Origin of the sequence: Streptomyces liangshanensis (assembly GCF_011694815.1) — a bacterium.
GTDB classification, from domain to species: Bacteria; Actinomycetota; Actinomycetes; order Streptomycetales; family Streptomycetaceae; genus Streptomyces; species Streptomyces liangshanensis.
Map to the genome: position 1 here is coordinate 4,423,834 of NZ_CP050177.1, position 55,742 is coordinate 4,479,575.

The window sequence follows — 55,742 nt, forward strand, 5'->3', positions numbered from 1 at the left end:
CCACTTGGGTACGTGGCGCCGCCCGTGACGGTCGTCAGGTCCGGGCGGCGGACGGCGCCGGGGTGCGCAGGCCGAGGTGGGCGCCGCGCCATCCGCCGAGGCCGTGCAGGGCCCGTTCCAGGCGGGCGTCGGCGTCGTGACCGCCGCGCAGGCGCAGCAGGGTGCTCTTGCCGGATCCGTTCTCGCCGATGATCCCGGTGCGCTCACCGGCGGGGAGTGAGCAGGTCACCGCGTCGAGGACGAGGCGGCCGCCAGGGGCCGGGGGACCGGGGGGCCGGGCGAGGGCTTCGGAAGAGCATGAGGGTGCCTTTACTAGTGCGACTTCTGTTGCATTAAGATGGTGTCATGATCGTCCTCGTGCGAGCAAACGGATTCCGGGCATGACCGAGAACGCGCCCCGCCCGGCGGCACCGGCCCGCCGCCCGGGAGGCCGTACCGCGCGCACCCGCGCCCAGGTGCACGACGCGGTCGTCGCGCAGCTCATGGAGCACGGTTACGACGAGCTCACCGTGGACGCCGTCGCCGCCCGCGCGGGTGTCCACCGCACGACGGTCTACCGGCGCTGGCGGGACGTCGGCGGACTGCTGGCGGACGTCCTCGACGCCGCGGGCGACGACACCTGGGGCCCACGGGACACGGGCTCGCTGGAAGGTGATCTGGCCGCCCTGAACGACGAGGTCCAGGCGGCCCTGACCGCCGAACCGCCGATCACCCTGGCCCTGATCGCCGCGTCCTTCCGCTCCGACGAGGCGGCCCAGGCCCTGAAGCGCTTCTGGGGCAAGCGCTACACGCTCTGCGAGGAGGTCGTGGACCGTGCCGTCCGGCGGGGGGAGCTTCCCGCCGGGACCGACGCGCGGGCGCTGCTCGTCGCCGCCACCGCGCCGATGTACCACCAACTGGTGTTCCTCCGTGCCGTTCCCGATCCGGGGCTGCCCGGGCAGGCGGCCAGGACCGCCGCCCTCGCGGCCGCCGCGGGCGCGTTCACGGCGGCGCGGTAGGGCCGTTCCGCGCCGGTGTGTGCGTTCCTTCGGGTGGTCATCGGGGGGTCCGGCCAGGTGACCGGGCGGGAGCGCGGGGCGCGGGTGCCACCATGGGCGACCGCGCCGGACGAAGCGGCCGGACCGAACGGCCCGGACGAAGCCGCCCGGACAGAACGGCCCGGACGAAGCGGCCGGACCGAACCGGAGGACTGATCCATCCATGCGTGTCTTCGTCGCGGGCGCCACCGGTGCGGTGGGCCGACTCCTCGTACCCCTCCTGTTGGAGGCCGGACACCAGGTCACCGGCGTCTCCCGCACCCTCGCCGGCACCGAGCGGCTGCGCCGGCAGGGCGCCACGGCGGTCCAGGCCGACGCCCTCGACCCGGACGGCCTGCGGCGGGCGGTCACCACCGCAGCTCCCGACGCCGTGATCGACCAACTCACCGACCTGTCCGGCGCCGACGGGGAGGCGACCGACCGGCTGCGCCGCGAGGGGACGCGGAACCTGGTGGACGCGGCCAGGGACGCCGACGTGCACCGGATCGTCGTCCAGTCGATCTCCTGGGTGTACGAGCCCGGGGACAAGCCGGCCGACGAGTCCGTACCGCTCGACCTCGGGGCGGCGCGGCCGCGGGGCGCGATGGTGGACGCGGTACGGGTGTTGGAGGAGACGGCGGCGGAGATCGGGACCGCGGTGGTGTTGCGGTACGGCGTCCTGTACGGCCCCGGCACCTGGTACGAGCCCGGCGGCGCGGTGTCCGCGGTCCTCGGCGGGGACGCGGAGGCGCGGTTCCTCGGGAGTGTCGAGGCGGATCTCTCGGTGACCTCGTTCCTGCACGTCGCCGATGCCGCGCGGGCCTCCGTCGATGCCCTGGCCTGGCCGTCGGGGCCCGTGAACATCGTGGACGACGAGCCGGCGCGGGGCCGCGCGTGGCTCCCGGCGCTGGCCGCCGCGCTCGGCCGGCCCGCGCCGGGACCCGTGTCGGGACAGCGGAGTTGGGCACGGGGGGCGTCCAACGCGCTGGCCCGGTCGCGGGGTTGGGAGCCGCGGTACGCGACGTGGCGGTCCGGGTTCGCGGCGCAGGACGCGTCGGGGTGAGGGGCGCCCCGTACGAGGTGCGGGGCCAACGCCGAAAGGTGCGGCGGAAGTTCCGCCGCACCTCTCGTCGGGCCGATCGTCGGGCCGACCGTCAGGCCGATGTGTCGTACGCGAGCGCTACCCGCCGCGCCCCCGTCAGTGGGAGCGGGCCGCCCCGCGACGCCGCATGAAGAACAGGACCCCGCCACCGGCGACGAGCAGTGCCGCCGCGCCCGTGGCGGTCCCCATGACGTTGCCGCCGCCCGTCTCGGCCAGGCCGCCCTGCACGCTGCTGGACGTCGAGGCCGACGGCGTCGCGGACCCGGAGGCCGCGGCGGACGTCGAGGTGGTCGCGTTCGGGGTCGCCGACCCGGTGCTCGTGGGCGCGACCGTCTCGGACGCGCCGGCAGACGGCGTCGCGCTCCCGGACGCCGACTCGGACGGCGACGTCGTCGCGGCCGGAGTCTGCTCGGGAGTCCCGGACGGGGTCTTGGACGGCGTGCCGGACGGGGTGTTGGAGGGCGTGTTGCCCGGCGTCGGGACGGTCTGCGTGGTGCAGTCCTTCGTGCCGCCGTTCCAGGACGCGATCAGCTTGTCCTTGATGACCGGGCGCTCGGGGCCGATCGGCAGGTCGCCGTGCTCGAAGCCGTCGTTCGCGTCCGTCCTGCCGTCGAACTTGACGCTGCCCCGGTAGAGGTCGACCTGCGCGAAGCAGCCGGCGTCCGGGACGGCGATGTCGAGGGTGTCGGTCGCGCCCGCCTTCACGTTGACGGTGTCGAAGTCGTGGAAGACCTGCTTGCCGGAGGTCGGCCAGGTCGGGCCGAACGTACGGTACGAGGCGAGCGAGGCGGTGCAGGAGGCCGCGTCCCCGGCGGAACGCACCTTCACGTGCACCTTGCCGTCCCCGGACGGCTTGAGGTTGAGGTCGTCGACCTGGACGGAGGCCTTCCAGGCCACACCGTCGAGGGAGAACTCACAACGGTCCGTCGCGGTCTTCACACCGGCGCCCGTCCCCGGCTTGTAGTCCGAGGCGTGACCCTTGTCCCAGCCACGCCCGCCCGGGCAGTCGCCCGCGTAGGCGGAAGTGGCGGCCACGGCGGAGAGGGCGACTGCCGTGGCGCTGACCCCCAGCAGACGCCACACGGTGACACGACTCGCTATGGGCATGAAGAATCCAATCCTGGCTTCGCAAAGCCCCGGCGCGGGCACGCGGAGAGGCAGCGCCTCTCTGAAGGGCACACTGCTGTACGGAAGGGCACAACGCTGCCGCGCGGGGCTCGAATGGTCGAGGGCGCCCGGGGATCACGGTCCCCTGGGCGACACCAGGCATCGTGGTTCCTGCGGTGTGGGCCTGTCAACTCCCCTCACCTCCGCGGCGATCCCCCTGGTGGCCCCTCCGTGACCGTGGCCGGTGACGGTCCGTCAGTGGTGGTCGCCGTGCCGGCCGAGGGTGTCCACCGGGGTGGCACCGGGTCGGGTCCACTGCGGTACGGGGCGGCTCGTCGCGCCCCAGGTGGCGACGCCGTCGGCGTCCGAGCGCCAGTACCAGCAGGCCTGACGGGCCGCCGCCGGGTGCCCTTCGCGTACCGCGCCCGGCAGGATCCGGCCCTCGGGGTGGTCCTCCCACGCCTCGCCGCGGCCGTAGGGCGTCATGTCGAGCAGGGCGAGGGACCCGTTGACCGGCTCGTTGCCGCGGCCCGTCGTGGAGTAGGTGAGGAACACGCGGTCGCCGTCGCGCAGGAAGCACGTGAGGTACCCCATCTCGCCGCCGACGGGTTCGGCCACGTCACGCACCGAGTACCAGGGCTCGGTGTAGTCCATGAACGCGACGAACGCGGCGACCTCGTCCCAACGGCCCGTCGTCAGCACGGCGTACGAGACACCGCGGGCGTTGAGGTACACGGCGTCCTTCATGTGCCAGGCGGTGGTGGTGCAGCCCTCGCACTGCCCCTGGTGCGGTGTGTCGTCGTACCACATGTGCTTGTAGACGATCAGCTCGTCGCGCCCCTGGAAGAGGTCCAGGAACGGCACCGGGCCGTCCGCCCCGACGACCTCGGCCGACCCGTCGAACTCCACCATCGGCAGCCGCCGCCGGGCCGCGGCGATCGCGTCGCCCTCGTGGGTGTGCGCCTTCTCGCGGACCAGCAGTTCGTCCCGCGCCGCCTGCCAGGTGGCGAGGTCGACGACTGGGGGCTTGCCGGGGAGGTCGCCGTCGGTGTGCCGGGGGGTGGTGGTCATGGGGTCCTCCGTGGTGGTGTGGGCGGGGGTGCGGTACGGCGTCTCGGGGCGCGTCGCACGACGCGCCGCACCCGTACAGACTCGGCATCCGGCCGGAACTCATCGCGACCGCCACGCCCGCGAACGTGTGCCGGGTCGGTAGCCTGCGTCTTCATGACGCGCGCGTGGACTCTCCCGACACTGCTGGTGCTCTGCGGATCGGCCGTCGCGGCCGGGTCGTTCGTCCAGGGACGCCCCTGGTGGGCCGCCGCGATCCTGCTGGTCTTCGTGCTGCTCGCCGGCGTGCACTCGCCCCTGGTGTTCCCCCGGTCGATCGGCGCGCGGGAGGCGGAACGCCGCAGCGCGGTCGATGGCCGGCCGGTCGTCTTCTGGCGGTCGGGCTGCACGTACTGCCTGCGCCTGCGGGTCCGCCTGGGCCGCGACGCCCGCCGGGCGCACTGGGTCGACATCTGGCGCGACCCGGAGGGGGCGGCGATGGTACGGGCGGCCAACGACGGCAACGAGACCGTGCCGACGGTGCTGGTGGCGGGCCGGTCCCGTACCAACCCGGACGTCGGGTGGGTACGGGAACAGCTGCCCGTCCGCGCGTGACCGGCGGGAGTCCTTCGTGGTCAGGGCCTCGCGCACGACGGGGGATCACAGGTCCAGCACGATCCCGTCCCTAGGGCGGGAGCAGCAGATCAGCACGTCGCCCTCGGCGGGCGGCTCGACCGGATCCGGGTCGTACGTGACGTCCCCGGACAGCAGGGCGCTCTCGCAGTTGTGGCAGACGCCCGTACGGCAGGACCAGCGGGTGGGTACGTCGCAGGCCTCGGCCAGTTCGAGCAGGCTCGCGTACCGGGGGTCCCACGGCACGGTGAGGCCGCTGCGGCTGAACGACACGTCGGGACCGGGGGACGCGGGGGCCTCGGCGGGCGCGTGCGGGGCGTGCGCGGCGGACGGGAGCACCCCGGGGTTCAGGGCGGCCCCCGCGCCGAACGTCTCGACGTGGATCCGGTCGGGGGCCATCCCGTACCCGGCGAGGGCGGCGGTGAGGTCGTCCATGAACCCGGTCGGGCCGCACAGGTAGGCGTCGGCGTCGGCCGGCAGCCCGGAGCTGTGGATCGCGTCGGCGGAGAGGTGGCCGGTAGCGGTGTAGTCGACGCCCTGACGGTCGCCGGCGGCCGGGTGGCTGTAGCAGATGTACCGGTGGCTCGCGGGGAGCATGTCGAGCAGCGCCCGGCTCTCGGCGGCGAAGGGGTGCTCGGCGCGCTCGCGGGCGCCGTGGAGCCACCAGACCTCGCGGGGGGTGCCCGTAACCGGACCGGAACCGGCCCCCGTACCCGGACCGCCCCCCGTACCCGTGGACCGGTCCACGTCCCCGCCCGTGTCCGCCAGCGCGTGCAGCATCGCCAGCACGGGTGTGGCGCCGACCCCGGCGGACGCCAACACCACAGGGCGGTCGCTGTCGTTGAGGAAGAACGTGCCGCGCGGCGCGGCCACGTCCAGGGTGTCGCCCACCCGTACCTTCGTGTGGATGAGCGTGCTGGCGGCGCCGTGCGGTTCCTGTTTCACACTGATCCGGTACCGGCCGTCGCCCGGGTCGTTGGAGAGCGAGTAGCTGCGGATCAGCGGCGTATCGGTGCCCTCGGGGCGCAGCCGCAGTGTCACGGACTGGCCGGGCAGCCAGGCCGGCAGTCGGGAGCCGTCGGTGGCCGACAGGGTCAGGGAGAACACACTGTGGCTCTCCTCCCTGACGGCGTCGACCCGCAGCGGCCGGAAGCCCGTCCAGGCGGGCGGCGGGCTGCTCGCGGCCGTGGTCAGCCCGGTGTTGCCGGACGCACCGGCCGGGACCTCGCCGGCCGCCTCCTTCGCCGCCTGCTCCTTCAGGCTCCGCAGCGACGCCTGCCAACCGGGGCTGAGCGCGCGGATGCGCAGGGCGCGGTCCAGGTCGTCGCGGGGGTGGCCCGGCAGGTAGAGCAGGGCGTCGATGTCGGCGACGGTCATGCCCTCGGGACCGTCGGCGACCTTCACGATCTCCTGCCCGGCCGCCACGTCCCCCTCGACGATCACGCGCATGTAGAAGCCGGGCCGCCGGTGCGACACGAGCAGCGCCGCCATCCGCGGCTCCTCCATGCGCAGGCCCACCCGGTAACAGGTCACGCGCGGCTGGCTGACCTCGAAGACCGCGCCGCCGATCCGGTACCGGTCGCCGATGCACACCTCGTCGTCCGGCAGCCCGTCTACGGTGAGGTTCTCGCCGAACTGCCCGGGTTCGATCCGGTCGCGGGACAGGTGCTCCTCCCAGTGGCGGTACGAGTCCGTCTGGTAGACGAGCACCGCGCGGTGCTCGCCGCCGTGCCCCTCCAGGTCGCCCTGGCCGTCCCCGTCGATGTTCAGGCGGCGCGCGGTGCGGGGGCCGTCGACGGGGTACTTCCAGACGCCGGTGTGCACTGTACGGCCGTGCCACGGGACGTCCTGCGGCATGCCCACGTTCAGGGAAGTCAGCGTGGCCACTTTCGCTCCTCGGTGATCTCGCTCCTCGGTCATCTCGCTGTTGGCCGATCTCGTGCCCGGCCGATCTCGTGCCCGGCCGGACTCGCGCCTGGGTGATCTCAGTGGTTCGCCTCCGTGCGGCTGAGTGCGATCAGCACCTCCTGCGCGTGCGGTGTGTCCGCGATGTCCCCCAGCGTGAGCACCCCCACCAGCCGCCGTTCCTCCACGACGGGGATCCGGCGGACCGAGTGCGCGCTCATGAGGTCCGCCGCGTCGCAGACCGACATGTCGGGGGTCACCGTCACCAGGTCGCCCGAGCAGGCCTGGAGCGCCGTGGCCAGGCCCGCGAGCGTGCCCTCCGCGGTGATCCGTACCGCGATGTCACGGTCCGTGACGAGCCCGTGCAGCTCGTCGTCGTCGGAGGTGACGAAGACGCAGCCCACGTCGGAGTCCCGCATACAGGAGGCCACCGCGGTGAGCGACGTGTACGGCGGGACGGTGACGGGTTCGCGGCTCATCCGGTCGCGTACGCGGTGGGTCGTCACTGCTCGATCGTGGTGCATCGAGGGCTCCGCTCCGACTCGGTGGACCTCGGCGCTGTCCGGGCCGGGAGGGGACAGCCGTCCTCTCCAGCATGGAACAACGCGCTTCCGTCCGCATCCTGCCCGGGGAATGGGCGCGCGGAATGCGCACGGGGAACGCACGCGGGCGCGGGTCAATGTGCGCGGGCGTGGGTCCTGAGGCCGCCGGGTCCGGGAGACTGGTCCTTTCTGGGCGTTTGCGGGCGGGGTCCGGGGACGGGCGGCCCCGTGGGGAGGGGTGTGACCGTATGAGTCGTCGTTCCAGCGGGCTGATCGGGGTCTGGGCCGAGGCGCAGCGGCAGCAACAGAGGCAGCGGGAGGCGCAGGAGCGGGCGGCGTTCCGGCAGCAGCGGGACACGGAGCGGCAGCAGCGGGCGTACGCGCGCGAGGTGGCGCGGTACGGCCGGGAGCAGCAGGCGGAGTACCGGCGGCAGCGGGAGGCGGAGGCGCGGCGCCGTACGGAGGAACTCGACGCGCGGGTCGCGGTGTTGGAGGGCCTGCTCGCGGCCGGGTGCCGGGCGCCGGCGTTCCGTACGTCAGCGCTGGCCCGGGTGGAGGAGATCGAGCCGTTCGCGCCGGGGCAGTTGGCGTATCCGGTGCCGCTGCCTGACCCGGCGCGCTACCAGCCGCAGGCCGGCGGCTGGACGGCCGGGCGGCGGGCGGCGGCGCAGCAGGAGGCGCAGGCCAGGTACGCCCAGGACCTGCACGCGGCGCAGCTGGCGGAGGGGCGGCGGCAGGAGCAACTGGCCTCCTACCGGCGGCAGTACGACGCGTGGGCGCAGGGCAGGCTGGCGGAGGTGCGGGCGCACAACGCGGGGGTCGCGGCGACGGTGGAGGCGTTGCGGACGGGGGATCCGGAGACGGTGGTCGAGTACTTCTCGGCGGCGCTCTACGCCTCCACGGGCTGGCCGGAGGACTTCCCGCGCCAGGTGTCGGCGGCCTTCGACCGCGGGGCGGGGCAGTTGGTGCTCGACTGGGAGCTGCCGGGGTACGCGGTGGTGCCCGAGGTGAAGGCGGTGCGGTTCGCGCCGAGCCTGGACCAGGACAAGGAGTCGGCCAGGCCGGTGACGCAGCGACGGGCGCTGTACCGGGCGGTGTTGGCGCAGTGTGTGCTGCTGGTGCTGCGCGATCTGTTCGCGGCGGACGAGTTCCGTACGGTGCGTTTGGTCGCGCTGAACGGGTTCGTGGACGACTTCGATCCGGCGACCGGGCAGCGGGCGCGGGTGTGCCTGGCGTCGGTGCTGGCCGAGCGGGACGCGTTCGACGGGTTGAACCTGGAGCTGGTCAGCGCGGTGGACTGCCTGACGGAGGGGCTGCGGGGGCAGTTGTCGGCGCGGCCCGACCAGCGGGCGGCGGTACGGCCGGTGCGGCGGCCCGACGAGGTGGGCTCGGGGGTGGTGTCCCACGGGGGCGGTGAGGAGCCGGATCTGCTCGCGATGGATCCGGTGGAGTTCGAGGGTCTGGTCGCGGAGTTGTTCCGGGCGCGCGGGATGCGGGCGGTGATGACGCAGCGCTCGAACGACGGCGGGGTGGACGTGGACGCCCTGGACCCGGACCCGATCAGCGGCGGGAAGATCATCGTGCAGGTGAAGCGGTATCGGGGGACGGTGTCACCGAGCGCGGTACGCGACCTGTACGGCACGGTGCAGGGCGCGGGGGCCAACAAGGGCGTGCTGGTGACGACTTCGGGCTTCGGGCCGGGGTCGTACACCTTCGCCAACGGGAAGCCGCTGACGCTGATCTCGGGCACGGAGCTGGTGGACCTGCTCCACCAGCACGGGCTGCGGGGGCGGTTGGGGGACGGGGGGACCGGTGCGGGCGTCGGGAGCGGTTCGGGTGGGGGGTCCGGTGCGGGAGGCGCCCCGGCCGCGTCCGCCACCACCGCGCCGCCGCCGGACAACACCGGGACCCCCGGCGCCGACGACTTCAACACGCTGGGCATGACCTGGGCGGGGACGGTGGCGCTGGACGTGTGCGCGCTGGTGTGCCGGGGGAGCCGTGTCCTGAGCGACGACCACTTCGTCTTCTTCAACAACGAGCGGACACCGGACGGTTCGGTGCGGATGGTCCCCGCGGCGGCCGGCGACCGGGCCGCGATACGGGTGGCGTTCGACGCCCTCCCGGCGGCCGCGGACCGGCTGGTGATGGTCGCGGCGGTCGACCCGGTGGTGAACCCGGAGGCGGACCTGTCGGGCTTCACCGAGGCCGGTATCCGGCTGCGGGACCGGGCGGGCGCGGAGCTGGACCGCCTGGACGTCTCGGACGGCCGCCCCGGGGAGACGGCGCTGGTCCTGGGCTCGTTCCGCCGACGCGCGGGCGGCGACTGGGACTTCGTACCGGGCGGGAAGGGGTACCGGGACGGACTGGGCGGCCTGGTGGGGGACTTCGGGATCGAGACGGAGTAGCGGGGGCGCGTCTCCGGTGGGGGCGGGTGCCCCACCGGAGACGGCCGCCTCACCGCCCCGACAACCGGTCCGCGACCCGGGCGATCCGGTCGGTGGCCGCGCTGCGCGCCGTCGACTCCCGGCGGTCCGCCGTGCGGTACGCCGCGTACATGCCGTGGACCCCCAGCCACCGGAACGGCTCCGGTTCCCACGCGCGGACCTTGTGGTTCACCCAGGGCAGGGTGGTCAGTTCGGTCGCGCCCGCCTGGCCCGAGTCCTGCTGGACCAGGTCCCGCAGGGTGCGCGCCGCGAGGTTGGCGGTGGCGACGCCCGAGCCGACGTACCCGCCCGCCCAGCCGAGACCGGTCGTACGGTCCAGCGTGACGGTCGCGCACCAGTCGCGCGGTACGCCGAGGACGCCCGACCAGGCGTGGTCGACGTGGACACCGGCGGTCGTCGGGAAGAAGCGGACCAGGATCTCGCGCAGTGCCTCGACCGTCGCGGGCTGCGTACGGCCGTCGTTGTCGGTCCTGGAGCCGTAGCGGTACGGGTGCCCCCGGCCGCCGAGCGCGATGCGGCCGTCCGCCGTGCGCTGCGCGTACATGTACGCGTGCGCCATGTCGCCCAGCGTCTCGCGGCCCTCCCAGCCGATGGTGGCCCAGACCTCGTCGGACAGCGGCTCGGTCACGATCATGGAGGAGTTCATGGGGAGCCAGGTGCGGCGGGAGCCCTTCAGCGCCGCCGTGAAGCCCTCGGTGCAGCGCAGGACGTACGGGGCGCGGACCGTGCCGTACGGCGTGACCGCGTGCTTCGGCCTGATCTCCGTGACGGGTGTCGACTCGTGGATCGTCACGCCGAGCGCCTCGACGGCCGCCGCGAGCCCCGTCACCAGCTTGGCGGGGTGCAGACGGGCGCCGTGCGGGGTCCAGGTGGAGCCGACGGCGCCGGTGACGCGGATCCGTTCCGCCGTCTCGCGGGCGCCGCGCAGGACGCGGTCCGTCTCGCCGAACGCGATCTCCACCGAGTGGAAGGCCTGGAGGCGGGCCAACTGGGCCGGGGTGTGGGCGACTTCGAGGACCCCGCCCTGGTGGATGTCCGCGTCGATCCGCTCCTCGTCGGCGGCGCGCACGACCTCGTCCACGGTGTCGTTCATCGCCCGCTGGAGCCGTACCGCCTGGTCGTGGCCGTGCAGGCGCGCGTAGCGGTCGCGGCCCGCGACGCCGTTGTAGAGCCAGCCGCCGTTGCGCCCGGAGGCGCCGTACCCGCAGAACTTCGCCTCCAGCACGGTGATGTTGAGGAAGGGGGCGGCCTTCTTGAGGTAGTACGCGGTCCAGAGGCCGGTGTAGCCACCGCCCACGACGCACACGTCGGCGGTCGCGTCGCCGGGCAGCGGCTCGCGGGGCGCGGGGACGCCGTCCTTCGCGTACCAGAAGGAGATGCCGCCGTTGACGGTGGAACCGTCGACCGGGGAGCCGCTGACCTCGGGACCACGCTTCGTCCTGCTCATGGAGGTGTTCATACGCCTGAGCCGGCGCCCCTGTCCATGGTCGTCCGCGCCGATTCGTCGTCCGCGCTGATCGGTCGTCCGCGCCGATCCGCTCGCGTAATGCGCTCGCGCCGCCCGTCCGCGCCGCCCTAAAGTCCCGTAGGTGATCGACATCCCGGAGGAACTGGCACGTTCGCAGGCGAAGGCCAACGGGGAGGCGGGCCGGGCGTTCGTCGCCCGGCTGCCGGATCTGGCGGCGGAGTTCCTGGAGCGGTGGGAGCTGCGGCTCGGCGGGCCCGCGATGTACGGCATGTGCGCGCTGGTGCTGCCGGTGACGCAGGCGGACGGTACGGCCGCGATGCTCAAGCTCCAGTTGCTGGACGACGAGTCCGTGGGCGAGGCGGTGGCGCTGCGGCTGTGGGAGGACGCGGGGGCGGTACGGCTGCTGCGCCACGATCCGGTGACCGGCGCGCTGCTCCTGGAGGCGCTGGACGCGACGCGGGACCTGGCGGGGGTGGAGTCGCGGGAGGCGGTACGGGTCGTCGCGGAGCTGCTGGCGCGGCTGACGGCGGTCCAGGCGCCGCCGGAGGTGCGGAGCCTCGGTGACGTCGCGGCGGGGATGCTGGAGACCGTACCGGTCCTGTCGGCGCGGCTGCCGGACGCGGCGGAGCGGGCCCTGCTGCGGGACTGCGCGGCGGCGGTGCGCGAGGTGGCGGGGGAGCCGGGGGACCGGCTGCTGCACTGGGACCTGCACTACGAGAACGTACTGGCGACCCCGCCGGGCGACCCGCGCGGGCCGTGGCTGGCGATCGACCCCAAGCCGCTGTCCGGCGACCCGGGCTTCGACCTGATGCCCGCGCTGGACAACCGCTTCGACGCGGCGGAGACGCTTTGGCGCTTCGACCTGATGACGGAGGTCCTGGGCCTGGACCGGCAGCGGGCGGCGGCCTGGACGCTGGGCCGGGTGCTCCAGAACAGCCTGTGGGACGTGGCGGACGGCGAACGGGCGCTGCACCCGGACCAGGTGTCGGTGGCCCACACCCTGCTGCGCCGCTGACCCCTGCCCCCAGAGGCAGACGGCCCCCCTGCCCCTCCCCCCGTCCCCCACCCGTCACACTGACCCCATGATTCGTACCGCCACCGCGGCCGACGTCCCGGTGATCCACACGATGGTCCAGGAACTCGCCCTCTACGAGAAGGCCCCCGACGAGGCCCGCGCCACCGAGGCCCAGTTCCACGAGGCCCTCTTCGGCGAGCACCCCACCGCGTTCGCCCACATCGCGGAAACCCCCGACGGCGAACCGGCGGGCTTCGCGCTGTGGTACGTCAGCTTCTCCACGTGGCGCGGGGTGTCCGGCATCCACCTGGAGGACCTGTACGTACGCCCCACCCACCGCGGCGCCGGCCACGGCAAGGCCCTCCTGACCGAACTGGCCCGCATCTGCACGACCCGCGGCTACGAACGCCTCGAATGGTCGGTCCTGGACTGGAACGAACCGTCCATCGCCTTCTACCGCTCCCTGGGCGCCCTCCCCCAGGACGGCTGGACCACCTTCCGCCTGACGGACGACGCCCTGTCGGCGCTGGGCACGGCGGGTTAACAGGTGAATCCGGCGTGATGGGGAAACCGGCTCGGTCGGCCTGGTGGGAGCGGCTGCCAGCCGGGATTCGCGACGAGATCGACGGATACGTGCTCCGGGACGCCATGCTCGCCGCGATCCGTGTTGTCGTGGACGTCGGTCGTGTCGGTGACGGCGTGGGGGTCGGCGAGGCGCAGCTCATTGTCGGTGACCGCTACGCGTACCACGGTGCCCGGATCGCGCGTGCTCCGGAAAGCCCGCTCGACCTGGAGTCCTTGGCCCGCCGCGCCGGCGGTGCGGCCGGCCGCGTAGTGGCGATCGAAGCGGTGTGGGACGGCGACACCGTCCACGACTGGTTCGTGAGACTCCTGGCCGTCACGGCCGACCCGGCCGACCCGGCCGGAGAGCACACACTGGCCATCATTTACGCGCACACGGCCGGACGGCATCTCGATCGCGGCGAAGGCGAGGACAGCGGCCCGCGCCGCCCGCGCCGGGAAGCGACGGCTGCCGAAACGGCCGGCGGCGCTCTGGCTGCCCACCTCTCCGTCCCCTTCCATTTCGCGAGTCCGGACACACCCGACGACGAAGCCCCGCGCTGGGAACGGCCGTCGGCCGGTTGATCGACGCTTACGCGTGACTTTCAGGTGCGGCGGGGGGCTGGGGTGAGTTTGGAGAGGTCCAGGGTGACTTCGAAGGGCAGTGTCAGGTGGAGTGAGTCCCTGAAGATCGCTACGGGTACGTAGGTAGCGGTCGGCTCGTCGAGTTCGTAGACGTGGACCACCGGAGATCCGTCCTCGTCCTCGACGCACCAGTAATGGGGGATGCCGGCCTTCGCGTACTTGAGGAGCTTCACCGTGCGGTCCCGGTGGGCGGACTCGGGGGAGACGACCTCGATGACAAGGCGTACCTCGTCGGGTGAGAACCAGGTTCGGTCGCGGTCGTAGGCGGCACTGGTCACCAACAAGTCCGGCTCGGGCCGGTTTCGCTGATCGAGCTTGATGGTCATCTCGCGGCCGACTTCGGTGTCGGCGGGCACCTGCTCCATCAGGGCGACGGTGAGCATGGTGATGAGGTGACCGTGCCACCACCTCTGCGGCCACAGCACGAACACGAGTGCTCCGTCGATCAGCTCGGTGTGGCGGGGGGCCTCGGGGAGGTGGTCCAGATCTTCCGCGTACCAGCCCTCCGGGCGTGGCGGGCGCATCCAGTCGGGTAGTGCGGTCATGGGACAAAGCTAGGGATTTCGCCGGTCGGGGGGAGGCCGTCGCTCGGGGAGTCCTCCTTCGGGGTGACCGGCTCACGACTAGACCGCCGCGCCCGGGGCGTCCGACGCGTTGGACGCGCCTTGGGAGCGGGGGGACTTGGCGTTGATCAGGATCGCGCCGATGATCGCCGCCGCCAGCAGGATGATCGCCGCCCAGGCGATGGCCACCGTGAAGCCGTGGACCGTGCCCGTGTTCACGATGTTCGCCCGCTCCGCCGGGGTCAGGCCGCCCTCGCGGGCCGCCGCGGCGAGGTGTGCGGTCAGGTACGTGGTCGTGCTGGTCGCCGCGATCGTGTTCAGCAGCGACGTACCGATCGAACCACCCACCTGCTGCGCCGTGTTGACCGTCGCCGACGTGACGCCGGAGTCGCTCTGCGCGACCCCCGAGGTGGCCGTCGAGATGACCGGCAGGAACGTCAGGCCCAGTCCGAAGCCCAGCAGGATGGTGCCCGGCAGGATGTGCGCGGGATAGCTGGAGTGGGTGTCGATGAAGGTCAGGGAGTACATCCCGCCCGCGCTCAGCAGCAGCCCCGGGACCACGAGCAGGCGCGGCGCCACGAGGGGGAGCAGCCGGGCGGAGATCTGCGTCGAGCCGATGATGATGCCCGCGGACAGCGGCAGGAAGGCCAGGCCGGCCTTGATCGGCGAGTACCCGAGGATGTTCTGGAGGAAGAACGTCAGGAACAGGAACGCGCCGAACAGCCCGATCGTCGTCAGCGCCATCACCAGCACCGAGCCGCCCCGGTTGCGCTCCTTGATGATGTGCAGCGGCAGCAGCGGCGCCGGGGACCTGGTCTGCCACCACGTGAACGCGGCGAGGAGCGCCACGCCCACGCTCAGCACCGACAGCACCTCCGTGGACGTCCACCCGTCCGACTCGGCCTGGCTGAACCCGTACACGATCGCCACGAGCCCGCCGCAGCCGAGGATGACCCCGGGAATGTCCAGGTGCGCGTTCCTGGTGCCCTCACGGTCCTTGAGCAGGATGAACGCGCCGATGACGGCGAGGAGGGCGATGGGGACGTTCACGTACAGGCACCAGCGCCAGCTGAGCCATTCGGTGAGGATGCCGCCGAGCAGCAGCCCGATCGCGGAGCCGCCGCCCGCGATGGCGCTGAAGATGCCGAAGGCCTGGGCGCGTTCCTTGCCCGTGGGGAAGGTCGTGGTGAGCAGGGACAGCGCGGACGGCGCCAGGAGGGCGGCGAAGATGCCTTGGAGCGCGCGGGAGAGGAAGAGCATCTCCTGCCCGGTGGAGGCGCCACCGATCGCGGAGGAGCCGGCGAAGCCGATGAGGCCGATGATGAACGTGCGCTTGCGGCCGACGAGGTCGGCGACCCGGCCGCCCAGGAGCAGCAGACCACCGAAGGCCAGGGTGTACGCGGTGATCACCCACTGGCGGTTCCCGTTGCTGATGTGCAGCGCGCGCTGGGCGGAGGGGAGCGCGATGTTCACGATCGTCGCGTCGAGCACCACCATGAGCTGCGCGGTCGCGATGACGGCCAGGGCCCACCAGCGGCGCGGATCGGGCTCGTCCGCGGGGACGGGTGTGGCGCCGGGGTCCGTGGGGCCGGGGTCGGAGGGGGCGGGGTCTGAGGGAGCGGGGTCCTTGGCGCCGGGGTCGGCGTTGGTGGGGTTCGAGGAGCCGGTCCCCGCGTCGCCCGGTCGGCCGCTCGGCGAGTCGCTCGGTGAGTTGCTCGACGAGTCGCTCGGGGGACCTGGGGTCGACTGATCGCTCATCGAGATCTTCCTTCGCAGTGGACCTCTGCTGCCATGGGTCAGCTCAGAACACCACGAAACGGGTGGTTTCGCCCCTTGGTGGGAGAGGGGGGCGCGTACCGGCAGGGGCTCGCGTACCGGCGCCGGACCCCTGTACCGGCGCCGGTACGCGCTTCGCGGGCCCGGGCGCCGTGGAGGGTGGCGCCCGGACACCGGGCTCTACGGCTCCAGTACGACCTTCCCCATGGTCGCCCTGGTCTCCAGCGCGCGGTGCGCCGCGGCCGCTTCGGCGAGCGGGAAGCGCTGTACGGCGGGGCGCAGCCGGGCGGCGGCGGCCTCCGCCATCGCACGCTCCTCCAGGACCCGTACGTCCCCGCCAGCCTTGTTCAGCATCGCCGGGCCGAGGACGGACTCGGAGGTGATGGACCTGGCGGCCAGTTCCTCGTCGGTGAACGTCAGCGGCGCACCGTCGTGCGGGCCCTCCCCCGACCAGCCGAAGACCACGTGCCGGCCGCCCTCGGCGAGGAGGTCGACCGCGGCGAGGGCGGTGGGGCCGCCCACGGAGTCGAAGACGACGGTGGCGCCGCGTTCGCCCAGACGGCCGCGTACCTGGTCGGGCCAGTCGGGGCGGGTGTAGTCCACGGCGAGGTCGGCGCCGTTGCCGGTGACAGCCGCGACCTTCGCCGGGCCGCCCGCGAGGCCGATCACGGTGGCGCCGAGGTTCTTCGCGTACTGGACGAGCAGCGTGCCGATGCCACCGGCCGCCGCCGTCACGACCACGACGTCGGCGGGGCCCAGGTCGGTGAACTGGACGATGCCCATCGTCGTACGGCCCGTCCCGATCATCGCGACCGCCTGCGCCGCGTCCAGGTTCTCCGGGATCTCGTGCAGCCGGGCGGCGTCCGTGACGGCCAGCTCGGCGTAGCCGCCGGGGACCATGCCGAGGTGGACGACCACGCGCCTGCCGAGCCACCCCGGGTCGACGTCCGCGCCGAGCGACTCGACCGTGCCCGCGACCTCGCGGCCCGGGATCGTGGGCAGGTCGGCGGGGGCGGGGAAGGGGCCCGGCCGGCCCTGGCGCAGGGCCGTGTCCAGCAGGTGCACCCCGGCGGCGGCGACGGCGATCCGCACCTGGCCGGGGCCGGGGAGGGGGTCGTCGACGGTCTCGTACGTGAGGTTCTCGGCCGGGCCGAAGGCATGGAGGCGGACGGCGTGCATGGCGGACTCCCTGAGGCTGAGGCCGGCCGGGGGACGGCCGGTCCGGTACGGCCACCCTCGGACGTCAAGCGCGCTTGAGGTCAAGGCCGGGGCCGGCGGGCGGCGCCGACAGCCGGTCGGTTCGGCCGAGGGCCAGGGACGCTGCCGTGATTCCGCTGTTGAACGACACCTCCGACAGCACGCCCGGCGCCGCCACCTGGTCGCCCGACAGGTAGACCCCGTTGCCGCGGTCGATGCGCGGGCGGTCGCGCCACGTCGTGCCCGGGAGGTCCACGGCGCCCGTGCGGCCGGTCGCCAGGGAGTCGCGGCGCCAGGTGACCCGCCCGCGCCAGCCGGGGAACCCCAGGTCGAGCAGCCGCTCCGCGCGCGCCGTCCCCTCGGCCCTGGACGCGCCGGGCCCGACCGGGAACTGCCCCTGGAGCAACTGCTCACCGGCCGGCGCCAGGGACGGGTCCTGCGCGGTGAAGCGTTCGAGCCAGGCGGGGGCGTCCAGGCCGGACACGATGTACGGGTCGCCCCGGCGCGTACGCAGCGCGAGGTCCAGCAGGACCGTACGGCCGCCGGTCCACCGCAGGCTCTCGTCCCCGAGCAGCCGGCGGGCGGCGTCCAAGGAGGTGGCCACGATGACCGGCCCGTCCTCGGGCAGGGCGTCGACCCGGGCGGCGGTCTCGATCCGTACCCCCAGGTTCCAGGCGCGCGCCGCCATCCGGTCGATGACCTGGCCCCAGCCGCCGACGGGGAAACGGGCCTCCGGCGGTACGGCGGCGGCCCGGCGCAGCCGCTCCTGGACGAACGCGGCGGACAGCGAGCCGGGATCGTGGTGGAAGAGCGCGACGGCCGAGTAGTGCGCGGCGGCGCGCGCCGCCTCCGGGCCCGCGACGGAGGTCGCCCAGGTCAGGAAGTCGACGTCCACCGGAACGTGCCGCGTCCTACGGAGGGCGAGCTTGAGCAGGCCGGGGGGCGGGGTCCTGCGCAGGGCGCCGCCGCGGTGGAAGAAGAACCGGGAGCCCTCGCGCAGCGGCGGCAGGCCGACGGCCGGGCCGAGCAGGCCGCGCTGCTCCAGCCACGTCCGGTGCGGTCCGCGCCGGTACAGCGCGTGCGGCCCGTCGTTGGTGAGGTAGCGGCCCTCGGCGGTACGGGCGCGCCCGCCCAGGGTGTGGTGGGCCTCGTGGAGGGTCACGCGGGCGCCCGATTCGGCGGCGGTGATGGCGGCGGTCAGTCCGGCGAAACCGCCTCCGACGACGGTGATGCGGTCAGTGCTGCGATCCATGGCTGCTGCTCCCCGTACTCCGGCGGACGCGTCTTCGTGCGCTTCTACGGATGTGACGGTCGCGGGCACCCGGGATGTGACATCGGGGCGTTGTCAGTGGGGTGCGCCACCATGGGGGCATGGTGCGGAACACGGCGAGGACGGCGAAGCCGGCGCGGGCGAAGAAGAGCGGACCGGTGGTGAGGCGCCCGGAGGTACGGCTGCCGCCGCTGGAGCCGTACGACCCGGAGGGCGGCGGCCTGGAGCCGGACGGGGACTACGACGGGCTGGAGTTCAAGGAGGTCGACCTGGCGGGGCAGGAGGGGGCGGGCTCGCGGTTCATGGACTGCGCGCTGCGGGAGTGCGGCCTGGACGGGACGGAGCTGGCCCGCGCGCGGTTCATCGACTCGGTGCTGAGCGGGGTACGGGGGGTGGGGACGGACCTGTCGGGGGCGTCGCTGCGGGACGTGGAGGTGCTGGACGCGCGCCTGGGCGGGACGCAGCTGCACGGCGCGGTGCTGGAGCGGGTGCTGTTCCGGGGAGGGAAGATCGACTACCTGAACCTGCGCAACGCCCGGCTCAAGGACGTCGTGTTCGAGGGCTGCTTCCTGTCGGAGGCGGACTTCGGGGGAGCGGTGCTGGAGCGGGTCGAGTTCCGGGACTGCGTGCTGCGGCGGGCGGACCTGAGCGGGGTCCGGATGACGGACGTCGACCTGCGGACGGTCGCGGAGCTGGACATCGCGCGGGGGCTGGACCGGCTGGCGGGGGCGGTGATCAGCTCGGCGCAACTGCTCCACCTGGCCCCGGCGTTCGCGGCGCAGATCGGGGTGCGCGTGGAGGACATGCCGTAGCGGCGAGGCGCGGCCCCGGGAAGCCCGGGACACTACGAAGGCCCCGACCCGGGGGGAGGAGTCGGAGCCTTCGGTGTGCGCCCGGGGCAGGGCCTTGAGGTGGGGGGAGGAAGCGGTTGCCTGCTTCCCGGCCGATGCCCCGGCACTCATCGTGTGCCCGACGCGGCGGGATGTACGCCTGCGGATCGGCGAAACGATGGGTGGGCTGTGTGATCGCTGTGTTGGGAAGCTGTGACGCCCCAGGTCAGCGCCGGTCAGCGCCGGTCACGCCCCGCGGAGCCGGTCAGGCGCCGCCCGCATCAGATGCGGGGGAACCGCGCCTGGAGGTCCCAGACGATCGGGTTGTCGGCCAGGCCCTCGTGCAGGTCGGCGAGGTCCGCGATCAGATCGTGCAGGAAGTCCCGGGCCTCCCGGCGCAACAGCCGGTGCCCGAACGTCAGCGGGGGCTCGTCGCCCGGCATCCAGTCGGCCTCGACGTCGACCCACCCGAACCGCCGGGCGAACAGCATGCGGTCCGCCGACTCGGTGAAGTCCAGCTCGGCGTACTGCGGCTTCGCCGCCCGCGCCCCGCGCGGATCGAGGTCGAGCTGCTCGACGATGTCGCACAGCGCCCACGCGAAGTCCAGCACCGGCACCCACCCCCAGGCCGTGGACACCTCCCGGTCCGCCTTGGTGTCGGCGAGGTAGACGTCCCCGCAGAACAGGTCGTGCCGCAGCGACCGCACGTCCGCCCTGCGGTAGTCGGTCTGCGGAGGGTCGGGAAAGCGCCGGGAGAGGGAGTAACCGATGTCGAGCACGCGCCCGATGGTGTCACGCCCGTTCCCCCACCCGGCCCCGGGAGCCGGGGGTGCGGCCGCGGGCCGATCCGCGACGATCCGCCGGACACTCCTAGCATCGGCGGATGCGGCGGTATGGGGTGGTCTCGGTGGCTCTGGTCGGGACGGTCGGGGTGGTCGGGGTGGTGGGGGCCGTTGCCGGGTGCGGTGGGGGGAGCGGGGGTGCGGGGCGGGACACCGCCGGGAGTGCCGGGGTCGGGGATCCGTACTTTCCCGGGCTCGGGAACGGGGGGTACGACGTCTCGCACTACGGCCTGACCCTCGACTACACGCCCGCCGGCCGCCACCTCGACGGCACCGCCGTGATCACCGCGCGCGCCACCCAGGACCTCACCTCGTTCCACCTCGACCTCGCGGGCATGGACGTCGCGTCCGTGACCGTCGACGGGCGCCGGGCCCGGGTCGGGCGGGCCGGTACGGAGCTGGTTGTGCGGCCGCGCGAGGAGTTGGGGCGGGGGGACACCTTCCGTACCGTCGTCAGGTACTCCGGCGTCCCGCGCCGCGTCACCGACCCCGACGGGTCCGCCGAGGGCTGGCTCGGGTCCGGGCCGCGGGTGGTCGCGCTGGGCGAGCCGACCGGGTCCATGGCGTGGTTCCCCGGCAACCACCACCCCTCCGACAAGGCGTCGTACGACATCGACATCACCGTGCCCGCCGGCACCGAGGCCGTCTCCAACGGTGAACTCGCCAGCAGGCGGACGAGCGGCGGCAGGACCACGTTCCGCTGGCGCACCGCCGAGCCGATGGCCGGTTACCTCGCCACCCTCGCCATCGGGCCGTACCGCGTGCACGAGGTGAAGGGGCCTCTCCCGCTCTACACCGCCGTCGATCCGGCCGCCGGGCGGGACGGGGCGGACCTGGTCGCCGCGCTGCCCGGGATCCTGACGTGGGAGGAGAAGGTCTTCGGCCCGTACCCCTTCTCCTCCGCCGGTGTGATCATCGGGCGCAAGGCCGACGCCGGGTACGCCCTGGAGACCCAGAACCGCCCCTTCCTCCCCGGCCCGACCGACGTCGGCACGCTGGTGCACGAACTGGCCCACCAGTGGTTCGGCGACTCCGTCACCCCCGAGTCCTGGCGGGACATGTGGCTCAACGAGGGCTTCGCGACCTACACGGAGTGGCTGTGGGCGGCGGACCACGGGGGCGTGCCGGTGGCGGAGAGCTTCGCCGAGGCGTACGACGACGAGGAGAACTGGGCGTTCCCGCCCGCCGATCCGCCCACCGCCGCCGACATCTCCGAGCCGCCGGTGTACGGGCGTGGCGCGATGGTCCTCCAGCGGGTACGGGACGCCGTGGGCGACGCCACGTTCTTCCGGATCGTGCGGGGCTGGGCGCGGACGCACCGTCACGGCAACGCCTCCACGGCCGACTTCACGGCGTATGTGGAGAAGGAGTCGGGGGGCCGGGATCTGTCGGAGATCTGGGACGGCTGGTTGTACGGGGACGGTAAGCCCCGCTTGTAGCCGGTGGACGGCGCGCGGGGCGTCCCTTACAGGGGCTTGCGGAGGAGTCGGCACGGATGGCCGCGTCGCCGGTCCGGGCGGCGGCCCGTCTCCTCGTACCCGAGTGCCGTCCAGAAGGCGACGGCCCCGGTGTTGGCCTCCGCGACGGAGAGCCCGACGCCCGCGTGCCCGGCCGCGCGGAACCGGTCCTCGACGCGACCGGCCAGCTCCCGTCCGTACCCGGAGCGGCGCTCGCGCCCGTGCACCATCAGCAGGGCGATCCAGGGGGCGGGGGTGGGGGAGGTGGCGGAGGTGGACGGCCGGTCCGGGTCGTGGGCCAGGGTCACCGCGACCGCCACGAGCCGACCCGCCGACCGGGCCAGCAGCACCTCCGCGTCCGGGTGCGCCAGATCGTCGGCCAGGGAGACGGCGACGTCCTCGGGCCGGATACGCGCCGGGTCCGGGAAGTCCCCGCCGAGCTGCTGGAAGGCGCGGTCGGAGGCGTAGAACCCGGCCAGCTCCGTGAGCAGTTCACCGGGCAGGCCGCGCGCCTCACCGGCCGTCACCACGTCGACGATCATGCGATGCACGCTACCGGCGGGCGCCGGCCCGGGGCCGTACGGACGCACCACCGCCACGGAGCCGTACGGACGCACGGGCGGGACGAGCACGCGCCTCAACGCCGGTGGGCCCCCGGCCGAAGCCGGGGGCCCACCGGGGCGTGACAGGGAGGACGGGTCAGAGGTTGACGCCGAAGTCCGTCGCGATGCCGACGAGGCCCGAGGCGTACCCCTGGCCCACCGCGCGGAACTTCCACTCCGCGCCGTTGCGGTACAGCTCGCCGAAGACCATCGCGGTCTCGGTGGCGGCGTCCTCGCTCAGGTCGTAGCGCGCGAGCTCCGCGCCGCCGGCCTGGTTGACGATGCGGATGTACGCGTTCCGCACCTGGCCGAAGTTCTGGCTACGGGTCTCCGCGTCGTAGATGGAGACCGGGAAGACGATCTTGTCGACCTCGGCGGGCAGGCCCGCGAGGTTCACGTTGATCGCCTCGTCGTCGCCGTCGCCCTCGCCCGTGCGGTTGTCACCCGTGTGGACGATCGTCTGGTCCGGCGTCGACTTGTTGTTGAAGAAGACGAAGTGGCCGTCGGAGACGACCTTCCCGGCCGCGGTGACGGCGATCGCCGAGGCGTCGAGGTCGAAGTCGGTGCCGGTGGTGGTACGGACGTCCCAGCCGAGGCCGACGGTGACAGCGGTCAGGCCCGGTGCCTCCTTGGTGAGCGAGACGTTGCCGCCCTTGGACAGGCTTACAGCCATGGGATGTCCCTTTCGTTGTCGTGTGCGGGCTTCGAGCTGTCCCGAAGCTACCGTCACCCCGCATAACGCAGGCAGAGGACCGGGAGGTTCCACACCTCTTTACTTTCTTTACCCGAAAGGGCGTCCGGGGGGTGTCCGCCCGGGCTCCGGGGGGTCCGCCGCCCGTACCCGCGGCGAAAAGAGGGTGACGGAAGGGCCGCGTTCACGGGACCATGGGGGCATGTCCGGGCCCTCGCACGTCATCCGCGGTTCGGTCTCCCTGCCGGAGGCCGAGCTCATGTGGCGTTTCTCGCGCTCCTCGGGCCCCGGCGGCCAGCACGTGAACACCAGCGACTCCCAGGTGGAGCTGCGCTTCGACCTCGCGAAGACGGAGGCGCTGCCGCCGGTGTGGAAGGAACGGGCGCTGGAGCGGCTGGAGAACCGGCTGGTCAACGGTGTGATCACCGTCCGCTCCTCGGAGCACCGCTCGCAGTGGCGCAACCGCGAGACGGCGGCCGTCCGGCTCACGGCGCTGCTGGCCGAGGCGACGGCGCCGCCGCCCCGGGCGCGCCGCAAGGGCAAGATCCCGCGCGGGCTCAACGAGCGCCGGCTCCGGGAGAAGAAGCAGCGGGCGGAGACCAAGCGCGGCCGTACGGGCCGCGACTGGACCTGACCCCGGGCCTGACGTCCGGCCCCGGCCTGACGTCCAGCCCCGTCCTCACCCCTTCCCCAGCGTCCGGTACCTCCCCTGGAAGTACGTCAGCGGCCCGCCCTCCACGCTCGGCAGCTCCGCCGTCAGCACCCGCCCGATCACCAGCGTGTGGTCCCCCGCCACCACCCGTTGCTCCGTACGGCACTCCAGCACCGCCAGCGCCCCGCCCACCAGCGGCGCCCCGCTCACCTCGCCCCGCCGGTACGGGATGTCCTCGAACAGCAGCCGGTCGCTGATCCGCCCCTTCATCGCGAAGCGGCCGGCGATGTGGCGCTGGCTCTCCGTGAGAAGAGACACGCCCCACAGCGGCTGCTCGTCCAGCAAGTCGTCCATGCGCGAGCCGTTGCGCACGCTCACCAGCACCAGCGGCGGGTCCAGGGACACGGACAGGAACGCGGTCGCCGTCATCCCCGCGTCCTGGCCGCCGGGGCCGTCCGCGCTCAGTGCCTCCTCGTGGGCCGTCACCAGCACCACCCCCGCCGCCAGCCGGGACAGGGCGGCGCGGAACTCGTCGTTGCTCACCCCCTCAGGATGGGGGACGGGAACGGTCCTGGGCGCACGGGAATCGGGGCTCGTCGTGGGAGGGGTCGTCTGAGGCACGCGGAAGACGCTAATCTCTCCTCTCCCCCCGCCGCATCGGGCCAGGGGACCAGCCAGGTCCTAGGACCTGGCGCCGGAAACGCGCCGCGACCGCCGGGACACCCCCGCGATTTGCTATCAGAAAAGAACGGAGCGCCCCTACCAGGCACTCCGCCCAGTTCGTCACATGATGTGACTTGAGTCACAGTGGTCAGTATTTGTTGACCCTGTGTACCGGGTGCACAGCTCGCTGTGATTCAGTGGCTGGGGACCGTGCAACACGAGAGCCGATGAGAATCCTGGAGTTGCTGTCGAGGTCTCGGGGAGAGCGAACGATGGAGACCGAGTCGGAGCCGTATGTCCGTCTTGCGACCCTGCGTCAGCTGCATCAGGCTGTCGCCGAACTCAACACGGCCCGCAGCCTGGCGGACACCCTCCAGACCGTCGCCGACGGCATCGTCAAGGGCCTCGGCTACGAACTCGCCTGCGTCAACGTGGTCCAGGCCGACGGTGACCTCGTCGTCGCCGCCTTCGCCGGGAGCGCCGCCGCCGAGGCCCTGATCACCGGCCGCGTCGGCTCCCGCGCCTCCTGGGAGCGCCGCCTCGTGATGGGGGAGCCCTGGGGCTCCCTGCGCTACATCCCGCACACCGAGGGCTGGGTCCTGCTGGAGGACGACGTCCCCCAGTGGCACACCGAGGGCCCCGACCCCCGCTTCGAGGACGAGTGGCACCCCGCGGACCGGCTCTACGCGCCGATGTACGCGTCGGGCAGCGGCAACGACCTTCTCGGCGTCATATCCGTCGACCGGCCCCGCGGCGGACGCCGTCCGGGCGCCTGGGGCCGCGAGGCGCTCCAGATGTACGCGTCCCAGGCCGCCATTGCGATCAGCAACGCTCGCCTCCGAGCAAACATGCAACGTGCACTGGTCCGGCTGGAGCGTGAGCAGGCCGCCCTGCGGGCCAGCGAGGAGTCCTTCCGCCAGGCCTTCGAGTACGCGCCCAGCGGGATGGCCATCGCCGAGATGGGCGGCGACCAGCACGGCCGGCTGCTGCGGACCAACGACGCGCTGTGCCGGCTCCTCGGCCGCCCCGCCTCCGCGATGCGCCGCTACTCCTTCTCCGACATGGTCCACCCCGAGGACATCGGCACCCTCCTCCGTACCTCCGCCGAGGGCGGCCGCGCCGAACTGCGCCTGGCCCGCCGCGACGGCTCGTACGTCTGGGTCTCCCTGCGCAACTCCGTCGTCGCCGACACCACCGACGGCCCCCGCTTCCTCCTCACCCACGTCGAGGACATAGAGGAGCGCAAGAGCCGCGAGCTCCAGCTCGCCCACCGCGCCTCGCACGACTCCCTGACCGGCCTGCCCAACAGCGCCGAGCTGCGCGCCCGCCTCAGCGCCCGCCTCTGTTCGCGGCCCCACGCGATGCGCGAGACCGCGGTGGAGGCGCTGGACAAGGCGTACGGCGGGTACGACGGCATGGTCCGGTACGAGCCCAGCTACGAGGCGCGCGACGGGTACGACGGCCGGGACACCCGGGACACGTACGAGCCCTACGAGACGTACGAGAGCTACGAGGGGTACGACGGCTACAGCGAGACGGCCGGCGAGCGCGGCGGCCTGCGGGCCGGTGGCTTCGCCGCGCCGGGCTCGCCCCTCGACCACCACGTGCACATGGTCGCGCCGGGCGACGTGGCCGGGGACGGCACCGACGACGGCACGAAGGGCCTCGCGGTCCTCTTCTGCGACCTCGACGGCTTCAAGTCGATCAACGACCGGTTCGGCCACAACACCGGTGACGCCGTCCTGATCGAGGTCGCGCGCCGGCTGACCACCGGCGTACGGGACGGGGACACCGTCGCGCGGCTCGGCGGTGACGAGTTCGTCGTCCTCGCCGACGGCCTGGGCGCGGCCGACGCCGCCGACCTCGCGGTCCGGCTGCGCAACGCGATCATCCCGCCGATCCGGGTGGACGGCAGGGCGGTCCGCGTGGGCGCCAGCTTCGGTATCGGCTGGGCCAGTTGCGGGATGTCGGTCGAGGAGGTCCTCAAGTCGGCCGACCAGCGCATGTACATCGAGAAGCGGTCGCGCAACAAGGTCCACCGCAGGGCGGGCTGACGGACGCACGGGGCGCGCGGCGACCCCTCTACGGGATGTTCAGCGATCCGGTACCCGCCGTTCGGGACAAGGTCGAGACATCTTCGCGATGCGTTGTTCACCCGGGCGGGAAAGGCTGGCCGCCGGGCCGAGCGCCGTCAGGGGCCCGATTCATTCGAGGTAGGCTCGCTCGGTCGGCGACGCTGGCGAGATGGTGAGGAGTGACCCAGGGATGACGGCCGGGAACAACGGCGCGAGCACACCCGAGGACGACGATCCGTTCGGCTATCTGTACGAGGACGGACAGGCGGCGGCCGCCCAACAGCGACGCCAGGGGGGGTACGGATACCCCGGTCCCGCGGCGCAGCCAGGTGTACCACGGACGTCGTACAACCAGGTCAGAGCGGTGGGCGAGCGCCAGTACGGCCAGCAGCCGCAGGTCCCTCAGCAGCAGGGGTACGGCCAGCAGCAGCAGTACGGCCAGGCCTCCTACGCCGGTTACGGCCAGCAGCCGAACGGCCCCGCGCCGACCGGCCAGTACGGCGCCGCACCGGCACCGCACGCCTCCGAGGCCACCAGCCGCGTACCGCTCCAGCGCGGCGGCGGACGGGGTCGCGGACCCAACACCAGGGGCCTGCTCATAGGCGCGGTCGCGGTGGTCGCGGTGGTCGTGATCGGAATCACAGCGGCGCTCGTGTCGGGCGGCGGCGACGAGGACAAGAACAACGACGCGGCCCCGACGGCCGCCCCGAGCGTCGGCGAGTCGGACCAGCCCAGCGAGAAGCCGAGCCAGGACGCCGGGGACAAGCCGCCGGCGGAGCTGCCGAAGCAGGACGCGGCGACCCTCCAGCTCACCCCGCCCGCGGCGGTGTCGTCCGACATCCCCGGCGCGAAGGGCACCAACGGCGCGTACGTGTCGCTGAACGGCGCGGGCGCGGCGGCGACCTGGAAGGTGGACGTGCCGAAGGCGGGGGCGTACACCCTCTTCGTGACCTACGGCGTGCCCGGCAAGGACGCGAAGACCTCGCTGTTCGTCAACAGCGACGAGCGCCGTGACATCAACATGAAGAACTTCGCGAACGCGCCCGAGGGGGCCTGGGACAAGGGGTGGACGGTCACCTACGCGTACGTCAACCTCGACAAGGGCTCGAACACGTTCAAGATCTCCTGCGAAGCGGGCGACCAGTGCGAGACCGTCCTCGACCAGCTCGAACTGAAGGCGGGTCAGGTCAAGCGCTGACCCGGCGTCACGCGCCGACCACCCGCAGGAACCCCGCCACCGTCCCGGTCATCGCCTCGCGAGCCGGGGCGAGGTATTTACGGGGGTCCACGACCGCCGGACGGGACGTCAGATGGTCGCGTACGGCGGCGGTGTACGCCGAGTTGAGCGCCGTACCGACATTGATCTTGACCATGCCCGCGGCGATCGCCCGGCGGATCTCGTCGTCGGGGACACCCGACGAGCCGTGCAGGACCAGCGGTACGGGTACGGCCGCGCGCAGGTCCGCGATCAGCGCGTGGTCGAGGGTGGCGGTGCGGGCCGTCATCGCGTGGGACGAACCGATCGCGACGGCCAGGGCGTCCACCCCGGTCTCGGCGACGAAGACGACCGCCTCCGCCGGGTCCGTACGGACACCCGGGGCGTGCGCGTCGGGCGGCGCCCCGCCGTCCTTGCCGCCCACCGCGCCCAGCTCGGCCTCCACCCAGACACCGTGGTCGTGACCCCAGCGCACGGCCTCGGCGGTGGCCTTGAGGTTCTCCGCGTACGGCAGCTTCGAGGCGTCGAACATCACCGAGCTGAACCCGGCCACGGGCGCGGCCCGCAGCAGGTCCGCCGACTCGACGTGGTCCAGGTGCAGCGACAGCGGTACGGACGCGGCGCGGGCGACGGCCGTCGCGGCGGCGGCGACGGGGCCGAGGCGCCCGCCGTGGAACGCCACCGCGTTCTCCGAGATCTGGAGGATCGCCGGGACCCCGGCCCGCTCGGCGCCGGCGGCGATCGCCTCCGCGTGCTCCAGGGTGATGACGTTGAAGGCGGCGACGCCGTGTCCGGCGGCCGCGGCGGCGGTGACCAGCTCACCGGTGCTGACGAGTGGCACAGGGGCCTCTGTTTCCCGGGCCCGGGGGCCCGTCCGTGCGGGGGTGCCGCCGTGTGCCCGGGCGGGGGGCGGGCGTCGGACTCACTGCGGGGGCTGTTCCGTCACCCGTACCCGTGACAGCAGTTCGCCGTACGCCCCCGCGTCGAACTCGCCCGCCGCCGGGGACAGGACGGTCGCCGTGGCCAGCGCGACCGCGCGCGTGAGGCGGTCCGGCCACGGGAGGCGCTCCACCAGCGCGGAGAGCAGGCCCGCCACCACCGAGTCGCCCGCGCCGGTCGGGTTGCCCTTCGCCGGGGCCGGCGGGCAGGCGCGCCAGACGCCGTCCGGGGTCGCCGCCAGCACGCCGTCGGGGCCGAGCGAGGCCACCACGGCGTGGGCGCCGCGGCGCCGGGCGTCGCGGGTGGCGCGCAGGGGCTCGCGGGAGCCGGTGAGGCGGGCGAGTTCGTCGGCGTTCGGCTTGACCAGGTCGGGGCGGGCGGCGATGCCCCGCCGCAGCGGTTCGCCACCGGTGTCGAGCAGGACGGGCACACCCGCGCCGCGCGCTCCCCGTACCAGGTCGGCGTAGGCGCCGACGTGGATGCCGGGCGGCAGGCTGCCGCACAGGGCGACCGCGTCCGCGCCCGCGAGCAGCTCCTCGTAGCGGGCCAGGAAGGCGGCCCACTCGGCGGGGGAGACGACCGGCCCCGGTTCGTTGAGCTGGGTGGTGTCGCCGGTGGACCCGTCGACGACCGCGACGGTACGGCGGGTGGCGCCGGCGATCGGTACGAGCGCGTCCACGGGCGGGGCGTAGGCCGGGATGCCCGGCGCGAGCGGGAGCAGTTCGCGCAGGACGTCACCCGTCCTGCCGCCCGCGAACCCCGTCACCACCGTCTCGTGCCCGAGCGCCGCCAGCACCCGCGCGACGTTCAGCCCCTTGCCGCCCGGCCGCTCGATCACCTCGCTCACGCGGTGCGTGGTGTGCGGGACCAGCCGGGGCGTGCGGTACGTGATGTCGAGCGCGGTGTTGAGCGTGACGGTCAGAATCACCCCTCATACCCCCCAAGAACGCGCCCGTCCGGTCGATTACCGGGGTGATCATGTCAAAAAGAAGGCGGTAGGCCCAGACCCCGGGCCGACCGCCTCCCTGATGGCGCGTCACGTCGTGGCGGCCGGCCGGGCCCGTCGGGCCTGGTCACCCCGGTCGCCGGCCGGTCACCCCAGCTGAGGTTGGATCACCCATGCGCCGCGCCGCAGCACACCCTTGACCGCGAAGTCCGCGTCCAGGACGACCAGGTCCGCGTCCTTGCCCGGCTCCAGCGAGCCGACCCGGTCGTACAGGCCCAGCAGCTTCGCCGGGTTGGCCGAGATCGCCTGGACGATGTCGCCGACGGGCAGCCGGTCCACCGTCGCGGCCCGCTTGAAGGCCGTGTCCAGGGTCAGCGTGGATCCGGCGATCGAGCCGCCCTCCACCAGCCGCGCCACACCCTCCTTGACCTCCACGGCCAGCGGGCCGAGCTGGTAGAGCCCGTCGCCGAAGCCCGCCGCGTCCATCGCGTCCGTGATGAAGGCGACGCGGCCCGCGCCCGCGCGGTGGAACGCCAGCTCCAACGCCGCCGGGTGCAGATGCGTCCCGTCGTTGATCAGCTCGACGGTGACCCGCTCGTCCTCCAGCAGCGCGGCGATCGGCCCCGGGGCCCGGTGGCCCAGCGGCGGCATCGCGTTGAAGAGGTGCGTGGCGACGGTCGCGCCCGCGTCGATGGCCTCGGCGGTCTGCTCGTACGTCGCGTCCGTGTGCCCGATCGCGGCGATGACGCCCAGCTCCGCCAGCAGCCGTACGGACTCGATCCCGCCCGGCAGTTCCGTCGCGAGGGTCACCATCCTGACCGCCCCGCGCCCCGCGTCGACCAGCTTCCGCACCGCGGCCGGGTCGGGGTCGCGCAGCAGCTCCTCGCTGTGGGCGCCCTTGCGGCACGGCGAGATGAACGGGCCCTCGAAGTGGATCCCGGCCAGGTCGCCCTGCTCGACCAGCTCGGAGAGGACGGAGGCGCGCTGCGCGAGGAAGTCCGCCTCGCCCGTCACCAGGGAGGCGACGAGTGTCGTGGTGCCGTGCTCCAGGTGCGTACGGACACCCTTGAGCACCTCGTCCACGGAACCGGAGGTGAACGAGGCGCCGCCGCCGCCGTGGTTGTGCATGTCCACGAAGCCCGGCACGACCCAGTGCCCCGACAGGTCCAGCGGTACGGCGTCGGCGGGGGCGGCGCCCGTGATCCGGGTACCTTCGACGATCACCCGGCCGCCGTCCACGGTCCCGGTGGGCAGCACGACTCTTCCCCCGGTCAGAACGGTGCTCTTGGCGCGTGCGGCCATCAGGCGGATACCTCCGTGGAGAGACGGTCGGATCGGCCGGAGCCGTCGGAATGGTCAGTGCCGGGACCCGCCAGCAGGTCCCACGCGAGCAGCCCCGCGCCCAGGCAGCCCGCCGTGTCGCCGAGGGCCGCCGGCACGATCTCGGGGACCTTCTGGAACGTCACGCGCCGTTCCACCGCGGCCCGCAGCGGCGTGAACAGCGTCTCCCCGGCCTCGGCCAGCCCGCCGCCGACGATGACGGTGCGCGGGTCGAGCAGGGTCAGCGCGGTGACCAGGCCCGCGGCGAGCGCGTCGACCGCGTCCAGCCACACCCGTACCGCCTCGGGATCGCCCGCGTCCACGGCCCGCGCGCAGTCCGCGGCGTCGGCCGCCGGGTCGCCGCTCGCGGCGGCCCAGGCGCGCGTCACGGCCGCGGCGGAGGCGATGGCCTCCATGCAGCCGCGCTGGCCGCAGCCGCACTCGGGCCCGTCGGGGCGGACCACGACGTGGCCGATCTCGCCCGCGTACCCGTGCGCCCCGGCCTCGATGGTGCCCTCGATGCCGATCGCGCCGGCGATGCCGGTGCCCAGCCCGACGAAGAAGAACCGGTCGGCGCCCCGGCCCGCGCCGAGCCGCCCCTCGGCGAGGCCGCCGGTGCGTACGTCGTGGCCCAGCGCGACGGGTACGTCGCCCAGGCGCTTGCCGAGCAGGTCGCGCAGCGGTACGTCCCGCCAGCCCAGGTTCGACGCGTACACGGCCGTCCCGCTCTCCGCGTCCACGATGCCGGGGACGGCGACTCCGGCCGCGACGGCGCTCGCGCCGAGGTGCTCGACGCCGTGCGCGCGCAGGTCGGCCGCGAAGTCGAGGATGGTCTCCACGACGGCGTCGGGGCCGCGCTCCCTGCCGGTGGCCCGCCGCGCCTCGTACAGCAGCGCGCCGTCCGCGCCGACGAGGGCGGCCTTCATACCGGTGCCGCCCACATCGAGGGCGATGACGTGTCTCACCTGAACAGTCTCGCGCGTGGACCCTTGAAAGGTCTAGTCCACTGGCCTGGATTGTTGCGTGTCCATACAAACGCCGGACGAGGTCCTGGCCTTGGCCGCCGGGTGGGGCAGACGTTGCCGAAGCGAAACCCCACGTGTGTGGACCTTAAACCTCCGGATAGGGGAAAATCACTGCCTTGTAACAGGGCGCCACAGGGGACCGACTGGGACCTTACGAACACCGAAAGAACAAGGGTGGGGACAGAGCTGTGCAGCAGCGCTACCTGGGAGTGACCGCGGCGATAGCCGCGATGGGCATGACAATGGCGCTGGCGGGTTGCGGCGCCACCGGTTCGTCGGGCGACGTGACCCTCAAGCTTGTCGCCGCCGACTACGGGACCGGCCCGGCCAACAGCTCCGAGAAGTACTGGTCAGCGCTGGCCAAGGACTTCGAGACCAGGAACCCCGGCATCAAGGTCGACGTCGACGTCCGCTCGTGGAAGACCGTCGACGCCGACGTCGCCTCGATGGTCAAGCGCGGCGAGGCCCCCGACATCGCGCAGATCGGCGCCTACGCCGACTACGTCAAGCAGGACGCCCTCTACAGCGCGGACGAACTGCTCAACATCCCGACCCAGGCGAACTTCCTGACGCAGTTGTCCGACGCGGGGAAGGTCAACCGCATCCAGTACGGGCTGCCGTTCGTCGCCTCCACCCGGCTGCTGTTCTACAACGAGAAGCTCTTCGACGAGGCCGGCCTGAGCGCCCCGAAGACCTGGGCCGACATCGAGTCGGACGCCAAGGCGCTGAAGGCGGAGGGCGTCACCACGCCGTTCGCGCTGCCGCTGGGGTCGGAGGAGGCCCAGGCCGAGACGATGATGTGGCTGCTGAGCGGCGGGGGCGGCTACACGGAGACCGCCGACGACTCGTACAGCATCGACTCGGCGCAGAACGTGGAGACCTTCAAGTGGCTCCAGAAGAACCTGGTCGGGGACGGGCTGACCGGTCCCGTCGCGCCGGGGAAGCTGGACCGCGCGGCCGCGTTCACGGCGTTCAACGCCGGCAAGGTCGGCATGCTGAACGGCCACCCGACGCTGATGCAGGAGGCCGAGAAGGCCGGCGTCAAGGTCGGGATGGTGCCGCTGCCCGGCATCAACGGCAAGTCCAAGTCCTCGATGGGCGTGGCCGACTGGATGATGGCGTTCAAGCAGCCGGGGCACCGTGAGGCGGCCGGGAAGTTCCTGGACTTCGTGTTCAGCGACAAGAACGTGCTGGACTTCGTGGGCCAGTACGACCTGCTGCCCGTCACCTACAGCGCGAACGACGCGATGGCCAAGGACCCGCGGTACGCGGACCTGAGCAAGTTCCAGGACGCGCTGCCGACGTCGCAGTTGCCGCCGGTCGGCAAGACGTCGTGGGCGAAGGTGAGCGAGAGCATCAAGAAGAACATCGGCAAGGCCGTGGAGCCGGGCGTGAATCCGTCGACGGTGCTCGGCGCGATCGCGCGGGACGCGGTCACGGCGGAGGCCGCGGAGTAGTGCCGCCCCCCGCCCCGGAAGACGCCGCGCCCTCCCCTTCCTCGCCCTCTTCGGAGCTCTCGGAGCGGGACAGGGCGGTGCTCGCGATGGAGCGGCGCGGCTGGCCGGGGCCGGGGGCGAAGGAGCGGGCGATCCGGGAGGGCCTGGGGATCTCGCCGACGCGCTACTACCAACTGCTGGGCGCGCTCCTCGACGACCCCAGGGCCGCGGCCCACGACCCGGTCACGGTCAACCGCCTACGCCGCCTGAGAACCACCCACCGAGCCCGCCGCTGACCAGTCCTCAATCGCCGGACGGGCTTGGTTTGTGCGTCGGCCGGTCGCGCGGGCGCGGCTCACCGATGTCCTCAAACGCCGGACGGGCTTGATTTGTCTGGACGTGCGCCTGGAAGGGGGGCGGGCAGGGGTCGTGTCCGGAACGTAGAGCGTGTTTTGTGTCGCGTGACGGGGGTTGCAGTCAACAAGTGGTTGCGCGCGACGTAAAACATGCAGTGCAGGACATGGCCCCTGCCCGACCCCCGGCGACAACCCGCAGATGAAAGACGGCCCGCAGCGGGCAAAATCAAGCCCGTCCGGCGATTGAGGACAAGCAGTGACCCGCGCCGATAGGGTCAAGGGCATGGGCAGCCCCGAGAACCCCCTGCCAACCCCCACCACAACCACCGGCACCGCCGGCCTCACCGCGCTCCTCGCACACCCCGCCAAAGCCGTGGTCGCTCTCGACTTCGACGGCACCCTCGCCGACATCGTCCCCGACCCCGAACAGGCCCGCGCCCACCCCCGCGCCCTCCCCGCCCTCGCGGCCCTCGCCCCGCACGTCGCGTCGATCGTCGTGATCACCGGCCGGCCCGCCGAGGTCGCCGTGCGGTTCGGCGGCTTCGCGGGCGTGCCGGGCCTGGAGCGCCTCGTGGTCCTCGGCCACTACGGCGCCGAGCGCTGGGACGCGGCCACCGGCACGGTCACCGCCCCCGACCCGCACCCCGGCGTGGCCGCGGCCCGCGCCGAACTCCCCGCCCTCCTCGACGGCCTCGCCCTCGGCCAGGGCACGTGGATCGAGGAGAAGGGCCAGGCGTTCGCGGTCCACACCCGCAGGGCCACCGACCCCCAGGCGGCCTTCGACGCCCTGCGCACCCCGCTCGCCGGCCTCGCGACCCGCCACGGCCTGGTCCTGGAGCCGGGCCGCATGGTCCTGGAACTACGCCCGCCCGGCGTGGACAAGGGCGTGGCACTGACCCGGTACGTGGACGAGTCCGGCGCCGAGACGATCCTGTACGCGGGCGACGACCTCGGCGACCTCCCCGCCTACACGGCCGTGGACGCCCTGCGCGCGAACGGCCACCCGGGCCTCCTGGTGTGCAGCGGCACGGAGGTCCCGGAACTGTCCACCAGATCCGACCTCACCCTCCCGGGCCCCGCCGCGGTCGCCGACTTCCTGGCGGCCCTGGCGGAGGCGGTCTCCGCCACCTGACCCACGGGCCGCGCCTACGCGTGCCCGCGTAACGCCACGCGCCCCAGCGCACCCCACCCCAGCGCGCCCCCCGGCGCCTCACCCCCGCAGCGCCTCCAGCTGGTCCAGGAACCACTGGGACGGGGGGAGCGCCGTGGCCGCCGCCGCCAGGCGCTTCGTGCGTTCCGCGCGTTCGTCGTGGGGCATCGTCAGGGCCTCGTGGAGGGCCGTCGCCGTCGCCGAGATGTCGTACGGGTTCACCACCAGCGCGTCGTCGCCCAGTTCCTCGTACGCGCCCGCCTCGCGGGACAGGACCAGGACGCAGCCGTTCTCCGAGACCACGGGGATCTCCTTCGCGACCAGGTTCATGCCGTCGCGGATCGGGTTGACCAGCGCCACGTCCGCCAGGCGGTACGCCGCCAGGGAGCGGGCGAAGTCGTCCTTGACGTGGAGGACGACCGGGAGCCAGCCGTCCGTGCCGAAGTCCAGGTTGATCGCGTCCGCCACGCGCTGGACCTCGGCCGTGTAGTCGCGGTAGACCGACAGGTCCTGGCGGGAGGGGTACGCGAAGGCCACGTGGACCACGCGTTCGCGCCACTCGGGGTGGTCGGTGAGCAGCTGCCGGTACGCCAGGAGGCCGCGGACGATGTTCTTGGACAGTTCCGTACGGTCCACCCGGACGATCGTCCGCCGGTCCGTCCCGCCGATCTCCTCGCGCAGCGACACGATGCGCTCGCCCACGTCGGGGCGGTGCGCCCGTTCGCGCAGGAAGTCCGCGTCCGCGCCCAGGCCGTGCACGCCGATCCGGGTGCTGCCCGTGCCGCCCAGCAGTTCCGTGCAGCAGGCCGTGAAGGCGTCCGCCCAGCGGTGGGTCAGGAACGCCGCGCGGTCCGCGCCCAGGATGCCCCGCAGCAGTTGGCGGGCGATGTCGTCGGGGAGCAGCCGGAAGTAGTCCACCGGCGCCCAGGGGGTGTGCGAGAAGTGGCCGATCCGCAGGTCGGGGCGCAGGGCGCGGAGCATGCCGGGGACCAGGGCCAGGTGGTAGTCCTGGACGAGGACCGACGCGCCGTCGGCGGCCTCGTCCGCGAGGGCTTCGGCGAACGCGCGGTTGTACGCCTCGTACGCCCCCCACTGCGCCCGGAACTCCGCGCCGAAGGACGGCTCCAGCGGGGTCTGGTAGAGCAGGTGGTGGACGAACCAGAGCGTGGAGTTGGCCACCCCGTTGTACGCGCCGGCGTAGACGTCGGGGGCGATGCCCAGCATCCGTACGCGCTGCCCGCCGGTGTCCTCCGGGTCCAGCCGGCCGCCGGTACGCCGTACCGCCTCGTGGTCGCCGTCGCCGAGGGCCGCGCACACCCATACCGCGTCCGTGTCGGGGCCGATGGCCGAGAGGCCGGACACCAGCCCGCCGCCGCCGCGCCGGGCCTCCAGCGCTCCGTCGTCGCGGAGCGTGTACGAGACGGGGCCGCGGTTGGACGCGACGAGGACCTGGGCGGCCTGCTCGGAAACCATGTGCCGAAATCTAGCCCGTACGGGAAACGCTCAAACGTACGGAGAGGAGCCGTGAAGGGAGCCGTACGGGATCAGTCGCCGCGGCGCCCTCGCGCCGCCGCCAGCGCGACCACCCCCGCCCCCGTCAGCGCGACCGCCATCCCGCCCAGCAGCCACAGCCGCTCGGCGGTGGCGCCGCTGTGGGCCGCGGCGAGGAACCACATGCTCAGAGAGGTCTCCATAAGGACGCAATATAGGTAAATAGGACTGGAAGGGGTGGTTACGCCGCGCGGCCGGCCGTGTACTCCGCGATCTCCCGCATCGGCGGCCGCTCCTCCGTGTCCACGTCGTACGTCCGCGGTACGAAGCCGTTCTCACCGCGCTCGAACTGCGTCAGCTCGGGCCGCACCAGGTGCGCCCCCAGGTGCGACCGGGACAGGCGCAGCTGCGCCGTACGGTAGATCGCCGCCGCCATCCGCCCCAGCGCCCGGTCGTCCTGGTGCCGGTGCAGCCGCGTGCCGACGTCGACCTGGCCCAGCGCGTCCAGCCCCACGGTGTGCAGCGCGTCCACCAGCAGCCCCAGCTCCACGCCGTACCCGACGGGGAACGGCAGCCGCTCCAGCAGGGTGCGCCGGGCCGCGTACTCCCCGCCCAGGGGCTGCACGAAGCCCGCGAGCAGCGGCCAGTGGAGGTTCAGCAACGGCCGCGCCACCAGCTCCGTCACCCGCCCGCCCTGGCCGGCGGAAGGACCGGCGGAAGCGCCGGGGGCGCCGCGAGAGCCCAGCGGCCTGTCGTACATCGCCTTCACCAGCTGCACGTCCGGCTCCGTCAGCAGCGGCCCCACGATCCCCGTCACGAAGTCCGCCGAGAACTCCCGCAGGTCCGCGTCCACGAAGCACACCACGTCCCCGCCCGTCACCAGCAGCGACCGCCACAGCACCTCGCCCTTCCCGGGCAGCGCGGGCAGCCGCGGCAGGATGTCGTCCCGGTGCACCACCCGGGCGCCCGCCTCCGCCGCGACCTTCGCCGTGGCGTCCGACGAACCGGAATCGATCACCACCAGCTCGTCCACCAGCGGCGCCCGCTCCATCAGCTCCCGCCGCACCACCGACACGATCGCGCCGACCGTGCTCTCCTCGTCCAGCGCGGGCAGCACCACGCTGACGGTCGTGCCGCGCGCGGTCTTCGCCGCCAGGAGCCGGTCGAGCGATCGGTCGGCCACGGACCAGGAACGCCTGGTCAGCCAGCGCTCCACCTCTTCCAGCACGGTCGGTTCTCCCTGAAAGTGATCCATCTCGCGGTGCGGACCACTATCTCCACGGTCCGCTCCTTCGGTTACAGTCTTGAACAACACGAATGACCACCGCATGTCGGGGGTCATCCGGTGGACAAACGCTCGGATCGCGGGACCGACCCCGGATCCGATGCCATACCGCTCATCCAGAGGGGCAGAGGGAACGGCCCGTTGAAGCCCCGGCAACCCTCCCGCCGACCGCGAGGTCATGGTGGGGAAGGTGCCAATTCCGTCTTGCGGCGAAGTACGTCGCGAGGAAGATGAGGAAAGGGCCTCGCCTCCATGTCTGTGCAGACCGTCCCCACGCCCGGTGTCACTCCCGGTGCCGTCGACCTCGGACCCGCCGCCGCCCTCTCGTGCCGCGAATGCGGCGAGCGCTTCGACCTCGGCCCGATCTTCGCCTGCGCGTCCTGTTTCGGGCCGCTCGAAGTGGCGTACGACCTGCCGAGCGGCTCCCCCGAAGAGCTGAAGAAGCGCATCGCCGAGGGCCCCGACAACATCTGGCGCTACGCGCCGCTGCTGCCCGTCCCCGCCGACGTGGCCACCAAGCCCAACATCAACCCCGGCTTCACGAAGCTCGTCAAGGCCGACAACCTCGCCCGTGAACTCGGCGTCACCGGCGGCCTGTACGTGAAGGACGACTCCGGCAACCCGACGCACTCCTTCAAGGACCGCGTCGTCGCCATCGCCGTCGAGGCCGCCCGCGCCTTCGGCTTCACCACGCTCTCCTGCTCCTCCACCGGCAACCTGGCCGGCGCCGTCGGCGCCGCCGCCGCCCGCGCCGGCTTCCGCTCCTGCGTGTTCATCCCGCACGACCTGGAGCAGGGCAAGGTCGTCATGGCCGCGGTGTACGGCGGTGAACTCGTCGGCATCGAGGGCAACTACGACGACGTCAACCGCTTCTGCTCCGAGCTCATCGGCGACCCGCTCGGCGAGGGCTGGGGCTTCGTGAACGTCAACCTCCGCCCGTACTACGGCGAAGGCTCCAAGACGCTCGCGTACGAGATCTGCGAACAGCTCGGCTGGGAGCTGCCCGACCAGCTCGTCATCCCGATCGCCTCCGGATCCCAGCTCACGAAGATCGACAAGGGCCTCCAGGAACTCATCAAGCTGGGGCTCGTCGAGGACAAGCCGTACAAGATCTTCGGAGCCCAGGCCGAGGGCTGCTCCCCGGTCTCCGCCGCCTTCAAGGCCGGCCACGACGTCGTACGGCCCCAGAAGCCGAACACCATCGCCAAGTCCCTGGCGATCGGCAACCCCGCCGACGGCCCGTACGTCCTCGACATCGCCCGCCGCACCGGCGGCGCCGTGGACGACGTGAACGACGAGCAGATCGTCGACGCCATCAAGCTGCTGGCGCGCACCGAGGGGATCTTCGCCGAGACCGCGGGCGGCGTGACCGTCGGCGTGACGAAGAAGCTCATCGACGCCGGCCTGCTCGACCCGGCGCTCACGACGGTCGTGCTGAACACCGGCGACGGCCTCAAGACGCTCGACGCGGTGGCCCCGACCACGGGACCGACGGCGACGATCCGCCCCAGCCTGGACGCGTTCCGCGACGCCGGCCTGGCCCACTGACACCCACCGACCCCAGGAAGGCATCCACCATGAGCGTCAAGGTCCGCATCCCCACCATCCTCCGTACGTACACCGGTGGCCAGGCCGAGGTCCCGGCGGAGGGCGAGACCCTCTCCGAGGTCATCCAGTCCCTGGAGGCCAACCACCCGGGCATCTCCGCGCGCGTCCTGGACGACGACGGCAAGCTGCGCCGCTTCGTCAACGTGTACGTGAACGACGACGACGTCCGGTTCGAGCAGGGCCTCCAGACGGCCACCCCGGCGGGCGCCGGCATCTCGATCATCCCCGCGGTCGCCGGCGGCTGCTGACGCTCCCTCACGGGGACGCGCGGCCCGCGTCCCCGGCCCCCTCCGCGGTCCGGAACGGCCCTCTCCGCACAGGAAGCGGAGGGGGCCATTCTTTATGGTTGAGCGCGGTAGAGTTGGGAACACCCCCTCGCGGCCGGTGCCGAGCGCATACGAGATCGCGACAACCTGGGGTCAAACTCTCGGTGACTTTTGCGGGCACATGCGTGTTTTGCCCGGCCCGACTTGCCCCGGAACGCAGTCAATCCGTCGCTATGTGTGTTCGTTCGCGCCCAGATTTCTCGTCCGATTGACCTGTTGCAGAGGGCAGTTGGGCAGATACATTCAGCCGCGGTCGAAGCGTTCCGGCAGTAATAGGGGAGTAAGGCATGGCTCAGGGCACCGTCAAATGGTTCAACGCGGAGAAGGGCTACGGCTTCATCGCGGTCGACGGTGGTGCGGATGTTTTCGTCCACTACAGCGCGATCCAGATGGACGGCTACCGCACCCTTGAAGAAGGTCAGCGAGTTGAGTTCGAGATCTCGCAGGGCCAGAAGGGTCCGCAGGCGGACATGGTCAAGCTCGCCGTCTGATCCCGGCGCGATCGGCCACCGACGCACTCACGCCGAGGGGCCCGTATCCCACACAGGGATACGGGCCCCTCGTGCGTGTACGGCACGTCCCCGCGGGGGTGCCGGGCCGAGGGAGGAGCTTGCACTCTCGGGGGTCGAGTGCTAATCATTGGCGTTAGCACTCTGCAAGTGAGAGTGACAACTTATGGACCGGGTCAGTGAGGCCCGGAGAGCCAGGTGGAGCAAGGAACCGCCCGGCTCTCAGGCCGTCCGTCGCGGGCGCGGGCGCGGTCCGGAGCAATCCACCCCAGTCCGGGAGGACCACTTCACATGGCCAAGATCATCGCGTTCGACGAGGAGGCACGGCGCGGTCTCGAGCGCGGGATGAACCAGCTCGCCGACGCCGTCAAGGTCACCCTTGGTCCCAAGGGTCGCAACGTCGTCCTCGAGAAGAAGTGGGGCGCCCCCACGATCACCAACGATGGTGTTTCCATCGCCAAGGAGATCGAGCTCGAGGACCCGTACGAGAAGATCGGCGCCGAGCTGGTCAAGGAAGTCGCCAAGAAGACGGACGACGTCGCCGGTGACGGTACGACCACCGCGACCGTCCTCGCCCAGGCACTCGTCCGCGAGGGCCTGCGCAACGTGGCGGCCGGCGCCAACCCGATGGCCCTCAAGCGCGGGATCGAGAAGGCCGTCGAGGCCGTCTCCGGTGCCCTGCTGGAGCAGGCCAAGGACGTGGAGACCAAGGAGCAGATCGCTTCGACGGCCTCCATCTCCGCCGCCGACACCCAGATCGGCGAGCTCATCGCCGAGGCGATGGACAAGGTCGGCAAGGAAGGCGTCATCACCGTTGAGGAGTCGCAGACCTTCGGTCTGGAGCTCGAGCTCACCGAGGGCATGCGCTTCGACAAGGGCTACATCTCGGCGTACTTCGCCACCGACATGGAGCGCATGGAGTCGTCCCTGGACGACCCGTACATCCTCATCGTCAACTCCAAGATCGGCAACGTGAAGGACCTCCTTCCGCTGCTGGAGAAGGTCATGCAGTCGGGCAAGCCCCTGCTGATCATCGCGGAGGACGTCGAGGGCGAGGCGCTGTCGACCCTGGTCGTCAACAAGATCCGTGGCACCTTCAAGTCCGTCGCCGTCAAGGCCCCGGGCTTCGGTGACCGCCGCAAGGCGATGCTGAACGACATCGCCATCCTCACGGGCGGCACGGTCATCTCCGAAGAGGTCGGCCTCAAGCTGGAGAACGCCGGTCTCGACCTGCTGGGCCGCGCCCGCAAGGTCGTCATCACCAAGGACGAGACCACCATCGTCGACGGTTCGGGCGAGAGCGACCAGGTCGCCGGCCGCGTGAACCAGATCCGCGCCGAGATCGAGAACAGCGACTCGGACTACGACCGCGAGAAGCTCCAGGAGCGCCTCGCGAAGCTGGCCGGCGGCGTGGCCGTCATCAAGGCCGGCGCCGCGACCGAGGTCGAGCTCAAGGAGCGCAAGCACCGCATCGAGGACGCGGTGCGCAACGCCAAGGCCGCCGTCGAGGAGGGCATCGTCGCCGGTGGTGGCGTGGCCCTGCTCCAGGCTTCCTCGGTGTTCGAGAAGCTCGAGCTCGAAGGTGACGAGGCGACGGGCGCGAACATCGTCAAGCTCGCGCTGGAGGCTCCGCTCAAGCAGATCGCCGTCAACGGTGGTCTCGAAGGCGGCGTCATCGTCGAGAAGGTCCGCAACCTGCCGATCGGTCACGGCCTCAACGCCGCGACCGGCGAGTACGTGGACATGATCGCCGAGGGCATCATCGACCCCGCGAAGGTCACCCGTTCCGCTCTCCAGAACGCGGCCTCCATCGCGGCGCTGTTCCTCACCACCGAGGCCGTCATCGCCGACAAGCCGGAGAAGGCCGCCGCGGGCGGCGCGCCGGGCGGCATGCCGGGCGGCGACATGGACTTCTGAGCCTCTCGCCGTACGGTCGGCACGGCTGTACGGCATCGGCTCGGAGCGTTCCTGAACCGAGGGCGGTATCCCTTCCGGGGGGTGCCGCCTTCGGGTGTTTCCGGGGGTGGGGGTCGGCGTCAGCGGATGTAGGCGGTCAGCTCCTCGGTCTCCAGCGTGAGGGAGGCGGGCTCGGGCAGCTGGACGTCGGTGCCGAACGGGTACGAGGGCTGCCGCTGATAGACGCCGTTCAGGGGCTCGCTGTAGACGGTGAGGGTGCCGTTGTCGCGGTCGATGAGGAGATAGACGGGGATGCCCGCCGCGGCGTAGCCGTCCCGCTTCTCGTTACGGTCGCGGCGGTCGGTGTCCGAGTCGTACGAAGTGACCTCCACGACCATGAGGACGCCTTCCGGATCGGACCACAGGCCGTGCCCGACAAAATGCCGACGCGGCGCGAGCACGCCGTCCGGGACGGCCCGCCCCTTGCGGTAGGCCTCGATCCGGAGACCGCGCTCGGCGTAGAGCCCCAACTCGGGGCGGTGCTGCATGCACAGGGTCTGGAGCCACAGGACGATCTCGTCGTGGTCGCCGTCCGGCACGGGCTTGACCTCTAGTTTTCCGTTGACGAATTCGAGCTTCACTGTCTTCGGGGCCGTACGAGCGATCTGCTCGAAGTCCTCCACGGACATCTGCGCGTGATCAGCGGGGCTGGGGGTCATGGCGTCGCCTCCTCCCCTACATCGTGCCCCGCTTCTGGCGCGAGCGGGCTGAATGGTCACGCACGAGTCCTCTCAGGCGGGGCCTCCGCCGTGGCGGGGCGGGCGCAGCGGCGTCCTGTCGCGCACGCTAAAGCGTGATCACCCTTCGTATCAAGTTCGTCATGCTGGGTGAACGTTCGTCCGATTCCGAGGCGCACGTGCTGGCCCGCACCGGCCCGGTCACGCGCCCAGCGGCAGTTCCAGTTCCGCCCAGACGATCTTGCCGCCGGGGGCCGTGCGGGTGCCCCAGCGGTGGGAGAGCTTCGCGACCAGGAAGAGGCCCCAGCCCTTCTCGTCCTCGGCGCGGGCGTGGCGCAGGCGCGGGGAGCGGTCGTCGGAGTCGAACACCTCGCAGACCAGGGCCCGGTGGCGGATCAGGCGGAGCCGGATGGGGCCGGCGCCGTACCGGATGGCGTTGGTGACCAGTTCGCTGACGATGAGTTCGACGGTGGGCGCCAGTTGGCCGAGCCCCCACGAGGAGAGCTTGGCGACGGCCAGCGCGCGGGCGTTGGAGACCAGCGCCGGGTCGGTCGGCAGCACCCAGGTGACCACATGGTCCGGGGGCAGTGAGCGGGTACGGGCCAGCAGCAGCGCCACGTCGTCCTGGGACGGGGCCTTCGACACCATCGTGCCGACCACCTCCGCGCACACCTCGTCCAGCGGGGTCCCCCGGCCGCCGGTCCTGGCGAGGGACGCGCCCAGCCGCCCCAGCCCCACGTCGATGTCCGCCTCGCGGGTCTCCACCAGGCCGTCGGTGTAGAGGGCGATGACACTGCCCTCCGGCAACTCCATCTCGACCGACTGGAAGGACAGCAGCCCGAGCCCGATCGGCGAACCTGCGGGCAGCTCCGGGAAGGTGACGGTGCCGTCCGGGAAGACGATCGCGGGAGGCGGGTGGCCGGCGCGCGCCATCGTGCAGCGCCGCGTGACGGGGTCGTACACCGCGTACACGCACGTCGCGCCCATCACGGGCGTGCTGAAGTCCTCGTCGCGCGGCTCCGCGTCCTCCTCGGTGAGGCGTACGACCAGGTCGTCGAGGTGGGCGAGCAGCTCGTCCGGCGGCAGGTCCATGTCCGCCAGGGTGTGCACGGCCGTGTGGAGCTGCCCCATCGTCGCCGCCGCGTTGATGCCGTGCCCGACGACGTCACCGACCACCAGGGCGACCCGGCCGCCGGACAGCGGGATCACGTCGAACCAGTCGCCGCCGACGCCGTCGTGGAGGTCCGCGGGCAGGTACTGGGCGGCGACGTCCACGGCGTGGCCGCCCGACAGGTGGCGGGGGAGCAGGTTGCGCTGGAGGGCGAGGGACGCCGTGCGCTCGCGGGTGTAGCGCAGCGCGTTGTCCAGGCTCAGGGAGGCCCGCGCGGCCAGCTCCTCGGCCAGCAGGAGGTCGTCCCGGCTGAACGGGGTGATGGTGTCGTTACGGCTGAAGACGACGACGCCCAGGATCGTGCCGCGGGCCCGCAGCGGGACCACGATGATCGAGTGGACCCCGGTCTCCTCGATGACCCTGCGCCGCCCGGGATCGTTCTCGACCCAGGTGCCCGGGCCGGTCCTGATGATCGGCTCGAACTGCGACTTCCCCGTGGTCATCGCGGACATGAAGGGCGAGACCGTGGGGACGTACACGGCCTCCCCGATGGACCACAGGGACTCGGGGTTGCCCTCGTGGATGGACGCGACCCCGCAGCGCCGGAAGACCGGGACCGTACCGTCCGCCGACTCCAGCCGCTCCAGCGGCTCCCCGCCGAGCGGCAGCGCCTCGGTGAGATCGACGCTGGTGTAGTCGGCCAGGAGCGGCACCGCGACGTCGGCCAGCTCCTGGGCGGTGTGCATGACGTCGAGCGTCGTCCCGATCCGCGTACCCGCCTCGCTGAGGACGGCGAGGCGCTCGCGGGCCCAGCTGCTCGTGATGTCCACCGCGATGGAACACACCCCCAGCGGGCGGCCGTCCAGCCCGTCGAGCCGGAAGAACGACGACGAGAAGGCCCGCTCCTCGTGCAGGTCCTGGGCGATCCAGCGGAACTCGTGGTCGATGACCGGGGTGCCGGTCCTGAGCACCTGGAGCATCGCCGCCTCGACCGCGTCCGTGTCGAAGCCCGGCAGCGACTCGGTCACGCGGAGGCCGATGCGCTCGTGGCGCAGGACGCCGCTCTGGCGCTCGACCGTGCTGTTGAGCCAGACGCAGCGCAGGTCGGTGTCCCAGATCGACAGCCCGATGGGGGCGCCTTCCAGGAGGGACCTGACCACCACGCCGTCCCGCGTGGGCCGGAAGGACGACGCGGAGAGCGGGGCGGCCGAGACGAACCAGTCGGTACGGCCGTCGGGGCCGGCCAGCGGGGACGCGTGGAGGGTGACGTGGACGCCGTGCCCCTCCTGGTGCCGCAGCTCGACCAGCTCCGACCAGGGCTCGCCGGCGCGGACGCGTGCGGGCCAGGTGGGGACGAGGGGGTCCGGGGCGCCGCTCCGGTCGGCAGGGCTGTCCTGGAGCAGACGGGTGGCGGAACGGTCCACCACGTCGGCCGCCCGGTACCCGAGCAGCTCCTCCGCGGCCCGCGTCCAGCCGATGACGGCCCCCCGCGCGTCGATCACGGCCACGGCCGCGCCCACCACGTCGAGGGCCGTCTGCGCGGGGCCGTCGTGCGGGGACCCTGACGCCACCGGGCGGCCGTCGTCACCGGGCACCGTCGCTCCGGTGCCGCCCTCGGCATCGACCATGAGTGAGACCCCATCCGCACGCAAATATCCCTTATCGCATGGTTTCACACTTCCCCGTGAGGGGGTGGGGGACGTGGGCCCGGGCGATCCCGGGCGGTCCCAGGCGGTCCCGGGCGGTACGGAGGGGGCGGGGCGTGCGGCCGGGCAGGTCAGGGGCGGGGTTGTACGAGCCGCGCGGCGGTCGCGTACAGGGTCAGCGCCGAGCCGAGGCCGGGCAGCAGCGTCCACAGGGCCGGTGTCGAGGTCAGGGGCGCGAGGAGCAGCGCGGCGACGGCGAACAGGCAGAGTGCGGCGCCGGTGAGGTGGTAGAAGCGGACGCCGAACAGCCCGGCGAGCGGGAAGAAGTGCAGCCCGACGGCGAGGGCGATGACGGCGGGAACGGCCTCGGAGTGCCCGGTGGCGCCCAGGACGCGGGCGATCACGAAGATCGCCACGATCTCGGCGCCGAGGACGAGGAGGAAGCGGCGCCCGGCGGCCCGCTTCACCGCCGGGGTGAGGTCCGTGTCCTCCGGCGCGCCCGCCGCCCGCCGGGTCATCCGGGCGGCGAGCACGGCGAACACGACGGTGAGCACGGCACAGCCGGCGAACACCGCCCGGCCCGCGGTGACGGGCAGGCTCCCCACGCCGCCGGCGCTCCACCCGAGGGCGAAGCAGGCCATGACGCCGACACCGGTGGCCCGCCCGCGCAGCTCGGCGCGGTGGAGGACGCGGGGGGCGGTGGGGGCGGTGGGGGTGGTGGGGTTGTCGGGGCCCGCGGTACGTACGAGACCCGGCGCCCCTGCCGTACCCGCCGCCCCGACGACCCCCGCCGCGTCCGTCGTTCCGTTCGTCGTGCCGACCCGTTCGCCGTCCATCGTGATCCCCCCTGAGCTGTGCCGGCGGTGCGTCCGCCGCCCTCCTTGTAGCGCAAGGTGCGTGGTCCGGGCAACGGAAATGACCGGTCAGGCGGTGCGGGCCGCCTTCAGGGCCGCGCGCAGGTGCCCCCGGGACTCCGCCAGGAGCGACGCGGCGCCGGGGCCGTCGACCTCGCCGAGGATGGTGAGGATCGCGGGCTTCACCTCTCCGTCGGTGGCCGCGAGGGCCGCCTCGATCTCCGGGTCGGACGCGCCGGTGGCCAGCGCGACGATCCGCCGCGAGCGGGCGCGCAGCTTCTCGTTCGACGCGCGGACGTCGACCATCAGGTTCCCGTACGTCTTGCCGAGCCGGATCATCGTGATCGTCGAGATCATGTTGAGGACGAGCTTCTGCGCCGTACCGGCCTTGAGGCGGGTCGACCCCGTGAGCAGTTCGGGGCCGACGACCACCTCGATGCCGTGCTCGGCGGCCGCCGCCAGCGCGCTGCCCGCGTTGCACGACAGGCCGAGGGTGAGGGCGCCGAGGCCGCGGGCGTACTCGACCGCGCCGACCGCGTACGGGGTCCGGCCCGACGCGGAGACGCCGACCACCGTGTCGTCCGCGGTCAGCTTGAGTGCCGTCAGGTCGGCGGCGGCCAGCTCCTTGGAGTCCTCGGCGCCTTCGACGGACGTCACCATCGCGCCCGGCCCGCCCGCGATCAGGCCGACGACCTGCTCCGGGGCGGTGTTGAACGTCGGAGGGCACTCGCTGGCGTCCAGCACCCCCAGCCGCCCCGCCGTGCCCGCGCCCGCGTAGATCAGCCGGCCGCCGCGCGCGGCCCGCTCGGCCACGGCGTCCACGGCGGCGGCGATGAGGGGCAGTTGGGTGGCGACCGCGTCGGGGACGGTGCTGTCCTCGCGGTTCATGATCCGGGCGATGTCGAGCGTGGGCAGCTGGTCGATCTCGGCCAGCTCGGGCCGGAACGCCTCGGTGGTGAGCGCGTCGAGCTGCGCGCGGAGCTCGCCGTACGTGCCGGAAGAGGATTCGCCGTACGTGCCGGAGGAGGAAGGGTCGGGAGCGGAAGGGCCGGAGGTCGAGGTCATGAAGAAGCGGCTTTCTTCTGCGGGTGGGGGTGCGGGGAGGGGCCTTCGCGTGGGGCAGCGGGTGGCTGGGTCAGCGGGTGGTGCGCGGGCTGTGGCGGTGCGCGAGCGCCTCGTACGACGCGGACAGTGCGGGCGCCGCCGTCTCGTACGTACGCTGCGCCACGCCTATGAACAGGCAGTCGACGACGAGCAGTTGGCTCGTACGGCTGGACATCGCCGCCGGGCGCAACTCGCTCTCGCGGGCCGTGGAGGTGGTGAGGAGGTGGTCGGCGTACTGCGAGACGGGGCCGTCCGGGCGGCCGGTGATCGCGACCGTCGTCGCGCCCCGGTCGAAGGCGACCCGCAGCGGCTCGATCGCGTCCCACGTGGAGCCCGAGTGGGTGATCGCGATCGCCACGTCACCGGCGCGGAGCTGGACGGCGTGCGTGACGGCGAGATGCGGGTCGCTGTGCGCCTGGGCGACGAGGCCGATGCGCGACAGCTTCTGTACGAGGTCCATCCCGACGAGCGCGGAGGCGCCGACGCCGTAGATGTCGATGCGGCGCGCGGCCGCCGCCGCGGCGACGACGGCGCCGAGCTGGACGGTGTCGAGGGCGGCGGCGGTGTCGGCGAGGGTCTGCTGCTCGTCGTACGCGAGCTTCGCGACGACGTCCGCGATGGGGTCGTCGACCGTGATGTCGGCGGTCACGGCGGGCGCCCGGCCCGACTGCTGCTGGGCGGCGAGGCCGGCGAGCGCGAGGCGCAGGTCCCGGTAGCCGGGGTAGCCGAGGAGGCGGGCGGTGCGGACGACGGTCGCCTCGCTCGTGCCGGTCAGCTCCGCGAGGCCGGTGACGGTGAGCGCCGCGCAGCCGGCCGGGTCGCCCGCCACGGCCTCGGCGACGAGCTGCATGGACCGGGTCATGGAGGGCGCGAGGGTCCGCACCTTGGCGGCCAGGGCCGCGGGCGCGGGCGGGGCACCGGCGCTGAAACTTTCCTTCACGTCCCGAGTCATCCCTGAAAGGTATTTTCGCCCCCCGCCGGTGGTCAAGCCCGTGGAGGACAATGTGGGGATGGACGAAGTGAACAACGCGCTGGAGCAGGCGCTGCACGGCGCCAGGGCCCTGGTCCTGGCCGACCTCTCCGCGGCCGGTGTCGCGGAGGCCGGGATCGTGTCGCTGGTGGAGGACGCGGTGTCGCACCGCCGCTGGTGGGTGGAGCAGTGGCCGGAGGGCGCGGGGTTCGTGGCGGGGCTGGTCGCGCAGGACGTCCAGGACGCCCTGCTGGAACGTTACGGCCGCTGGCCCCTGTGCCCGGTGTGCGTGGCGGTGGAGCCGCACGCCCTGGAGGTGGAGCCGGAGCTGGGGGCCGATCCGCACTGGGTGTGCGCGAAGGAGGCGGTGGTGGTGGCGCCGGTGGGCGGGCTGAGCGGGTCGAGCGGGGGCGGGACGACGGGCGGGGGGCCGTTCGGCGGGCGGCTCGGCGGTCCGTACGAGGGGCCGTTCGAGGAGCCCTTCGGCGGCCCGGCGGACGAGCCCTCCGACGACCGCTCCGGCGATCCCTCCGACGGGACGGACACCCCGTGACCGTCTACATCGACCCGCCCACCTGGCCGGGACACGGGCGCATGTGGTCGCACCTGGTCAGCGATGTGTCGTTCGACGAGCTGCACGCGTTCGCCGCGTCGATCGGCTGCCCGCCGCGCGCGTTCGAACGGGACCACTACGACGTGCCCGCGCACCGCTACGAGGACGCGCTGGCCGCCGGGGCGGTACGCGTCGGCTCGAAGGAGCTCGTACGGCGCATCACGGAAGCGGGCCTCAGGCGCCCGAAGGGCCGCCCGGCGGCTTGAGGAGGGGCGCCTCAGGCGTGGACACGCCTCCCCGCGTACGCCACCAACCGGTCCACGACCTCCCCAGGCCCCGGCATCGCGGCGATCTCCCCGGCGACGACGGCCGCCCGCTCCCGGAACCCCTCGTCCCCGGTCACCGTACGGAAGGCGTGCCGTACGGCGTCGGCGGACAGCCCGCCCGCGTTCGCCGCCTCGCCCGGATCCGCCAGCAGCCCCACGCGGGCGCGGACCACCTGCGCCGCGATGTCGTACTGGTCGGCCGCGAGCGGCGCCACCACCAGCGGGAGCCCGTGCGCGACGGCCCCGAGGACCGTGCCCGCCCCCGCGTGGCAGACGACGAGGTCCACGTACGGAAGCAGCCGCTTCTGCGGGACGTACCGCTCGATCCGTACGTACGGCGGCTGGCCCGCGAAGCGCGCCGGGTCACCGTTCGTACCGACCGTCGCTACGACGTTGACGCGCTCGCCGTGCAGCGCCCGGACCATCGTCTCCAGGACGCCGGGCAGGTTGCCGTGACCGGTGCCGAGGGTGACGTACACGGTCTTCTCGAAGGGCAGGTCGTCGAAGAGCGCGGGCCGTTCGCCCGGCTCGGGCGTGAGGTGCTCGGCCCGCAGGGGCCAGCGCTCGGCGAACTCCCACCCGCCCCCGGACCCGCCGCCCGGCACGGTGTCGTCGGGACGCATCCCGACGGGCCAGATCTCCAGGCAAGGCACCCGGTCGAGCCGCTGACAGGGCCCGTCGCCCGTCGCCCGCCCAGCCCCGCTCTCGCGCTCGTCGCCTGTCGCCTGCCCGACCCCAGGCCCGAGCCCCTCGCCCGTCGCCCGCCCGGTCCCAGGCCCGCGCCCGTCTCCAGACCCCGGCCCCGGCCCGGCCCCCGGCCCCCGGCGGCCCGTCACGACCTCCTCCACCGCCCGCCAACCCGGCTCGGCGAAGGCGGCGGAGCGGGGCGGCCCGAAGTCCTCCAAGACGTACGGGACGCCGGCCAGGGCGGCGGCGATCACCCCCGCCCGCTCGGCGGGTCCCGCGACCACCAGGTCGGGGCGCCAGGCGCGGACCACCTCCACCACGTCCTCGGCCATCTCGGCCGCCGCGATCTCGATCAGCCCGTGGACCAGCAGATGCCGTACCCGCTCCTCCGCCGACAGCCCGGCGAGCACGGCGGCCGGGTACGAGCGCCGGTAGCGCCCGGCCGACTCGGCGAAGGGCGGCCCCGCGGCGACGGCGGGCAGGCCGAGCGCCTCGGGATGCCACACCCCGTCGGGACCGGTCACGAAGAGGACCTCGTGCCCGCGGTCCCGCGCGGCGGTCACCAGGGGGAGCATGGGCGCGAGGTGGCTGTGGACCGGCACGGACGTGAAGAGCAGACGCATGGGACACCCTTCCGGTGGCTCGGGGTTCCCCGACCCGCGCGGCCCCTGCCGACCCCCGCGGCCGCCCACGTACCCCTACGTCACCACGCTAGCCCGCCCCTCACCAGGCGTCGCGCGGACAGCCCGTCACAGCAGTCCCGCGCACCTCACGTGGTGACCCCGAAGGTCACCCGGTAGTCGCAGGATCCCTTGCAGGGCATGGTCGCGGAGTCGTCGAAGGCGTAGGAGTACGCGTACGGCTCGGCCCGCTTGAACACCTGCGTGTAGTCGACCGGCCAGCGCGAGGGCACGCAGTTCTCGCGGCCCGCCCACTCGTCCTCGCAGCAGTACGTCTTGCCGCCGAACGCCGTGCACGGGTTCGTGCAGCCGACGACCCGCCCGCCGGCCGTGAACCGCATCTTCTCCGGGCACGCGACCGGCTTCGTGCAGCCGGCCGCCACGCATCCGGAGGCGCTGACGGGGTCGGTGGTGTCGCCGCGGGTGATGTTGATGTACATCGGCAGGTTGGAGCCGTCGACCATGCTCACGTCGTAGAAGTCCATGGCCCCGGGCTTGGGCGCGCTCAGCGCGAACTCGGCGAGCGTCGCGGGGGTCGCCCCGCTGCCGGTGCACTGGAAGCCGCCCGCGCAGTCGCCGGTCTCGCAGTGACCGTTCCCCGCGCCGTCGAAGGAGCAGCCGGTACGCCCCCAGAACCGCCCGACCCACCCACTGGGCACGTCGACCGACACCCGCTGCCCGGGGGCGAGCTTCCAGCCGGTGGCGGCGAGGGGGTGCTCGGGGCTGCCGAGGGCGGCGACCCAGACGGTCTCGCTCTCCTTGTTCACGAACGAGACAACGCGGGTGTCGGCGGTACCCCGCCTCTCGACCCCGCCCGCGCTCTCCTGCCCCCCGGAGGCGCCGACCTTGCTCTTCCGGGGCCCAGCCGACTCACCCCCCTCAACCTTCGCCGCCCCCGTCTTCGCCGCCACCGCCTTCTTCTTCGGCTTCGGCTTCGAAGTACCGGACACGGACGGCGAAGGACTGTCCGCGGGAGCCGACGCCGAGACGGACGGCAGCACAACCGTCGGCGACGCCTCGGGCACCCCGGCGGACCGTACGGAGTCCACGCCCGCCCCGCCCCCGAACAACGAGGACCACGTCAACGCCACCACCGCGGCCCCCGCCACCACCACCCCGGCACCCCCGGCCCACCACCCCCGCCCGCTCCGAGTCCGTTCCGCCCGGTGCCGCGTTCCCGCCATCGCCGTACCTTCCACCGCTCGCCGATACGCGGGCCCCGAAGGAGCCCCCGTATCGGAGACGGCGCCAACCCCCACCGACAACAAAAACCGAACCCCCGGCCTCCACACTCACTCGTCCGCGACGAGCCGGGTCCCGGCCTCCTGCCGCGTGCCGAGCGCCGTGGCCTTGGGTGCGAGGTGTGAGCCCGTGATGATTTCGCTTGTCGTGCGGCGGTGGTGGTGGAGGGAGAGTGCGGCCAGGGCGACCGCCAGGGCTGTCATCGCGGCGCCTGCCCAGGCCGTGGCCGCGTAGCCGAGGTTCGCGTCGATCACTCTGCCGCCGAGCCAGGGGCCGCTGGTGTTGCCGAGGTTGAAGGCCGCCGTGGAGGTGGCGCCGGCCAGGGTGGGGGCCGCCGCGGCGAGGTTGAACATGCGGGCGCTGAGGGCCGGGGCCGTGATGAAGGCGGAGAAGCCGAGGAGGAGCGCCAGGGGGACGACGACGGCGGGGTGGGAGGCGGTGAGGGCCAGGGTGGCCAGGAGGATCGTGGACGCGCCGATGCCGCCGAGGAGGACACCGAAGGGGTGGGCGTCGGCGAGGCGGCCGCCCGTCGTCGTACCGGCCAGGGCGCCGATGCCGAAGAGGGCCAGTACGGTCGGGACCCAGCCGCTGTCCAGGCCGGACACGTCGGTCAGGAGCGGGGCGAGGTACGAGAACGTGCAGAAGATGCCGCCGCCCGCGAGCGCGGTCAGGGCGACGGCCAGCCAGACCTGGCGGTCGGCGTAGAGGGAGAGTTCCCGGCGGACCCGCGGCTTCTCGGCGGGGAGGGGGATGCGGGGGATCAGGGCCAGTACGCCGGCGAGCGCGACGGCGGAGGCCGCGGCGACGGCCCAGAACGCCGAGCGCCAGCCCAGGTGTTCGCCGAGGAACGCGCCGGCGGGGACGCCGAGCACGTTCGCGAGGGAGAGCCCGCCGATCATCACCGACATGGCGCGGGCGCGCGCGGTGACCGGGACCATCGCGACGGCCACCCCGGCGCCGACCGCCCAGAACCCGGCGCAGGCGAGGGCGCTCACGACGCGCGAGGCGAAGAGGATCCCGTACGTCGGGGCCAGCGCGCCCGCGACCTGGCCGAGGCCGAAGACCGAGATCAGGGCGACGAGGGTGGTGCGGCGCGGCAGCTTGAGCGTGGCCACGGCCAGCAGGGGCGCCCCGATCACCATGCCGATGGCGAAGGCGGAGATGAGGAGTCCGGCCGTGGGGATGGACACGTCCATGTCGTCGGCGATGTCCGGGAGGAGGCCGGAGAGCATGAACTCGCTGGTCCCGAGGGCGAAGACGGACAGACCCAGGGTGTGGACGGCTATCGGCATACGGGACTTGGGCGGCTTGGGCACGGCAGGTCACAACGCGGGGACTGTCTGTGGCATTCCCATCCGTGGCATTCCCGTTCGTGGCACTCCCGTTCGTGGCTGTCGCGGTGGGCCCCGTGACGGTACGGGGGCTACGCCGTCAGCGTGCGCAGCTCCGCCGCCAGGTTCCTGCGGGCGCGGGCCTCCCACTCCAGTTCGCCGTGCGGGGTGCGGAACAGGCGCGGCAGATCGAGGAGTTGCTCCAGGATCGCGGCCCGGCCCGCCCGGAAGTCGGCCTCGGGGATGAAGCCGTACTCCTCGCGCACGGCGGCCGCGTACGCGTCGTACGTTTCCGGGGGCGAGCCGAGGACGGCGAGGTCCGCGTCGCACAGGACGGCGCCGTTGCGGTCGTCCTCGGCGGCGGCGTGGGTGGTGGTGAGGCGGACGAGCCGGGCCACCTCGTCCGTGCCGTCCTGGCTCAACCCGGCCTCGGGCAGGGCGAGTTCGGCGAGACGGGCGGAGCGTTCCTCGTTCTCCGAGCGGTCCGGGCGGTAGACCGCGTCGTGGAACCAGGCGGCGAGGCGGACGAGGTCCGGGTCGTCGGCGTACCGCGCCAGCGTGTCGACGTGGTCGAGGACCGCGCGGAGGTGGTCGACGGTGTGGTACCGCCGCTGGGGCTCGGACCAGCGGGTGAGGAGCTGGTCGGCGTAGGGGTACGGGTCGCGGATCTCCGCCCCCTGGGCCGCTTCGCGCAGAGTGGTGGCGAAGCGGTCCCGGAGGGCGGGTCCTGGCGTGGCGTCCGGGCCGTGGTCGAGGTCGGGCATGGGGCGACCATACGACCCGGGGCGCGGCGGGCGCGTCAGGAGGGCCTGTCCGCGGTGGGCGACAGGGACGTGAAGCGGCGCAGCCGCAGGCTGTTGCCGACGACGAAGACCGACGAGAACGCCATCGCCGCGCCGGCGATCATCGGGTTGAGGAGTCCGGCGGCGGCCAGCGGCAGCGCGGCGAGGTTGTACGCGAAGGCCCAGAACAGGTTGCCCCTGATGGTGTTCAGGGTGCGGCGGGCCAGGCGGACGGCGTCGGCGGTGGCCCGCAGGTCGCCCCGTACGAGCGTCAGGTCGGCGGCCTCGATCGCCGCGTCCGTACCCGTACCCATGGCGAGTCCCAGGTCGGCCTGCGCGAGCGCGGCGGCGTCGTTGACCCCGTCGCCGGCCATGGCGACGGTCCTGCCCTCGGCCTGGAGCCGCTTGACGACGCCGACCTTGTCCTCGGGCATGACCTCGGCGATCACCTGGTCGATGCCCACCTGGGCGGCGACCGATTCCGCGACGGCCTGGTTGTCGCCGGTGAGCAGGATCGGTGTCAGGCCCAGCGTGCGGAGCTGCCGTACGGCCTCCGGGCTGGTCTCCTTGATCGCGTCGGCGACCTCCAGGAGGCCGCGCGCCTCGCCGTCCCAGGCCACCGCGATCGCGGTGCGGCCCGCCGCCTCGGCCGCCTTCCTGGCCGTCTCCAGCGACTCGGGGAGGTGGATCTCCCATTCGGCGAGGAGCCGCACCCGGCCCACGAGGACGGCGTGTCCCTCGACGACGCCCTGGACGCCGAGGCCGGGGAGGTTCGCGAAGTCCTCGGGGGTGGGGAGCGTGCCGGCGCGGGCGGTGGCCGCCTCGGCGACGGCGCGGGCGAGGGGGTGCTCGGAGGCGTGCTCCAGCGCGCCCGCCAGGCGCAGGACGTCGCGCTTGTCCGTACCGTCCGCGCTGTGGGTGGCGAGGAGCGTCATCCGGCCGGTGGTGACCGTGCCCGTCTTGTCGAGCACGATCGTGTCGACGCGGCGGGTCGACTCCAGCACCTCGGGGCCCTTGATGAGGATGCCGAGCTGGGCGCCCCGCCCCGTACCGACCATCAGGGCGGTCGGGGTGGCCAGGCCCAGCGCGCAGGGGCAGGCGATGATCAGCACGGCGACGGCGGCGGTGAAGGCGGCCGCCGCGCCGGCCCCGACGCCCAGCCAGAAGCCGAGCGTGGCGAGCGCGAGGCCCATGACCACCGGGACGAACACGGCCGAGATCCTGTCGGCGAGGCGCTGGGCGGCGGCCTTGCCGTTCTGGGCGTCCTCCACCATCCGTGCCATACGCGCGAGTTGGGTGTCGGAGCCGATCCGCGTGGCCTCGACGACCAGCCGGCCCCCGGCGTTGAGGGTCGCGCCGGTGACGGCGTCGCCCGCGGAGACCTCCACCGGGACGGACTCGCCGGTCAGCATGGAGGCGTCCACGGCCGAGGAGCCCTCGACGACCGTGCCGTCGGTGGCGATCTTCTCGCCCGGCCGTACGAGGAAGCGGTCGCCGACCGTCAACTGCCCGGTGGGGATGACGGTTTCGAGGCCGTCGCGCAGGACGGTGACCTCCTTCGCGCCCAGCTCCAGCAGCGTACGGAGGGCGGCCCCGGCCCTGCGCTTGGCGCGCGCCTCGAAGTAGCGGCCGGCCAGGAGGAAGGCGGTGACGCCCGCGGCGGCTTCGAGATAGATGTTCCCGGAGCCGTCGGAGCGGGAGAGGGTGAACTCGAAGGGGTGGGTCATGCCGGGCATGCCCGCCGTACCGAAGAACAGGGCCCAGACCGACCAGAGGAACGCCGCCGACGTGCCGAGCGAGATGAGCGTGTCCATCGTGGCGGCGCCGTGCCGGGCGTTGGTCCACGCGGCGCGGTGGAAGGGCCAGGCGGCGTAGGTGACGACGGGGGCGGCGAGGGTGAGGGACAGCCACTGCCAGTTGGTGAACTGGAGGGCGGGGATCATCGCCATCGCGATGACGGGGACCGAGAGGAGGACGGCGGTGATCAGGCGCTCGCGGAGGGGGCGCAGGGCGGCGTCCTCCTCGCCGCTTTCCTTCCCGGCCTCCTTCCCGGCTCCCTTCCCGGCCTCCGCCGCGGATTCCTGCGGGGAGGCGGTGGGCGCGGGCGGATCGG

At 72.9% G+C, this 55,742-nt stretch carries 51 protein-coding genes, 1 pseudogene and 1 riboswitch (1 of these 53 running past the window's edge); of the genes and pseudogenes, 21 read left to right on the forward strand and 31 right to left on the reverse strand.

The window, feature by feature from the left end; genetic code table 11:
* Positions 1-34 precede the first annotated feature (34 nt).
* Positions 35-229: an ATP-binding cassette domain-containing protein gene (locus HA039_RS34630; RefSeq protein WP_425086363.1), complete on the reverse strand. Its 195-nt coding sequence runs from the start codon at positions 227-229 to the stop codon at positions 35-37.
* A gap of 151 nt (positions 230-380) precedes the next feature.
* On the opposite strand from HA039_RS34630, the gene HA039_RS19185 reads away from it, so the two are divergent.
* Both HA039_RS19185 and HA039_RS19190 read left to right on the forward strand, forming a co-directional pair.
* Positions 381-998, forward strand: a complete 618-nt coding sequence (locus HA039_RS19185) for a TetR/AcrR family transcriptional regulator (protein ID WP_167031338.1) — start codon at positions 381-383, stop codon at positions 996-998.
* 202 nt (positions 999-1,200) lie between these two features.
* Positions 1,201-2,079, forward strand: a complete 879-nt coding sequence (locus HA039_RS19190) for an NAD-dependent epimerase/dehydratase family protein (protein WP_167031341.1) — start codon at positions 1,201-1,203, stop codon at positions 2,077-2,079.
* A 135-nt stretch (positions 2,080-2,214) separates the two neighbouring features.
* On the opposite strand, the gene HA039_RS19195 is transcribed toward HA039_RS19190, so the two are convergent.
* Entirely contained in the window at positions 2,215-3,225 is a 1,011-nt protein-coding gene (locus HA039_RS19195; RefSeq protein WP_167031345.1) for a superantigen-like protein SSL4, read from the reverse strand.
* Positions 3,226-3,480: 255 nt separating this feature from the next.
* The gene (locus HA039_RS19200; RefSeq protein ID WP_167031348.1) at positions 3,481-4,296 is read right to left on the reverse strand and encodes a DUF899 family protein; all 816 of its coding nucleotides are present in this window, start codon (positions 4,294-4,296) and stop codon (positions 3,481-3,483) included.
* A gap of 153 nt (positions 4,297-4,449) precedes the next feature.
* Between HA039_RS19200 and HA039_RS19205 the strand changes: the two genes are divergently transcribed.
* Positions 4,450-4,887, forward strand: coding sequence for a glutaredoxin domain-containing protein (locus tag HA039_RS19205; protein ID WP_167031351.1), 438 nt, complete (start codon positions 4,450-4,452; stop codon positions 4,885-4,887).
* Between the two features lie 45 nt (positions 4,888-4,932).
* Here the strand turns inward: HA039_RS19205 and HA039_RS19210 are convergent, their stop codons facing one another.
* Both HA039_RS19210 and HA039_RS19215 read right to left on the reverse strand, forming a co-directional pair.
* Positions 4,933-6,792, reverse strand: coding sequence for an MOSC and FAD-binding oxidoreductase domain-containing protein (locus HA039_RS19210; RefSeq protein WP_167031354.1), 1,860 nt, complete (start codon positions 6,790-6,792; stop codon positions 4,933-4,935).
* Positions 6,793-6,890: 98 nt separating this feature from the next.
* A complete protein-coding gene (locus HA039_RS19215; RefSeq protein WP_243869570.1) occupies positions 6,891-7,316 on the reverse strand; it encodes a CBS domain-containing protein in 426 nt (141 codons plus the stop codon).
* 284 nt (positions 7,317-7,600) lie between these two features.
* Here HA039_RS19215 and HA039_RS19220 point away from each other — a divergent pair, with 284 nt between their 5' ends.
* On the forward strand, positions 7,601-9,757 hold the full coding sequence (locus HA039_RS19220; protein WP_167031360.1) for a restriction endonuclease: 2,157 nt from the start codon (positions 7,601-7,603) through the stop codon (positions 9,755-9,757).
* 49 nt (positions 9,758-9,806) lie between these two features.
* On the opposite strand, the gene HA039_RS19225 is transcribed toward HA039_RS19220, so the two are convergent.
* Complete coding sequence (locus HA039_RS19225) at positions 9,807-11,243, reverse strand: NAD(P)/FAD-dependent oxidoreductase (RefSeq protein WP_167031363.1); 1,437 nt, start codon at positions 11,241-11,243, stop codon at positions 9,807-9,809.
* A gap of 142 nt (positions 11,244-11,385) precedes the next feature.
* On the opposite strand from HA039_RS19225, the gene HA039_RS19230 reads away from it, so the two are divergent.
* The 3 genes from HA039_RS19230 (at position 11,386) to HA039_RS19240 (ending at position 13,425) form a co-directional block, all read left to right on the forward strand.
* The gene (locus HA039_RS19230; protein WP_167031368.1) at positions 11,386-12,279 is read left to right on the forward strand and encodes an aminoglycoside phosphotransferase family protein; all 894 of its coding nucleotides are present in this window, start codon (positions 11,386-11,388) and stop codon (positions 12,277-12,279) included.
* 67 nt (positions 12,280-12,346) lie between these two features.
* Positions 12,347-12,823: a GNAT family N-acetyltransferase gene (locus tag HA039_RS19235; protein ID WP_167031371.1), complete on the forward strand. Its 477-nt coding sequence runs from the start codon at positions 12,347-12,349 to the stop codon at positions 12,821-12,823.
* Between the two features lie 17 nt (positions 12,824-12,840).
* Entirely contained in the window at positions 12,841-13,425 is a 585-nt protein-coding gene (locus HA039_RS19240; RefSeq protein WP_167037125.1) for a hypothetical protein, read from the forward strand.
* A gap of 20 nt (positions 13,426-13,445) precedes the next feature.
* Here the strand turns inward: HA039_RS19240 and HA039_RS19245 are convergent, their stop codons facing one another.
* The 4 genes from HA039_RS19245 to HA039_RS19260 all read right to left on the reverse strand — a co-directional run bounded on the left by HA039_RS19245 (position 13,446) and on the right by HA039_RS19260 (position 18,273).
* Positions 13,446-14,030, reverse strand: a complete 585-nt coding sequence (locus tag HA039_RS19245; RefSeq protein WP_167031374.1) for a Uma2 family endonuclease — start codon at positions 14,028-14,030, stop codon at positions 13,446-13,448.
* A 78-nt stretch (positions 14,031-14,108) separates the two neighbouring features.
* Positions 14,109-15,806 (reverse strand): MFS transporter, encoded by a 1,698-nt coding sequence (locus HA039_RS19250; RefSeq protein WP_167031377.1) that lies wholly within the window; start codon positions 15,804-15,806, stop codon positions 14,109-14,111.
* 198 nt (positions 15,807-16,004) lie between these two features.
* A complete protein-coding gene (locus tag HA039_RS19255) occupies positions 16,005-17,003 on the reverse strand; it encodes a zinc-binding dehydrogenase (protein ID WP_167031380.1) in 999 nt (332 codons plus the stop codon).
* 64 nt (positions 17,004-17,067) lie between these two features.
* Entirely contained in the window at positions 17,068-18,273 is a 1,206-nt protein-coding gene (locus HA039_RS19260) for an NAD(P)-binding protein (RefSeq protein ID WP_167031383.1), read from the reverse strand.
* A gap of 119 nt (positions 18,274-18,392) precedes the next feature.
* On the opposite strand from HA039_RS19260, the gene HA039_RS19265 reads away from it, so the two are divergent.
* On the forward strand, positions 18,393-19,103 hold the full coding sequence (locus tag HA039_RS19265; protein WP_167031386.1) for a pentapeptide repeat-containing protein: 711 nt from the start codon (positions 18,393-18,395) through the stop codon (positions 19,101-19,103).
* A 299-nt stretch (positions 19,104-19,402) separates the two neighbouring features.
* Here the strand turns inward: HA039_RS19265 and HA039_RS19270 are convergent, their stop codons facing one another.
* Positions 19,403-19,900: a hypothetical protein gene (locus HA039_RS19270; protein ID WP_167031389.1), complete on the reverse strand. Its 498-nt coding sequence runs from the start codon at positions 19,898-19,900 to the stop codon at positions 19,403-19,405.
* 104 nt (positions 19,901-20,004) lie between these two features.
* On the opposite strand from HA039_RS19270, the gene HA039_RS19275 reads away from it, so the two are divergent.
* Positions 20,005-21,402, forward strand: coding sequence for a M1 family metallopeptidase (locus HA039_RS19275; RefSeq protein WP_167031391.1), 1,398 nt, complete (start codon positions 20,005-20,007; stop codon positions 21,400-21,402).
* 26 nt (positions 21,403-21,428) lie between these two features.
* On the opposite strand, the gene HA039_RS19280 is transcribed toward HA039_RS19275, so the two are convergent.
* Positions 21,429-21,962: a GNAT family N-acetyltransferase gene (locus tag HA039_RS19280; protein WP_167031394.1), complete on the reverse strand. Its 534-nt coding sequence runs from the start codon at positions 21,960-21,962 to the stop codon at positions 21,429-21,431.
* Between the two features lie 157 nt (positions 21,963-22,119).
* Positions 22,120-22,695, reverse strand: a complete 576-nt coding sequence (locus HA039_RS19285; RefSeq protein ID WP_161306784.1) for a TerD family protein — start codon at positions 22,693-22,695, stop codon at positions 22,120-22,122.
* Positions 22,696-22,915: 220 nt separating this feature from the next.
* On the opposite strand from HA039_RS19285, the gene arfB reads away from it, so the two are divergent.
* Positions 22,916-23,347 carry an alternative ribosome rescue aminoacyl-tRNA hydrolase ArfB gene (gene arfB / locus HA039_RS19290; RefSeq protein WP_167031397.1) on the forward strand — a complete coding sequence of 144 codons (432 nt, stop codon included), beginning with the start codon at positions 22,916-22,918 and terminating at the stop codon, positions 23,345-23,347.
* 45 nt (positions 23,348-23,392) lie between these two features.
* Here the strand turns inward: arfB and HA039_RS19295 are convergent, their stop codons facing one another.
* On the reverse strand, positions 23,393-23,986 hold the full coding sequence (locus HA039_RS19295; protein WP_167031400.1) for a flavin reductase family protein: 594 nt from the start codon (positions 23,984-23,986) through the stop codon (positions 23,393-23,395).
* Positions 23,987-24,300: 314 nt separating this feature from the next.
* Here HA039_RS19295 and cdgB point away from each other — a divergent pair, with 314 nt between their 5' ends.
* Together cdgB and HA039_RS19305 are read left to right on the forward strand one after the other, a co-directional pair.
* Complete coding sequence (cdgB, locus tag HA039_RS19300) at positions 24,301-26,082, forward strand: diguanylate cyclase CdgB (protein ID WP_167031420.1); 1,782 nt, start codon at positions 24,301-24,303, stop codon at positions 26,080-26,082.
* Positions 26,083-26,293: 211 nt separating this feature from the next.
* Positions 26,294-27,301: a carbohydrate-binding protein gene (locus HA039_RS19305; protein WP_167031423.1), complete on the forward strand. Its 1,008-nt coding sequence runs from the start codon at positions 26,294-26,296 to the stop codon at positions 27,299-27,301.
* Between the two features lie 7 nt (positions 27,302-27,308).
* Here HA039_RS19305 and HA039_RS19310 read toward each other — a convergent pair whose 3' ends face one another.
* The 4 genes from HA039_RS19310 to HA039_RS19325 all read right to left on the reverse strand — a co-directional run bounded on the left by HA039_RS19310 (position 27,309) and on the right by HA039_RS19325 (position 31,489).
* Positions 27,309-28,160, reverse strand: coding sequence for a class II fructose-bisphosphate aldolase (locus HA039_RS19310; protein WP_167031426.1), 852 nt, complete (start codon positions 28,158-28,160; stop codon positions 27,309-27,311).
* 81 nt (positions 28,161-28,241) lie between these two features.
* The gene (locus HA039_RS19315; protein ID WP_167031429.1) at positions 28,242-29,186 is read right to left on the reverse strand and encodes a 1-phosphofructokinase family hexose kinase; all 945 of its coding nucleotides are present in this window, start codon (positions 29,184-29,186) and stop codon (positions 28,242-28,244) included.
* Between the two features lie 165 nt (positions 29,187-29,351).
* Positions 29,352-30,506: an N-acetylglucosamine-6-phosphate deacetylase gene (nagA, locus tag HA039_RS19320; protein ID WP_167031432.1), complete on the reverse strand. Its 1,155-nt coding sequence runs from the start codon at positions 30,504-30,506 to the stop codon at positions 29,352-29,354.
* The gene (locus HA039_RS19325) at positions 30,506-31,489 is read right to left on the reverse strand and encodes an ROK family protein (protein WP_167031435.1); all 984 of its coding nucleotides are present in this window, start codon (positions 31,487-31,489) and stop codon (positions 30,506-30,508) included. The genes nagA and HA039_RS19325 overlap by 1 nt, the downstream gene beginning before the upstream one ends.
* A gap of 248 nt (positions 31,490-31,737) precedes the next feature.
* On the opposite strand from HA039_RS19325, the gene HA039_RS19330 reads away from it, so the two are divergent.
* The 3 genes from HA039_RS19330 (at position 31,738) to otsB (ending at position 34,473) form a co-directional block, all read left to right on the forward strand.
* A complete protein-coding gene (locus HA039_RS19330) occupies positions 31,738-33,006 on the forward strand; it encodes an ABC transporter substrate-binding protein (protein ID WP_481906679.1) in 1,269 nt (422 codons plus the stop codon).
* Complete coding sequence (locus HA039_RS19335; protein ID WP_167031438.1) at positions 33,006-33,281, forward strand: DUF3263 domain-containing protein; 276 nt, start codon at positions 33,006-33,008, stop codon at positions 33,279-33,281. Before HA039_RS19330 ends, HA039_RS19335 begins: the two co-directional genes overlap by 1 nt.
* 343 nt (positions 33,282-33,624) lie before the next feature.
* Positions 33,625-34,473, forward strand: coding sequence for a trehalose-phosphatase (gene otsB / locus HA039_RS19340; RefSeq protein WP_167031441.1), 849 nt, complete (start codon positions 33,625-33,627; stop codon positions 34,471-34,473).
* Between the two features lie 78 nt (positions 34,474-34,551).
* On the opposite strand, the gene HA039_RS19345 is transcribed toward otsB, so the two are convergent.
* The 3 genes from HA039_RS19345 to HA039_RS19355 form a co-directional block, all read right to left on the reverse strand.
* Entirely contained in the window at positions 34,552-35,964 is a 1,413-nt protein-coding gene (locus HA039_RS19345; RefSeq protein ID WP_167031443.1) for an alpha,alpha-trehalose-phosphate synthase (UDP-forming), read from the reverse strand.
* A gap of 71 nt (positions 35,965-36,035) precedes the next feature.
* Positions 36,036-36,185 (reverse strand): hypothetical protein, encoded by a 150-nt coding sequence (locus tag HA039_RS19350; RefSeq protein ID WP_167021943.1) that lies wholly within the window; start codon positions 36,183-36,185, stop codon positions 36,036-36,038.
* 38 nt (positions 36,186-36,223) lie between these two features.
* The gene (locus tag HA039_RS19355) at positions 36,224-37,210 is read right to left on the reverse strand and encodes a glucosyl-3-phosphoglycerate synthase (RefSeq protein WP_167031446.1); all 987 of its coding nucleotides are present in this window, start codon (positions 37,208-37,210) and stop codon (positions 36,224-36,226) included.
* A 166-nt stretch (positions 37,211-37,376) separates the two neighbouring features.
* Positions 37,377-37,504, forward strand: a riboswitch (SAM riboswitch).
* A gap of 15 nt (positions 37,505-37,519) precedes the next feature.
* Here HA039_RS19355 and thrC point away from each other — a divergent pair.
* The 4 genes from thrC to groL all read left to right on the forward strand — a co-directional run bounded on the left by thrC (position 37,520) and on the right by groL (position 41,627).
* Positions 37,520-38,815 (forward strand): threonine synthase, encoded by a 1,296-nt coding sequence (gene thrC / locus HA039_RS19360; protein ID WP_167031449.1) that lies wholly within the window; start codon positions 37,520-37,522, stop codon positions 38,813-38,815.
* A gap of 29 nt (positions 38,816-38,844) precedes the next feature.
* Positions 38,845-39,123 (forward strand): ubiquitin-like small modifier protein 1, encoded by a 279-nt coding sequence (locus HA039_RS19365; RefSeq protein WP_167031451.1) that lies wholly within the window; start codon positions 38,845-38,847, stop codon positions 39,121-39,123.
* A gap of 365 nt (positions 39,124-39,488) precedes the next feature.
* Entirely contained in the window at positions 39,489-39,692 is a 204-nt protein-coding gene (locus HA039_RS19370) for a cold-shock protein (protein ID WP_005315736.1), read from the forward strand.
* Between the two features lie 309 nt (positions 39,693-40,001).
* On the forward strand, positions 40,002-41,627 hold the full coding sequence (gene groL, locus HA039_RS19375) for a chaperonin GroEL (RefSeq protein WP_167031454.1): 1,626 nt from the start codon (positions 40,002-40,004) through the stop codon (positions 41,625-41,627).
* A gap of 119 nt (positions 41,628-41,746) precedes the next feature.
* Here groL and HA039_RS19380 read toward each other — a convergent pair whose 3' ends face one another.
* The 5 genes from HA039_RS19380 to HA039_RS19400 all read right to left on the reverse strand — a co-directional run bounded on the left by HA039_RS19380 (position 41,747) and on the right by HA039_RS19400 (position 48,010).
* Positions 41,747-42,325, reverse strand: coding sequence for a Uma2 family endonuclease (locus HA039_RS19380; protein WP_167031457.1), 579 nt, complete (start codon positions 42,323-42,325; stop codon positions 41,747-41,749).
* A gap of 219 nt (positions 42,326-42,544) precedes the next feature.
* A complete protein-coding gene (locus HA039_RS19385; protein WP_167031460.1) occupies positions 42,545-45,082 on the reverse strand; it encodes a SpoIIE family protein phosphatase in 2,538 nt (845 codons plus the stop codon).
* A 149-nt stretch (positions 45,083-45,231) separates the two neighbouring features.
* Positions 45,232-45,936 carry a hypothetical protein gene (locus tag HA039_RS19390; protein ID WP_167031464.1) on the reverse strand — a complete coding sequence of 235 codons (705 nt, stop codon included), beginning with the start codon at positions 45,934-45,936 and terminating at the stop codon, positions 45,232-45,234.
* 87 nt (positions 45,937-46,023) lie between these two features.
* Complete coding sequence (gene murQ, locus HA039_RS19395; protein WP_167031466.1) at positions 46,024-47,019, reverse strand: N-acetylmuramic acid 6-phosphate etherase; 996 nt, start codon at positions 47,017-47,019, stop codon at positions 46,024-46,026.
* Positions 47,020-47,089: 70 nt separating this feature from the next.
* Positions 47,090-48,010 carry a MurR/RpiR family transcriptional regulator gene (locus HA039_RS19400; protein WP_167031469.1) on the reverse strand — a complete coding sequence of 307 codons (921 nt, stop codon included), beginning with the start codon at positions 48,008-48,010 and terminating at the stop codon, positions 47,090-47,092.
* Positions 48,011-48,068: 58 nt separating this feature from the next.
* On the opposite strand from HA039_RS19400, the pseudogene HA039_RS19405 reads away from it, so the two are divergent.
* Positions 48,069-48,422: pseudogene (locus HA039_RS19405) on the forward strand (hypothetical protein); the annotation flags it as partial.
* 155 nt (positions 48,423-48,577) lie between these two features.
* Positions 48,578-48,847: a DUF4031 domain-containing protein gene (locus HA039_RS19410; protein ID WP_167031472.1), complete on the forward strand. Its 270-nt coding sequence runs from the start codon at positions 48,578-48,580 to the stop codon at positions 48,845-48,847.
* An 11-nt stretch (positions 48,848-48,858) separates the two neighbouring features.
* Here HA039_RS19410 and HA039_RS33615 read toward each other — a convergent pair whose 3' ends face one another.
* From HA039_RS33615 to HA039_RS19440, 5 genes are all read right to left on the reverse strand, one after another.
* Entirely contained in the window at positions 48,859-50,217 is a 1,359-nt protein-coding gene (locus tag HA039_RS33615; protein WP_208298651.1) for a glycosyltransferase, read from the reverse strand.
* A 146-nt stretch (positions 50,218-50,363) separates the two neighbouring features.
* Positions 50,364-51,458, reverse strand: coding sequence for a thaumatin family protein (locus tag HA039_RS19425; protein WP_167031475.1), 1,095 nt, complete (start codon positions 51,456-51,458; stop codon positions 50,364-50,366).
* A 108-nt stretch (positions 51,459-51,566) separates the two neighbouring features.
* The gene (locus HA039_RS19430) at positions 51,567-52,808 is read right to left on the reverse strand and encodes a Cmx/CmrA family chloramphenicol efflux MFS transporter (RefSeq protein WP_167037134.1); all 1,242 of its coding nucleotides are present in this window, start codon (positions 52,806-52,808) and stop codon (positions 51,567-51,569) included.
* Between the two features lie 131 nt (positions 52,809-52,939).
* Complete coding sequence (locus tag HA039_RS19435) at positions 52,940-53,611, reverse strand: HD domain-containing protein (RefSeq protein ID WP_167031478.1); 672 nt, start codon at positions 53,609-53,611, stop codon at positions 52,940-52,942.
* Between the two features lie 35 nt (positions 53,612-53,646).
* Positions 53,647-55,742: the 3' portion of a heavy metal translocating P-type ATPase gene (locus HA039_RS19440; protein ID WP_167031481.1), read on the reverse strand. The gene runs 256 nt beyond the window's last position; 2,096 of the gene's 2,352 nt are visible here — the last part of the coding sequence; the start codon falls outside the window, past its right edge — the gene reads right to left on this strand; it ends in the stop codon at positions 53,647-53,649.

Bases quoted from the DNA above. Each gene is read 5' to 3' on its own strand.
- HA039_RS19205 (WP_167031351.1), top strand. From the start codon at position 4,450: ATGACGCGCGCGTGGACTCTCCCGACACTGCTGGTGCTCTGCGGATCG.
- HA039_RS19350 (WP_167021943.1), bottom strand. From the start codon at position 36,185: ATGGAGACCTCTCTGAGCATGTGGTTCCTCGCCGCGGCCCACAGCGGC.
- otsB (WP_167031441.1), top strand. From the start codon at position 33,625: ATGGGCAGCCCCGAGAACCCCCTGCCAACCCCCACCACAACCACCGGC.
- HA039_RS19345 (WP_167031443.1), bottom strand. From the start codon at position 35,964: ATGGTTTCCGAGCAGGCCGCCCAGGTCCTCGTCGCGTCCAACCGCGGC.
- HA039_RS19285 (WP_161306784.1), bottom strand. From the start codon at position 22,695: ATGGCTGTAAGCCTGTCCAAGGGCGGCAACGTCTCGCTCACCAAGGAG.
- HA039_RS19225 (WP_167031363.1), bottom strand. From the start codon at position 11,243: ATGAGCAGGACGAAGCGTGGTCCCGAGGTCAGCGGCTCCCCGGTCGAC.
- HA039_RS19260 (WP_167031383.1), bottom strand. From the start codon at position 18,273: ATGGATCGCAGCACTGACCGCATCACCGTCGTCGGAGGCGGTTTCGCC.
- HA039_RS19245 (WP_167031374.1), bottom strand. From the start codon at position 14,030: ATGACCGCACTACCCGACTGGATGCGCCCGCCACGCCCGGAGGGCTGG.
- nagA (WP_167031432.1), bottom strand. From the start codon at position 30,506: ATGGCCGCACGCGCCAAGAGCACCGTTCTGACCGGGGGAAGAGTCGTG.
- HA039_RS19220 (WP_167031360.1), top strand. From the start codon at position 7,601: ATGAGTCGTCGTTCCAGCGGGCTGATCGGGGTCTGGGCCGAGGCGCAG.
- HA039_RS19275 (WP_167031391.1), top strand. From the start codon at position 20,005: ATGCGGCGGTATGGGGTGGTCTCGGTGGCTCTGGTCGGGACGGTCGGG.
- HA039_RS19185 (WP_167031338.1), top strand. From the start codon at position 381: ATGACCGAGAACGCGCCCCGCCCGGCGGCACCGGCCCGCCGCCCGGGA.
- HA039_RS19390 (WP_167031464.1), bottom strand. From the start codon at position 45,936: ATGGACGGCGAACGGGTCGGCACGACGAACGGAACGACGGACGCGGCG.
- HA039_RS19305 (WP_167031423.1), top strand. From the start codon at position 26,294: ATGACGGCCGGGAACAACGGCGCGAGCACACCCGAGGACGACGATCCG.
- HA039_RS19250 (WP_167031377.1), bottom strand. From the start codon at position 15,806: ATGAGCGATCAGTCGACCCCAGGTCCCCCGAGCGACTCGTCGAGCAAC.
- HA039_RS19190 (WP_167031341.1), top strand. From the start codon at position 1,201: ATGCGTGTCTTCGTCGCGGGCGCCACCGGTGCGGTGGGCCGACTCCTC.
- HA039_RS19435 (WP_167031478.1), bottom strand. From the start codon at position 53,611: ATGCCCGACCTCGACCACGGCCCGGACGCCACGCCAGGACCCGCCCTC.
- HA039_RS19235 (WP_167031371.1), top strand. From the start codon at position 12,347: ATGATTCGTACCGCCACCGCGGCCGACGTCCCGGTGATCCACACGATG.
- murQ (WP_167031466.1), bottom strand. From the start codon at position 47,019: ATGACCTCGACCTCCGGCCCTTCCGCTCCCGACCCTTCCTCCTCCGGC.
- HA039_RS19425 (WP_167031475.1), bottom strand. From the start codon at position 51,458: ATGGCGGGAACGCGGCACCGGGCGGAACGGACTCGGAGCGGGCGGGGG.
- HA039_RS19240 (WP_167037125.1), top strand. From the start codon at position 12,841: ATGGGGAAACCGGCTCGGTCGGCCTGGTGGGAGCGGCTGCCAGCCGGG.
- HA039_RS19195 (WP_167031345.1), bottom strand. From the start codon at position 3,225: ATGCCCATAGCGAGTCGTGTCACCGTGTGGCGTCTGCTGGGGGTCAGC.
- HA039_RS19430 (WP_167037134.1), bottom strand. From the start codon at position 52,808: ATGCCGATAGCCGTCCACACCCTGGGTCTGTCCGTCTTCGCCCTCGGG.
- HA039_RS19365 (WP_167031451.1), top strand. From the start codon at position 38,845: ATGAGCGTCAAGGTCCGCATCCCCACCATCCTCCGTACGTACACCGGT.
- HA039_RS19385 (WP_167031460.1), bottom strand. From the start codon at position 45,082: ATGGTCGATGCCGAGGGCGGCACCGGAGCGACGGTGCCCGGTGACGAC.
- HA039_RS19280 (WP_167031394.1), bottom strand. From the start codon at position 21,962: ATGATCGTCGACGTGGTGACGGCCGGTGAGGCGCGCGGCCTGCCCGGT.
- arfB (WP_167031397.1), top strand. From the start codon at position 22,916: ATGTCCGGGCCCTCGCACGTCATCCGCGGTTCGGTCTCCCTGCCGGAG.
- HA039_RS19265 (WP_167031386.1), top strand. From the start codon at position 18,393: ATGGTGCGGAACACGGCGAGGACGGCGAAGCCGGCGCGGGCGAAGAAG.
- HA039_RS19400 (WP_167031469.1), bottom strand. From the start codon at position 48,010: ATGACTCGGGACGTGAAGGAAAGTTTCAGCGCCGGTGCCCCGCCCGCG.
- HA039_RS19255 (WP_167031380.1), bottom strand. From the start codon at position 17,003: ATGCACGCCGTCCGCCTCCATGCCTTCGGCCCGGCCGAGAACCTCACG.
- groL (WP_167031454.1), top strand. From the start codon at position 40,002: ATGGCCAAGATCATCGCGTTCGACGAGGAGGCACGGCGCGGTCTCGAG.
- cdgB (WP_167031420.1), top strand. From the start codon at position 24,301: ATGGAGACCGAGTCGGAGCCGTATGTCCGTCTTGCGACCCTGCGTCAG.
- HA039_RS19370 (WP_005315736.1), top strand. From the start codon at position 39,489: ATGGCTCAGGGCACCGTCAAATGGTTCAACGCGGAGAAGGGCTACGGC.
- HA039_RS19380 (WP_167031457.1), bottom strand. From the start codon at position 42,325: ATGACCCCCAGCCCCGCTGATCACGCGCAGATGTCCGTGGAGGACTTC.
- HA039_RS33615 (WP_208298651.1), bottom strand. From the start codon at position 50,217: ATGCGTCTGCTCTTCACGTCCGTGCCGGTCCACAGCCACCTCGCGCCC.
- HA039_RS19200 (WP_167031348.1), bottom strand. From the start codon at position 4,296: ATGACCACCACCCCCCGGCACACCGACGGCGACCTCCCCGGCAAGCCC.
- thrC (WP_167031449.1), top strand. From the start codon at position 37,520: ATGTCTGTGCAGACCGTCCCCACGCCCGGTGTCACTCCCGGTGCCGTC.